48 protein-coding genes and 1 tRNA gene (2 of these 49 cut by a window edge) are annotated in these 57,671 nt (G+C 32.7%); 29 read left to right on the top strand and 20 right to left on the bottom strand.

What is annotated here, in order from left to right; all coding sequences use genetic code 11:
• The 3 genes in view from ACN5J3_RS02425 to ACN5J3_RS02415 are tightly spaced (at most 7 nt apart) and all read right to left on the bottom strand, a layout consistent with a single transcriptional unit that may run on beyond the window.
• A protein-coding gene (locus ACN5J3_RS02425; protein WP_418510648.1) for a PNGase F N-terminal domain-containing protein crosses the window boundary here: on the bottom strand, nucleotides 1-518 show its start. Its footprint begins 679 nt before the window's first position; 518 of the gene's 1,197 nt are visible here — the first part of the coding sequence; it begins with the start codon at nucleotides 516-518; its stop codon lies off the left edge, out of view.
• A complete protein-coding gene (locus ACN5J3_RS02420; protein WP_418510647.1) occupies nucleotides 515-1,216 on the bottom strand; it encodes a copper homeostasis protein CutC in 702 nt (233 codons plus the stop codon). Before ACN5J3_RS02420 ends, ACN5J3_RS02425 begins: the two co-directional genes overlap by 4 nt.
• Nucleotides 1,217-1,223: 7 nt before the next feature.
• The gene (locus ACN5J3_RS02415) at nucleotides 1,224-3,527 is read right to left on the bottom strand and encodes a beta-N-acetylhexosaminidase (protein WP_418510646.1); all 2,304 of its coding nucleotides are present in this window, start codon (nucleotides 3,525-3,527) and stop codon (nucleotides 1,224-1,226) included.
• A 41-nt stretch (nucleotides 3,528-3,568) separates the two neighbouring features.
• Here ACN5J3_RS02415 and ACN5J3_RS02410 point away from each other — a divergent pair, with 41 nt between their 5' ends.
• The 6 genes from ACN5J3_RS02410 (at nucleotide 3,569) to ACN5J3_RS02385 (ending at nucleotide 14,078) form a co-directional block, all read left to right on the top strand.
• Nucleotides 3,569-6,514: a GH92 family glycosyl hydrolase gene (locus ACN5J3_RS02410; RefSeq protein ID WP_418510645.1), complete on the top strand. Its 2,946-nt coding sequence runs from the start codon at nucleotides 3,569-3,571 to the stop codon at nucleotides 6,512-6,514.
• A 109-nt stretch (nucleotides 6,515-6,623) separates the two neighbouring features.
• Nucleotides 6,624-7,934, top strand: coding sequence for a sugar MFS transporter (locus tag ACN5J3_RS02405; protein ID WP_418510644.1), 1,311 nt, complete (start codon nucleotides 6,624-6,626; stop codon nucleotides 7,932-7,934).
• Nucleotides 7,927-10,251, top strand: a complete 2,325-nt coding sequence (locus tag ACN5J3_RS02400) for a GH92 family glycosyl hydrolase (RefSeq protein WP_418510643.1) — start codon at nucleotides 7,927-7,929, stop codon at nucleotides 10,249-10,251. Before ACN5J3_RS02405 ends, ACN5J3_RS02400 begins: the two co-directional genes overlap by 8 nt.
• Nucleotides 10,244-12,562, top strand: coding sequence for a GH92 family glycosyl hydrolase (locus ACN5J3_RS02395; protein ID WP_418510642.1), 2,319 nt, complete (start codon nucleotides 10,244-10,246; stop codon nucleotides 12,560-12,562). The genes ACN5J3_RS02400 and ACN5J3_RS02395 overlap by 8 nt, the downstream gene beginning before the upstream one ends.
• 49 nt (nucleotides 12,563-12,611) lie before the next feature.
• Nucleotides 12,612-13,619, top strand: a complete 1,008-nt coding sequence (locus tag ACN5J3_RS02390) for an isoaspartyl peptidase/L-asparaginase family protein (protein ID WP_418510641.1) — start codon at nucleotides 12,612-12,614, stop codon at nucleotides 13,617-13,619.
• Nucleotides 13,620-13,829: 210 nt separating this feature from the next.
• A complete protein-coding gene (locus tag ACN5J3_RS02385; RefSeq protein WP_418510640.1) occupies nucleotides 13,830-14,078 on the top strand; it encodes a hypothetical protein in 249 nt (82 codons plus the stop codon).
• On the opposite strand, the gene ACN5J3_RS02380 is transcribed toward ACN5J3_RS02385, so the two are convergent.
• Entirely contained in the window at nucleotides 14,079-15,488 is a 1,410-nt protein-coding gene (locus ACN5J3_RS02380; protein ID WP_418510639.1) for an aldehyde dehydrogenase family protein, read from the bottom strand.
• A 156-nt stretch (nucleotides 15,489-15,644) separates the two neighbouring features.
• Here ACN5J3_RS02380 and ACN5J3_RS02375 point away from each other — a divergent pair, with 156 nt between their 5' ends.
• The 5 genes from ACN5J3_RS02375 to ACN5J3_RS02355 all read left to right on the top strand — a co-directional run bounded on the left by ACN5J3_RS02375 (nucleotide 15,645) and on the right by ACN5J3_RS02355 (nucleotide 23,774).
• Nucleotides 15,645-17,390: a histidine kinase dimerization/phosphoacceptor domain -containing protein gene (locus tag ACN5J3_RS02375; RefSeq protein ID WP_418510638.1), complete on the top strand. Its 1,746-nt coding sequence runs from the start codon at nucleotides 15,645-15,647 to the stop codon at nucleotides 17,388-17,390.
• Between the two features lie 2 nt (nucleotides 17,391-17,392).
• A complete protein-coding gene (locus tag ACN5J3_RS02370; protein ID WP_418510637.1) occupies nucleotides 17,393-18,010 on the top strand; it encodes a response regulator transcription factor in 618 nt (205 codons plus the stop codon).
• A gap of 106 nt (nucleotides 18,011-18,116) precedes the next feature.
• A complete protein-coding gene (locus ACN5J3_RS02365; RefSeq protein ID WP_418510636.1) occupies nucleotides 18,117-19,775 on the top strand; it encodes a hypothetical protein in 1,659 nt (552 codons plus the stop codon).
• A gap of 175 nt (nucleotides 19,776-19,950) precedes the next feature.
• Nucleotides 19,951-22,800 carry a DNA polymerase I gene (polA, locus tag ACN5J3_RS02360; protein ID WP_418510635.1) on the top strand — a complete coding sequence of 950 codons (2,850 nt, stop codon included), beginning with the start codon at nucleotides 19,951-19,953 and terminating at the stop codon, nucleotides 22,798-22,800.
• A gap of 20 nt (nucleotides 22,801-22,820) precedes the next feature.
• Nucleotides 22,821-23,774 (top strand): bile acid:sodium symporter family protein, encoded by a 954-nt coding sequence (locus ACN5J3_RS02355; RefSeq protein WP_418510634.1) that lies wholly within the window; start codon nucleotides 22,821-22,823, stop codon nucleotides 23,772-23,774.
• Here the strand turns inward: ACN5J3_RS02355 and ACN5J3_RS02350 are convergent.
• The gene (locus tag ACN5J3_RS02350) at nucleotides 23,771-24,154 is read right to left on the bottom strand and encodes a Fur family transcriptional regulator (protein WP_418510633.1); all 384 of its coding nucleotides are present in this window, start codon (nucleotides 24,152-24,154) and stop codon (nucleotides 23,771-23,773) included. The two genes, ACN5J3_RS02355 and ACN5J3_RS02350, sit on opposite strands and share 4 nt — an antisense overlap.
• Before the next feature lie 95 nt (nucleotides 24,155-24,249).
• On the opposite strand from ACN5J3_RS02350, the gene ACN5J3_RS02345 reads away from it, so the two are divergent.
• The 10 genes from ACN5J3_RS02345 to asnS all read left to right on the top strand — a co-directional run bounded on the left by ACN5J3_RS02345 (nucleotide 24,250) and on the right by asnS (nucleotide 35,078).
• Nucleotides 24,250-25,152 carry an NAD(P)/FAD-dependent oxidoreductase gene (locus ACN5J3_RS02345; RefSeq protein ID WP_418510632.1) on the top strand — a complete coding sequence of 301 codons (903 nt, stop codon included), beginning with the start codon at nucleotides 24,250-24,252 and terminating at the stop codon, nucleotides 25,150-25,152.
• 280 nt (nucleotides 25,153-25,432) lie between these two features.
• Nucleotides 25,433-25,888, top strand: a complete 456-nt coding sequence (gene rplM, locus ACN5J3_RS02340; protein WP_344727659.1) for a 50S ribosomal protein L13 — start codon at nucleotides 25,433-25,435, stop codon at nucleotides 25,886-25,888.
• Nucleotides 25,888-26,274 carry a 30S ribosomal protein S9 gene (rpsI, locus tag ACN5J3_RS02335; protein ID WP_418510631.1) on the top strand — a complete coding sequence of 129 codons (387 nt, stop codon included), beginning with the start codon at nucleotides 25,888-25,890 and terminating at the stop codon, nucleotides 26,272-26,274. Before rplM ends, rpsI begins: the two co-directional genes overlap by 1 nt.
• A gap of 181 nt (nucleotides 26,275-26,455) precedes the next feature.
• Entirely contained in the window at nucleotides 26,456-27,235 is a 780-nt protein-coding gene (gene rpsB, locus ACN5J3_RS02330; RefSeq protein WP_418509033.1) for a 30S ribosomal protein S2, read from the top strand.
• A 102-nt stretch (nucleotides 27,236-27,337) separates the two neighbouring features.
• Nucleotides 27,338-28,303, top strand: a complete 966-nt coding sequence (tsf, locus tag ACN5J3_RS02325; protein ID WP_344727647.1) for a translation elongation factor Ts — start codon at nucleotides 27,338-27,340, stop codon at nucleotides 28,301-28,303.
• Between the two features lie 154 nt (nucleotides 28,304-28,457).
• Nucleotides 28,458-29,165 carry a UMP kinase gene (pyrH, locus tag ACN5J3_RS02320; protein ID WP_344727645.1) on the top strand — a complete coding sequence of 236 codons (708 nt, stop codon included), beginning with the start codon at nucleotides 28,458-28,460 and terminating at the stop codon, nucleotides 29,163-29,165.
• A 61-nt stretch (nucleotides 29,166-29,226) separates the two neighbouring features.
• The gene (gene frr, locus ACN5J3_RS02315) at nucleotides 29,227-29,784 is read left to right on the top strand and encodes a ribosome recycling factor (protein ID WP_418509031.1); all 558 of its coding nucleotides are present in this window, start codon (nucleotides 29,227-29,229) and stop codon (nucleotides 29,782-29,784) included.
• Nucleotides 29,785-29,843: 59 nt separating this feature from the next.
• The gene (locus tag ACN5J3_RS02310) at nucleotides 29,844-31,127 is read left to right on the top strand and encodes a DUF5686 family protein (RefSeq protein WP_418510630.1); all 1,284 of its coding nucleotides are present in this window, start codon (nucleotides 29,844-29,846) and stop codon (nucleotides 31,125-31,127) included.
• Nucleotides 31,128-31,186: 59 nt separating this feature from the next.
• Nucleotides 31,187-33,610: an efflux RND transporter permease subunit gene (locus ACN5J3_RS02305; protein ID WP_418509029.1), complete on the top strand. Its 2,424-nt coding sequence runs from the start codon at nucleotides 31,187-31,189 to the stop codon at nucleotides 33,608-33,610.
• A 34-nt stretch (nucleotides 33,611-33,644) separates the two neighbouring features.
• A complete protein-coding gene (gene asnS, locus ACN5J3_RS02300) occupies nucleotides 33,645-35,078 on the top strand; it encodes an asparagine--tRNA ligase (protein ID WP_344727633.1) in 1,434 nt (477 codons plus the stop codon).
• A gap of 145 nt (nucleotides 35,079-35,223) precedes the next feature.
• Here asnS and ACN5J3_RS02295 read toward each other — a convergent pair whose 3' ends face one another.
• The 3 genes from ACN5J3_RS02295 to ACN5J3_RS02285 form a co-directional block, all read right to left on the bottom strand.
• Nucleotides 35,224-36,129 carry a hypothetical protein gene (locus ACN5J3_RS02295; RefSeq protein ID WP_344727624.1) on the bottom strand — a complete coding sequence of 302 codons (906 nt, stop codon included), beginning with the start codon at nucleotides 36,127-36,129 and terminating at the stop codon, nucleotides 35,224-35,226.
• A gap of 56 nt (nucleotides 36,130-36,185) precedes the next feature.
• Entirely contained in the window at nucleotides 36,186-36,431 is a 246-nt protein-coding gene (locus tag ACN5J3_RS02290; protein ID WP_344727622.1) for a hypothetical protein, read from the bottom strand.
• A gap of 138 nt (nucleotides 36,432-36,569) precedes the next feature.
• A complete protein-coding gene (locus ACN5J3_RS02285) occupies nucleotides 36,570-38,036 on the bottom strand; it encodes a TlpA family protein disulfide reductase (protein WP_418510629.1) in 1,467 nt (488 codons plus the stop codon).
• A 164-nt stretch (nucleotides 38,037-38,200) separates the two neighbouring features.
• On the opposite strand from ACN5J3_RS02285, the gene rpoN reads away from it, so the two are divergent.
• Together rpoN and ACN5J3_RS02275 are read left to right on the top strand one after the other, a co-directional pair.
• A complete protein-coding gene (gene rpoN / locus ACN5J3_RS02280) occupies nucleotides 38,201-39,658 on the top strand; it encodes an RNA polymerase factor sigma-54 (protein WP_418510628.1) in 1,458 nt (485 codons plus the stop codon).
• Nucleotides 39,658-40,263 (top strand): hypothetical protein, encoded by a 606-nt coding sequence (locus tag ACN5J3_RS02275; RefSeq protein WP_418510627.1) that lies wholly within the window; start codon nucleotides 39,658-39,660, stop codon nucleotides 40,261-40,263. The genes rpoN and ACN5J3_RS02275 overlap by 1 nt, the downstream gene beginning before the upstream one ends.
• Here the strand turns inward: ACN5J3_RS02275 and ACN5J3_RS02270 are convergent.
• The 10 genes from ACN5J3_RS02270 to ACN5J3_RS02225 all read right to left on the bottom strand — a co-directional run bounded on the left by ACN5J3_RS02270 (nucleotide 40,258) and on the right by ACN5J3_RS02225 (nucleotide 46,884).
• Nucleotides 40,258-40,977 (bottom strand): porin family protein, encoded by a 720-nt coding sequence (locus ACN5J3_RS02270; RefSeq protein ID WP_418510626.1) that lies wholly within the window; start codon nucleotides 40,975-40,977, stop codon nucleotides 40,258-40,260. The genes ACN5J3_RS02275 and ACN5J3_RS02270 overlap by 6 nt on opposite strands.
• Before the next feature lie 89 nt (nucleotides 40,978-41,066).
• On the bottom strand, nucleotides 41,067-41,552 hold the full coding sequence (locus ACN5J3_RS02265) for a biopolymer transporter ExbD (protein WP_344727592.1): 486 nt from the start codon (nucleotides 41,550-41,552) through the stop codon (nucleotides 41,067-41,069).
• A 13-nt stretch (nucleotides 41,553-41,565) separates the two neighbouring features.
• Complete coding sequence (locus tag ACN5J3_RS02260) at nucleotides 41,566-42,201, bottom strand: ExbD/TolR family protein (protein WP_417290654.1); 636 nt, start codon at nucleotides 42,199-42,201, stop codon at nucleotides 41,566-41,568.
• A gap of 5 nt (nucleotides 42,202-42,206) precedes the next feature.
• Nucleotides 42,207-42,659 carry a hypothetical protein gene (locus ACN5J3_RS02255; RefSeq protein WP_344727583.1) on the bottom strand — a complete coding sequence of 151 codons (453 nt, stop codon included), beginning with the start codon at nucleotides 42,657-42,659 and terminating at the stop codon, nucleotides 42,207-42,209.
• A gap of 24 nt (nucleotides 42,660-42,683) precedes the next feature.
• Nucleotides 42,684-43,463 carry a MotA/TolQ/ExbB proton channel family protein gene (locus ACN5J3_RS02250; protein WP_417290655.1) on the bottom strand — a complete coding sequence of 260 codons (780 nt, stop codon included), beginning with the start codon at nucleotides 43,461-43,463 and terminating at the stop codon, nucleotides 42,684-42,686.
• Between the two features lie 75 nt (nucleotides 43,464-43,538).
• Nucleotides 43,539-43,626: transfer RNA gene (locus tag ACN5J3_RS02245), tRNA-Ser, on the bottom strand.
• A gap of 73 nt (nucleotides 43,627-43,699) precedes the next feature.
• Nucleotides 43,700-44,728, bottom strand: a complete 1,029-nt coding sequence (locus tag ACN5J3_RS02240) for an asparaginase (protein WP_417290656.1) — start codon at nucleotides 44,726-44,728, stop codon at nucleotides 43,700-43,702.
• A gap of 2 nt (nucleotides 44,729-44,730) precedes the next feature.
• Entirely contained in the window at nucleotides 44,731-45,498 is a 768-nt protein-coding gene (locus ACN5J3_RS02235) for a TatD family hydrolase (protein ID WP_418510625.1), read from the bottom strand.
• Nucleotides 45,499-45,562: 64 nt separating this feature from the next.
• On the bottom strand, nucleotides 45,563-46,300 hold the full coding sequence (locus ACN5J3_RS02230) for a tetratricopeptide repeat protein (RefSeq protein ID WP_418510624.1): 738 nt from the start codon (nucleotides 46,298-46,300) through the stop codon (nucleotides 45,563-45,565).
• Between the two features lie 2 nt (nucleotides 46,301-46,302).
• Entirely contained in the window at nucleotides 46,303-46,884 is a 582-nt protein-coding gene (locus ACN5J3_RS02225; protein WP_418509019.1) for an RNA polymerase sigma factor, read from the bottom strand.
• A 140-nt stretch (nucleotides 46,885-47,024) separates the two neighbouring features.
• On the opposite strand from ACN5J3_RS02225, the gene ACN5J3_RS02220 reads away from it, so the two are divergent.
• The 6 genes from ACN5J3_RS02220 to ACN5J3_RS02195 all read left to right on the top strand — a co-directional run bounded on the left by ACN5J3_RS02220 (nucleotide 47,025) and on the right by ACN5J3_RS02195 (nucleotide 54,323).
• On the top strand, nucleotides 47,025-47,468 hold the full coding sequence (locus tag ACN5J3_RS02220) for a hypothetical protein (RefSeq protein ID WP_344727566.1): 444 nt from the start codon (nucleotides 47,025-47,027) through the stop codon (nucleotides 47,466-47,468).
• Between the two features lie 85 nt (nucleotides 47,469-47,553).
• Nucleotides 47,554-48,576 (top strand): hypothetical protein, encoded by a 1,023-nt coding sequence (locus ACN5J3_RS02215; RefSeq protein WP_418510623.1) that lies wholly within the window; start codon nucleotides 47,554-47,556, stop codon nucleotides 48,574-48,576.
• 75 nt (nucleotides 48,577-48,651) lie between these two features.
• A complete protein-coding gene (locus tag ACN5J3_RS02210; protein WP_418510622.1) occupies nucleotides 48,652-50,610 on the top strand; it encodes a DUF7619 domain-containing protein in 1,959 nt (652 codons plus the stop codon).
• 4 nt (nucleotides 50,611-50,614) lie between these two features.
• Nucleotides 50,615-53,182 carry a CHAT domain-containing protein gene (locus ACN5J3_RS02205; protein WP_418510621.1) on the top strand — a complete coding sequence of 856 codons (2,568 nt, stop codon included), beginning with the start codon at nucleotides 50,615-50,617 and terminating at the stop codon, nucleotides 53,180-53,182.
• On the top strand, nucleotides 53,175-53,639 hold the full coding sequence (locus ACN5J3_RS02200; protein WP_417290664.1) for a retropepsin-like aspartic protease: 465 nt from the start codon (nucleotides 53,175-53,177) through the stop codon (nucleotides 53,637-53,639). The genes ACN5J3_RS02205 and ACN5J3_RS02200 overlap by 8 nt, the downstream gene beginning before the upstream one ends.
• A gap of 51 nt (nucleotides 53,640-53,690) precedes the next feature.
• On the top strand, nucleotides 53,691-54,323 hold the full coding sequence (locus tag ACN5J3_RS02195) for a response regulator (RefSeq protein WP_417290665.1): 633 nt from the start codon (nucleotides 53,691-53,693) through the stop codon (nucleotides 54,321-54,323).
• A gap of 732 nt (nucleotides 54,324-55,055) precedes the next feature.
• Here ACN5J3_RS02195 and odhB read toward each other — a convergent pair.
• Together odhB and ACN5J3_RS02185 are read right to left on the bottom strand one after the other, a co-directional pair.
• Nucleotides 55,056-56,273: a 2-oxoglutarate dehydrogenase complex dihydrolipoyllysine-residue succinyltransferase gene (odhB, locus tag ACN5J3_RS02190; protein WP_418510620.1), complete on the bottom strand. Its 1,218-nt coding sequence runs from the start codon at nucleotides 56,271-56,273 to the stop codon at nucleotides 55,056-55,058.
• Between the two features lie 31 nt (nucleotides 56,274-56,304).
• Nucleotides 56,305-57,671 carry the final stretch of a 2-oxoglutarate dehydrogenase E1 component gene (locus tag ACN5J3_RS02185; protein WP_418510619.1) on the bottom strand. Its footprint extends 1,390 nt past the window's final position, so 1,367 of the gene's 2,757 nt are visible here — the last part of the coding sequence; its start codon lies off the right edge, out of view — the gene reads right to left on this strand; it ends in the stop codon at nucleotides 56,305-56,307.

The raw sequence follows: 57,671 nt of genomic DNA, 5'->3' as shown, positions 1-57,671 counted from the left end.
TCCCACTTTGGGATGTAAACAGGCTTTAAAGCTTCTACACGTTTATCTTCATTAAAAAAGCCAATACCAAAAGGTGTCATAAAGCGTAAGAGCTCAATATTAGGTTGATAGGTTTTATCACCAATTACTGCTGTTTTAATACCAGGAAAACTATCTGTAAACTGTTCTTTTTTAAGTGTTTTATTTTCTAAATCTAAAAGGCTTAAATCTGCAGAAGCAGGAACAACAAACAAAGAACCTGATTTGTCCCAAGGATCACCGTTGGATGTTAGTGTGACATCCGCAACAACTTTAGGTTGAAGCTTGTATGTTGGCAATGTCACTTTTTTAAGTAATACGCGACCAGCATCTAACCGTAAAATACTATCCGATTTTTTAATAGAATCGTTTTTAAAAGCCACATCAAAATACAAGTTGGTATTATTAAAAACCTCAACATCGGTATTTCCAATGGGTTTAATTTGCGGTTTACAAGCACTTACTACAACAGCAAAGATTATTAAGAATCTTGTTTTCATGTATGGATAATTTTTTGAATAGTTTTTATTGTATCTACATCTGATACCGTTTGAGGATTTTCACCAAAGAACACTGAAGATTCTATAGCAATCACTTTTGAAGCCGAAGTATGAATTTCCTCAAATCCTGCTTTTTTAAATTCGGCGACATTTTCAACATTAACTCCACTTCCTACAAGAATTTTTATTTTTCCTTCGGATTGTTTTTTTAAGGATTTAAGTAATTCTATACCATCTAAAGCTTTAGGATGTTGCCCTGAAGTTAGAAGACGATCAGCACCTAAATTCATTAATTCTTTTATTGATTTTTCTGGATTCGGCACACAGTCAAAGGCACGATGAAATGTAAACGATAGCGGTTTGGATAATGCTATTAGTGCTTCAGTGCGTTTTAAATCTATAGTAGAATTCTCGTTTAAAACACCTGACACAATGCCTTTAACCCCAAGGTTTTTACACATTTGAATATCCTGTTTCATGATTTCAAATTCTGCATCAGAATAACAAAAATTACCACTTCGTGGTCTAATCAATACAAAAACAGGAATATTTAAAACTTCAACAACTTCTTTGATGAGTCCGTAACTTGGTGTGATACCACCTAAAGACAATTCACTACACAATTCAATACGATGTGCTCCTGCTATTTGAGCATTTACAGCCGATTGATAGGAATTGGCACAGATTTCTAACAACATTCTTTTTTTAATTAATTATTATTTCATCAATAAAAGTCCACGCTTTATTTCCTGAACCTTGCCTTCCTTCTGGAATAACGCCATAATTTGGAATTTTCAAAGTAATTGACTTCACTTTAATATCCAACTTTTTTGGTTTTATAAACTCATAGTCTAAATTAACAAGGGTTTCATCTTGAGCTTGTAGTGTTTTTTTATCAGTTACGATACTTCCATCATGAAGAATAAATTTAAGGTAAACTTCTTTTGGCGCATAAATCCATTGTCCTTGCTCGTTGTAAAAACGTGTTTTAATTGAATTAATTCCCATCGCTTGGCCTAAATCAATAGTTATCTCTACATCATCGCTCCAAAACCCTAACCATTCTTTATCGCCATAACGCGAATCGCTTCCTGAAATACCGTTTATTAAACCTTGAGCTCCACTGCCTGAATACACTTTACTGGGATCAGGATTTAGGGTGATATTTTTACCCACAGCTTTGTGATAATTAAAGGTTTCGGTAAATGTTGTTCCCAGTTGCTTTTTCTCTTTAAAAACAGCAGCTGTTATGCTCATATCTTCTGTAAAAGGAATAGGTTTCTTATAAACCTGTGACTCTTGTGTTGGCAAAGAACCATCTGTTGTAAACCGAATAATTTTATCTTTAATTAATGTTTCTAATTTATAAGAAGGTATGCCTTGTTCTGAAATCAATTCACCTTCTACCTCGTATAAATGATTGGCATAATTAATTTCCAACGCTTCCAAACGCTTATTAAAAGCTTCTACTCTTGATACAAAATCTTCATAGTTTTTATTTTCTAGTTTACTCCACGCTATTTCACTCATGGCAAGAGCCCTTGGAAACACCATGTATTCAACTTGGCTTTCTTTAGGAATATATTCGGTCCATAAATTCCCTTGAACACCTAAAACATATTGCGACTCATCTTTATTTAATTCCTCTGGAATAGGATTAAAACTATATACTTTTTCTAGCGGCAAATAGCCTCCAATAGCTAGTGGTTCATCTGGTTTTGTTGATTGATAGTAGTCAAAGTAACAATGACTAGTTGGCGTCATGATAACGTTATGATGTTGTTTGGCAGCTTCAACCGCACCATTGGTTCCTCGCCATGACATGACTGTGGCATTAGGCGCTAATCCGCCTTCTAAAATCTCGTCCCAACCAATGATTTGTTTACCTTTATTATTTAGATATTTTTCTATACGCTGAATAAAATAGCTTTGCAGCTCGTGCTCGTCTTTTAATCCTTCTTTTTTAATTCGGTTTTGACAAGCCTCGCATGTTTTCCAATGCGTTTTTGGCGCTTCATCGCCACCAATATGAATATATTTACTTGGAAATAATGTGATAACCTCATCTAAAACATCTTGTAAAAACAGGAATGTTTCGTCTTTTCCGGCGCAAAAAATATCATCAAAAACACCCCAAGTTTTTGCTACTTTTATAGAATCTTCACGACAACCTAATTCGGGGTAAGCTGCAATAGCTGCTTGTGCATGACCAGGCATTTCAATCTCCGGAATCACTGTTATATGTCGGTTTTTAGCATAAGCCACAATATCTTTGATGTCTTCTTGTGTGTAAAATCCACCATAGCGCTTGCCATCATAAGTTGAGGGTTGATCAGAAAAATGTCCTACCAAGGTTTCATCTCTAAAAGCTGATATCTCCTGTAATTTGGGATATTTTTTTATTTCTATGCGCCAACCTTGATCGTCTGTTAAATGCCAATGAAAGGTATTCATTTTTAGCATCGCCAAAGCATCAATATATTTTTTGATAAATTCTACTGAAAACATATGTCTAGCAACATCTAGATGCATACCTCGATACTGAAATCTCGGCGCATCTTCAATCTTCAAACACTGTATTGCTATTTCTCTGCTTGCAAAAGAACCATTTTCAAAACCAACAGGTAATAATTGCCTTAAAGTTTGCACAGCATAAAAAGCACCTTGATCTGTTTTTGCTTTAATAGTGATTTGACTAGGAGTTATCTCTAGCTGATATCCCTCAGGGTTTTTGATATTTTCATCTTTAATAAATGTGATATCATTGTTGTCTTTAATTTTTATAGAACTACCTTCTTCTATAAATGTTTTTAAAAAATCAGCAGATGTCTTAAATGCAACATCATATTGCATCCCTGTATTGCTGCTTAAAATAAAATATGATTCACTTACAACCTTTTGATTAGGAACGGGAATTATTTGAGAAGCAACAACTTCTGTAGGTTTTTGATCGCAATTAAAAATCAAAATCAGAAAAACAATAGAAACAAAAAAATTCTTGGTTAGCATTTTAGTATATTAGATGCTTTAAATTTAGCAATCTATTTTTAATGAAACTTCATTTTTTACCTCTATTTATTACGATTTTATCAATTACTGGCTGCAAGAAACCTTCGCCTTCTACGCCTGCTCAAAAAAACAAATCTTTAATTTCATATGTTAATCCGTTTATTGGTACTGGTGGTCATGGTCATACCTATCCTGGAGCAACTATGCCTTTTGGTATGATGCAACTGTCGCCAGATACGCGACTTGATGGTTGGGATGGTTGCTCTGGTTATCATTATTCAGATGAATATATCTATGGCTTTTCGCATACACATTTAAGCGGAACAGGAGTTTCTGACTATGGTGACATTTTATTGATGCCAACAGACAAGGTTGCTTTTAACAATGGAGCTAACGGAAAATCAGGTTACAGAGCACATTTTTCTCATGACAACGAAATTGCTGAACCAGGTTATTATAAAGTACATTTAGATTCTACAGAAATTGATGTAGAACTGACCGTTTCTAAACGAAGTGGCATACATAAATACCAATTTCCTTCTTCTGAAAATCAATATGTGATTTTAGATTTAGACCATCGCGACCAACTTTTGGACCATAAAATTCAGATGGTAGATAGTCAATCGATTAAAGGTTATAGACATTCCAAAGCTTGGGCAACAGACCAACGTTTGTTTTTTGACATGCATTTTTCAAAACCTATTGAAAGTATTTCTTATGTTGAAAATGATACCGAAGTTTCTAAAAATTACAAATACCAAAGCAAAAAGGCAGCAATAAAATTCAAAAACCCGAACAATGATCCTATTTATATTAAAATAGGTATTTCAGCAGTTGATGAAGCTGGTGCAAAACGTAATTGGGAAACTGAAATAGGAGACAAAACCTTTGACGATATTAAAACCGAAGCTCAAAACACTTGGGAGCAGCAACTAGAAAAAATTGTGATTGAAAGCACAAATAATGACTACAAAACCAACTTTTACACGGCATTATATCACACCATGATTGCTCCAAACTTATATCAAGATGTTGATGGAAGATATCGTGGTATGGATTTGGAAATTCATAAAACTAAAGATTTTGAGTATTACACAGTGTTCTCACTTTGGGATACCTATCGTGCAGCACATCCACTTTATTCCATTATTGAAGAAGACCGAACGAACGATTTCATCAATACATTTTTAGCAAAATATGACGAAGGCGGCATCATGCCAATTTGGGATTTAAGCGCTAATTACACGGGTTGTATGATTGGTTATCACGCAGTTCCTGTAATTGCTGATGCTTACTTAAAAGGAATTCGTGGGTACAACACCGAAAAAGCTTTTGAAGCCATGAAGCACAGTGCGACACGAGACAAGTTAGGATTGAAAAGCTATAAAGAATTTGGATTTATTCCTGTGGAAGAAGAAAGCGAATCGGTTTCAAAAACTTTGGAATATGCCTATGACGACTGGACCATTGCTCAAATGGCAAAAGCCATGAACAAAACCGAAGACTACAAAACTTATACGGAACGCGCGCAATATTATAAAAACAGTTACGACCCAGAAACCAAATTTATGCGTGGTCGTTTTAGAAATACATGGTTTGCACCTTTTGATCCTTATGAAGTGAACTTCAATTATACCGAAGCTAACTCTTGGCAATACAGTTTTTATGTGCCGCAAGATATTTCTGGGTTTATGAACTTATTAGGCGGAAAAGATAAACTCGAAACCCAATTAGACACGTTATTTACTGCCAATGACAAAACTTCTGGACGTCATCAAGTAGATATCACAGGTCTCATTGGTCAATATGCACACGGTAATGAGCCAAGTCACCACATGGCTTACCTTTATAATTTTGTAAATAAGCCACATAAAACTCAAGAACGTGTTCACCAAATTTTAACCGAATTATACACTAACACACCTGATGGTATTTCGGGTAATGAAGATTGTGGACAAATGAGTGCTTGGTATGTGTTTTCATCAATGGGATTCTATCCTGTGACTCCAGCAAGTAATCAATACATTATTGGCACACCTTTATTTGACAAAGCCACAATCAATATGGAAAATGGCAAGCAATTTAATGTTATTGCTACCAATTTAAGTGACAAAAACATTTACATTAAGCATGTTTACCTCAACGGAAAATCGCTTGACAGAACATTTATTTATCACAAAGAAATTGCAGAAGGTGGCACATTAGAATTTAAAATGACTGATAACCCAGCTGTTTGGGGAAGTCAAGAAGGACAAGAACCTACTACAAGCATTGACGAACATCTCGTTGTTCCTGTGCCTTTTATTGCAAAAGGTGATGTCGCTTTTAAAGGTGAAACCGAAGTTGTTCTAGAAAATGTTGATAAAAGCACTTCCATTTTTTATAGTTTGAATGATGAAGATTTCAAATTATACGATGCGCCTTTTACAATTTCAGAAGCTACAAACTTGAAAGTGTATTCAGAAAAAAACAAAATCAAAAGCGCAACGGTTGAAACCAAGTTTTATAAAATAGACCCTAACCTTTCTATTACACTTGAAACCGAATACGCCAACCAATACAATGGTGGTGGTAATGATGCCTTAATTGATGGTATTCTTGGAACTCAAGATTTTAGAACTGGTACTTGGCAAGGATATCATAATACTGATTTAATAGTAACCATAGATTTAGGAAAAATAAAACCAATCTATAATATTTCTGTAAACTTTTTAAGAGATCAAAAAAGTTGGATATTCCTGCCTGTTAAAGCTGAAATATCAACATCTAAAGATGGTGTTTTATTCACAAAAAAAACAGACTGGAATTTTGAAAAACCACAACAAACAGACGAAGTTAAAATAGAGAACATGTCTGTATCAAAACTAGGTGAAGCGCGCTACATAAAAATAAAAGCCAAAACACTAGGCGAACTCCCAGAATGGCATTTAGGTCACGAACATGACGGAAGAAGCTGGCTATTTGCTGATGAAATCATTATTAAATAATAAAACACCTATACACAACCTATACAATCAACTTTTTTAACAAAAAAGTAATGGTTATTTACCTAATTTAGTCTACTATTTTTTACTAAAAGCTAACTAAAAACACATTATGAACCAACAAAAATCCTATCGTTCCTCGTTTATATTACTTACTGTATTATTTTTCCTTTGGGGTTTTATTACGGTATTAGTAGACTCCCTTATTCCTAGAATTAGAGAATTGTTTACGATCTCTTATTTTCAAGCAGGACTTGTACAATTTGCCTTTTTTGGAGCTTATTTTCTACTATCTATTCCTGCTAGTTACATTCTTTCTAAAATAGGATACAAACGCGGAATCATATTAGGGTTATTTACAATGGCATTAGGTTGTTTACTATTTTATCCAGCAGCGGCTTACCGTGAGTTTGGTATTTTTATGCTTGCCTACTTTATTTTAGCTGGCGGCATAACTGTGCTTCAAGTAGCAGCAAACCCTTTTGTTGCCGTACTTGGTAGTGAAGATGGCGCTTCTAGCAGATTAAATTTATCACAAGCTTTTAACTCATTAGGTACTGCTATAGCTCCAGCCATTGGAGCTTTGTTTATTTTAAGCGATAAAATAAAAACTAAAGACGAAATAAATGCTTTAGTTGACTCTGCAAAAGAGCAATATTTAATTGCTGAAGCATCTGCTGTACAAAAACCCTTTATCTGGCTTGCTATTTTTATTGCTTTAATTGCTATTTATTTTGTTTTTGCAAAACTTCCTAAACTTATTAGTGAAACTGAAACCGGCACTTATAAAGATGCTTTAAAACAAAAAAACCTCATGCTTGGTGTGTTTGGTATTTTCTGCTATGTAGGTGCTGAAGTTGCAATTGGTAGTTATTTGGTAAATTATTTTCTAGACATGAATCTTGTGTTGGTTATTAAAGAAAACAACATCATGAAATCTATTGCTGAAAGCATTTTAAATTCAGGGCTCACTGACAAAGATGACAAAGCAGTTGTTGGTGTATTTGTGACCTTTTATTGGTCTGGAGCTATGATAGGACGTTTTATCGGATCATATTTAACTAAAATCATCAACCCTGGCAAAGTCCTTGGTATTTTTGCCACATGTGCCATTACATTAATTGTAATTTCAATAAGTACAACAGGATTGATTTCTATGTGGAGCATTTTAGCTGTAGGACTATTTAACTCTATTATGTTCCCTACCATTTTCACATTAGCTATTGACGGAATTGGATCATTAAAACCTAAAGGTTCAGGTCTTTTATGTACTGCCATTGTTGGTGGTGCCATTATTCCACCAACTTACGGATTTCTGACAGACAACATTGGCTTTAAAACGGCTCTATTATTGGTCATTTGTGCTTATGCCTATATTTTATATTATGGATATAAAAACTCTAAAAAAACTCAACATGCGTAATCTATTTTTAGTACTTATACTTATTATAAGTTTTGGTTGTAAGGAGAACTCTAAACCAAAACCTATAGAGAAAACAAACTCTCAGTCTCAAAAAAAGTATTATACCCAATATGTTAACCCTTTTATAGGAACTAGTAAAATGGGGCATGTTTTTCCTGGTGCGACGGCTCCATTTGGCATGGTGCAATTAAGTCCTCAAACAAATTTTCAAGTAATGTTTAAGGAAGGAAAGTACAACCCTAAAACTTACGAATACTGCGCTGGATATCAACATAAAGACTCTACAATTATCGGGTTTTCTCACACTAATTTTAGTGGCACCGGACATGCTGATTTAGGTGACTTACTAATTATGCCAACTACAGGAAAGCTAGTTTTAGACCCATTAAAAACTTCTCAAGGAGACAAAGGATTTTATTCTACATTTTTACATAATCACGAAGAAGCTTCTCCTGGCTATTACAAAGTTGATTTAGACAGCTACGGAATTAAAGCTGAACTTACAGCTAGTGAGCGTGTTGGTTTTCATCAATATACATTTCCAAAGTCTGACAATGCACATATTGTTTTAGATATGGTGTACAATGTATATCAACATGACAATAAAAATGTATGGACCTTTATTCGTGTTGAAAACGACTCTACATTAACAGGATATCGTCAAACCAAAGGTTGGGCTCGTGATAAAAAAGTGTTTTTTGCAATTGCTTTTTCAAAACCATTTAAAAGCTACGGCCATAAAAAATATGACAACGTTATCTATGATGGTTTCTACAGAAAGTTTCATCAATCTGAAAACTTTCCTGAAATGGCTGGGAAAAATATTCGTGCCTACTTTAATTTTGACACGCAAGAAGATGAGCAAATAAAACTGAAGGTTGCGTTATCTAGTGTAAGCTCGGCTGGAGCCATGAAAAATTTAACTGCTGAAATTCCACATTGGGATTTTAACAAAACCTATGAAGAAACCAGCGAAAAATGGAATAATGAACTTTCTAAAATTGAAATAAAAACCCTTACTGAAGCTGAAAAAACTACTTTTTACACAGCTTTATACCACACAAATTTATCCCCTATTGTTTATGAAGATGTTGATGGTCAATATCGTGGATTGGATCAAAACATACACACATCAAAAAATTTCACAAACTATACCATTTTCTCTCTATGGGATACTTACAGAGCATTACACCCTTTATTTAATATAACGCAACCTAAACGTAATAACGATATGATAAAAAGCATGTTGGCGCATCATGATCAGAGTGTTCATAACATGCTTCCTATTTGGAGTCATTACGCAAACGAAAACTGGTGCATGATTGGTTACCATGCAACATCAGTTATTGCAGATGCTATGGCAAAAAATGTTGGAGATTTTAATAAAGAACACGCTCTAAAAGCATCTATAAACACTGCCAATGTAGATTATTATGATGGTATTGGAGATTATAAAAAGTATCATTTTGTACCCGAAGATAAAAGTGGCGCTTCGGTATCAAAAACATTAGAGTATGCATACAACGACTGGTGCATAGCACAAATGGCAAAACAACTTTCAGATTCTGAAACAGAAACCGAATATCAAAACCGTTCAGAGTATTACAACAATGTATTTGACAAAAACAGTGGTTTTATGCGCCCTAAATTATCTAACGGTGACTTTAAAAAAGAATTTGACCCTCTTGACACTCACGGACAAGGATTTATAGAAGGAAATGCCTGGAACTATGGCTTATATATTCCTCAAAACGTTGATAACATGATTGCTCTTATGGGTGGAAAAGAGCGTTTTACACAACATTTAGATTCTTTATTCACAATGGAGCTCAATGATAAATACATTGAAAAAAATGAAGACATAACTCGAGACGGTTTAATAGGTAATTATGTACATGGTAACGAACCCTCGCATCATGTGCCTTATCTTTATAATTGGTCTGGGCATCCAGAAAAAACACAAGCTAGAGTTCGTATGATAATGGATACTATGTACGGCCCAAGTGTAGAAGGGTTATGTGGCAATGATGATGCTGGACAAATGAGTGCTTGGTATATTTTTAGTAGCCTTGGTTTTTATCCGGTTACTCCTGGATCGCCAAACTACGCATTAGGAAGCCCGCTTATTAAAGAAGCTAAAATTCATTTAGACAACGGAAAAACACTAACTATTACAGCAAAAAATCAAAGCAAAGACAACATTTATGTAAAACGCGTTTTGATTAATGGAAAAGAACTAACTAACAATCAAATTTCACATCAAGACATTATGAATGGTGGCGAATTGATTTTTGAAATGAGTAATAATTATGAATAAGTACACTTTAATCTTCTTACTATTTGTTTTGTTTTCAGCTTGCAAGAACAAAACAGAAATAGTAAAAGAGAAAGCATTAGAAAAAGATAAAACTTATTTAGTAGACCATGTAAACCCATTAATGGGCACAGACTCTAAATACAGCCTATCCAACGGAAATACATATCCTGCAATAGCAACTCCTTGGGGCATGAATTTCTGGACACCAATGACATCAAAAATGGGAGATGGATGGACTTATAAGTATAATGAAAATAAAATACGTGGTATAAAACAAACACATCAACCAAGTCCTTGGATAAACGATTATGCTGCCTTCTCTTTTATGGCTACTACAGGTGAGTTAAAATTCAAAGAAGAAGAACGTCAATCTTGGTTTTCTCACAAAGCAGAAACAGTAACACCTTATCACTATAAAGTATACTTAGCAGATTATGATGTTGTTGCCGAAGTAACACCAACCGAACGTGCTGCTCAATTTAAATTTACATTTCCAGAAGCCGATTCATCTTATATCATACTTGATGCTTTTTTTAAAGGCTCAATGGTTAAAATCATACCTGAAAAACGAAAAATAATTGGCTATTGTAGAAATAATTCAGGCGGTGTTCCTAATAATTTTCACAACTATTTTGTAGCTGAATTTGACAAGGATTTTGAGATAACCCATACATGGAACGACAACTGGTCGCTACAAAAAAACACAACAGATAGCGAAGGTAATCACGTTGGTGCCATTATTGGTTTTAAAACAGCAAAGGGAGACGTTGTACATGTAAAAGTAGCTTCATCATTTATTAGTCCTGAACAAGCTCAACTGAATTTAGATAGAGAAATTGGTAATGATACTTTTGAAGACACAAAAGAAAAAGCAAAAAAAGCTTGGGAAACTGAACTTAATAAAATTGAAATTGAAGATGATAATATAGATAATATCAGGACTTTTTATTCTTGCCTATACCGTGTGCTATTATTCCCTAGAAAGTTTTATGAATTTGATGAGAACAATAACGTAGTTCATTATAGCCCATATAATGGTAAAGTATTGCTAGGCTATATGTTTACAGACAATGGTTTTTGGGATACATTTAGAGCTGTTTATCCTTTTTTTAACATGATGTATCCAGAGCTAAACAAACACATCATGGAAGGATTAGCAAATACGTATAAAGAATCTGGTTGGTTACCAGAATGGGCAAGTCCTGGTCATCGTAATTGTATGATTGGCTCTAACTCTGCTCCTATTATAGCTGATGCTTTTTTAAAAGGCAATGTTGATAAAAAAGACGTTGACACTTTGCTAGAGGCTATTTTAAAAAACGCCAATATAGAAACAGGCAGACCTGCTAGTTCTGTTGGTCGCGAGGGCTTAAATTATTACAACAATTTAGGTTACGTACCTTACAACATAGGAGTAAATGAAAATGTCGCTAGAACTTTAGAATATGCCTACGCTGATTTTACAATCGCTCAAATGGCTAAAAAATTAAAAAAAGATAGTATCGCTAATCGTTTTTACAAACAAGCACTAAACTATAAACACGTATTTGATCCGTCAACAAATTTAATGCGAGGTAAAAATGAAGACGGCTCTTTTCAGTCTCCTTTCAATCCTTTAAAATGGGGCGATGCATTTACAGAAGGTAATAGCTTGCATTATACTTGGTCTGTATTTCATGATGTACAAGGACTTATTAATTTAATGGGAGGTAAAGATAATTTTGTTAAACAGTTAGATGGTGTTTTTACTATGCCACCAGATTTTGATGATTCTTATTACGGCGGAACTATTCATGAAATTAGAGAAATGCAAATTGTAAATATGGGTAATTATGCTCACGGAAATCAACCTATTCAGCATATGATTTATTTATACAATTATGCAAAAAAACCTTATAAAACTCAAGAAAAAATCAGACTTGTATTAGATAAACTTTACAGCGCTACACCTGATGGTTATTGCGGTGATGAAGATAACGGACAAACATCTGCTTGGTATGTTTTTAGTGCTTTAGGTTTTTATCCTGTTGCTCCAGCTACAGATCAATACATAATTGGAAGTCCGTTGTTTAAAAAAGCTACGCTTCATCTTGAAAATGGTAATACATTTTATATTGAAGCCAACAACAATTCAAGTAAAAATTTCTATATCAAATCTGCATCACTCAATAAAAACTCTTACACTAAAAACTATTTATCTTTTGAAGATATTCAAAATGGTGGTATTTTTAGTTTTGATATGAATAATACACCTAATAAAAATTGGGGAAGCCAAGAAGATGCTGTGCCTTATTCTTTAAGTTTAAAGTAGTATCAAAGATTTTTCATTAGTCTAAAATCGTATAATAACCATTAAAAAAATGAAACGCAGACACTTTATAAAAAACGCTTCACTTACTGGAGTTGGATTAACTGTTGGTTCATCAATAATTGCATGTGCTCAAGAGAATTCAAAAACCGAAAAAACTTCAGTTGTTGCAACCCCAAAAGCATCACTTCCATTAGTTATTGCTACTTGGAATGTACCTAATGCTACTTCAAAAGCTTGGGAAACTCTAAAAAATGGAGGTTCTGCATTAGATGCCGTTGAAAAAGGTTGTATGATTGAAGAAGCTGATGTCAATAATACTTCTGTAGGAAAAGGTGGTTTACCAGATCGTGATGGTCACGTAACGTTAGATGCTTGCATTATGGACAAGCATGGTAATTGTGGTTCAGTAGTATATCTTGAAAATATTGTACATGCTGTTTCAGTAGCTCGTAAAGTTATGGAAGAGACACCTCATGTTATGCTTGCTGGAAAAGGCGCTGAACAATATGCCTATGAATTAGGAATGCCAAAAGACAACTTGCTAACGGAATCATCAAAAAAAGCTTGGGAGGAATGGAAAGTAAAAAGCGAGTACAAACCTATTATTAATATTGAAAATCACGATACTATTGGTATGCTTGCTATTGATGAAAATGGCGATATTTCTGGTGCCTGTACAACAAGTGGTCTTGCTTATAAAATGGCTGGTCGTGTTGGTGATAGCCCAATAATTGGTTCTGGTTTATTTGTAGACAACGAAATTGGTGCTTGTGTAGCTACTGGATTGGGTGAAGAAGTTGTAAAAACAGTTGGTAGCTTTCTGGTGGTTGAACTGATGCGCCAAGGCAAATCGCCGCAAGAAGCTTGTGAAGAAGCTATAAATCGTATTGTTAGTAAACCGAATAGTAATTACAAGGATTTTCAGGTTGGGTACATTGCTGTAAACAAACAAGGAGAAACAGGAAGTTATTCTATTCATAACGGTTTTAGTATGACGAAATTTCAAAATGGAGAGAATACCAATCAAACATCTAATCATTTTATTAAAACAGAATAAGCATTTTATCTATAAAAGTGATACAGTCATCTAAAAAAAATAAATATATTACTGATTATTAATAACTTAAAAAACTAAAATGCACTTTATCGATGTTTTATGTTTTAACTCCCAAATCATCAAATAATCCTGCATTACATCTATTTTTTTATACCATAACTAGCTTTGCTTTGTTTCTTTGTTTCGGATTTAAAAAACACTATGTCCGTCATGAAAAATTTAGTTACAATAATAGCTTTCTTAACAGTTTCTTTTAGTGCGTTTTCTCAAGAAAAAGCAAACGAGACTACTGCTGTTATTAATGTTGATACAACAACTGTAATTAAAGAAATTAAATCTTTAAACAAAGACATAGTATTAAGTAATACAACAAAGAAAAAGTTATTGATTCAAAATAACTTTGATAAATCTGCTTTCTTATTCAGAGGTAAAAAATCAAGAAGAGAAAAAATCTGCTAATTAAAACCACTTTAAGGTTATATCCACAATTTTTTGTTTTAATGTCGTATAAGGTGGGAATAGAAACTCAACAGAACCTTTATTATGTTGTTTCATAACAGAACGCATATTAGAAAATTCTTGAAAACCAAAATAACCATGACTCTTACCTATACCACTATTATTACTACCGCCAAATGGCAAATTATGATTTGAGTATTGCACAACATTATTATTAATACATGAGGTTCCAGCTCTCGTATTACTAATAACTTTATCAATAGTTCTTTTATGTTTACTGTAAATATATAGTGCTAGTGGTTTTTCTTTTGTGTTAATATAAGTAATAACCTCATCTATATTGTCATAGATTTTTATTGGTAGAATTGGCCCAAAAATCTCTTCTTGCAATAACAAAGAATCTTCAGGTAGGTTAGACACAACTGTTGGAGCAATGTAGCAGTCGTCTTGTTTAGTTTGCCCTCCTATTTCAATAGTAGCACTAAGCCTTTTGGCGTCCTGTAAGTAACTTACCAAGCGATTAAAATGTTTTTTATTTACAATCCTTGAATAAGAATCAGACGTTTCTGCATTGGTTGAATAAAACTTTTGTAATTGATTTCTAATTTCTGCTATAAAAACATCTTTTATAGATGCTTTTATAAATACATAATCAGGCGCAATGCACGTTTGTCCATTGTTTACAAACTTTCCCCAAACAAGCCTTTTTACTGCTGTTTTTAAGTCAATAGTATCATCTATAATTGCAGGAGATTTACCTCCTAACTCTAATGTAACTGATGCTAAATGATTAGAAGCAGCTTTCATAACAACTTTACCAACTTGCGGAGATCCTGTAAAAAATATATGATTAAAAGGTAGTTCTAGCAATGCTTGAGATGTTTTAACACCGCCTTCAATTAAAGCAACTTCATTTTCTGAAAATAATTCAGAAATAATTGCCTTCATTACTTTGGAAATATGAGGCGTCATTTCAGACGGTTTAATAATGACTGTATTTCCTGCTGCAATAGCTGACACCAAAGGTCCAAAGGTTAAATTTAAAGGAAAATTCCAAGGAGAAATAATTAAACAAACACCTTTTGGCTCATATATGTACCAAGAAGACGAACCAAGTAACGCCAAAGGTGTTTCTACTTTTTGTCGTTTCATCCATGATTTCAATTGCTGCTTGGCAAACTTAATATCGCCAATTACTGGATATATTTCAGTTAAATCGGTTTCTGTGTATGGTTTCTTAAAATCAGCATAAATAGCCTCTCTTATAGCATCTTTATGGGTATTCTCAATGGCATTTTTTAGAGCGTTAAGTTTATTAATTCGCTCTTTATAGCTTGCTTTTGCTACCGCAAACTGGTTGCTTTTTTGAGAATTAAACACATTATAAAAAGGATTACCGATGTAACTCATATTCGTGAATGCTGATTTTTGTAAAAAAATAAAACTAAATTTAAGAAATCTGATTGGGATTGTCTTAATCCTCTTTTGATTAATTACCAAAAGTGCAATTAATCATAACTTTATTTTAAAAAACTGTATATTAACTATCTCAAAATCGGATCATTATTGAAAAATATTTTTTACGTATTCTCTATTTTTTTTGTTTACTTCTACAGTAGCAACTCTTTCAGCTTACAAACACATCAAAACAAAAAATCCTATAAAAATACAGTACAGGATTATATTGATACTGCTTGGAGTTTAACATTAGAAGAGAATGACAGTGCATTGGTATTTGCAAAAAGAGCTCAAAAACTTTCTAAAGAAAACAACTACTATTTAGGTGAAGCCATAGCCCTTGAAAGTCAAGGACTTTATCATGAAATTGTTACAGGAAATTATGACTTGGCTAGTAAGTTTTATTTTGAAGGTATTGCTATTTGTGAAAAACACAATCTCACTTACGCATCATCTATTTATCACTCGCTAGGAGTAATGTTTCATACTTCAGACAACTACAACAAAGCCCTAGAGTACTATAATACGGCTTACGAAAAAGCTAAAAAAGACAAAGACTCTATTCTTCAAAAAAAATGCCTCATTAATATAGGATCTGTGTATTCGTCGCTTCAAAACTTTGAAGAAGCGAAATTAACAATGTTTAAAAGTTTGAAAATTAATAAAAATAACGAGCTTAATTATAACATTTATGCCAACTTAGGCAACCTATTTATAAGACAAGAGCAGTACAAAGAGGCAATACCTTATCTGGAAAAAGCAGTTGAGATTCATCCTGATAATATTGATTCTGAAAAGAACTTAATGTATCTCATTGAGGCCAAAGCCGCGCTTCGAGATTCAACTGGCATGTACCAAAAAGTAAACCGTGCCATTACTGAAGCCAATAATATTACTGCTTTAAGAGCTAAAGGAAATTTGTATGATGCGCTTTCAAAATATTTTTACGCTTTTGAAGATTACAAAACAGCTATAGATTATCAAAAAAAGTACCACAGTATTTATGTTGAAACTAAAGAAAAACAACGTGATCAAACCGTATATGATCTAGAGACAAGTTACCAAACCGAAAAAAAAGAACGTGAGCTTCAGCAAAAAAAAGCTAACGAAAAACTATTAGTTATCGTACTTGCCTTCCTAGGGATTTTACTTTTACTACTGTCTTTTTTCTATTTCAAAAACCGAAAAAAAAATCAACAACTCGCCAAGCAAAAATTACTTTTAGAAAATGCCCTAGAGGATAAAAATGTACTTTTTAAAGAAATTCATCATCGTGTAAAAAACAATCTTCAGGTTATTTCATCTTTATTAAGCTTACAACAACGCCAAATAACAGACCCTAAAGCATCACAAGCCATACAAGAAGGTAGAAATCGAGTTAAAGCTATGGCACTTATACATCAAAACCTGTATCAGGATACTAATTTAATAGGTGTTAAAACTGATGACTATATTCAAAAGCTTGCTAATAGTTTAATTAAAAACTACAGAGTCAATGATAAAGACATTCAACTAAATCTAAATGTAGAACCTATAAAACTTGATATTGACACAATTATTCCGCTAGGTCTTGTCATCAATGAACTTATTAGTAACGCTTTAAAATATGCCTTTAAAGGTCATAATTCTGGAACAATCTCTATTGATTTAAAGGAAGATAAAAATCAACTTAACCTCACTATAACTGATAATGGAATTGGGTTACCCAATGATTTTTCAATTGAAGATTCTTCAAGTTTAGGCTTTAAACTTATTAAGGCTTTTAGTGATAAAATTGAAGCAACTTTAAATATAGATTCATCAGAAAAAGGCACATCTATAAGCATTCAAATCCCTAATATAAAAACCCATTAAAAATGAGTAGTGTAAAAGTGCTTATTGTAGAAGACGATCCTTTTATTGCTGAAGATATTAGAGAAGCTTTAACTAGTGTAAACTATAACATTGCTGCCATAGCCCATAATAAGAGAAAAGCTATTGAAGCTCTAAAAAACACACAACCTAATATTATACTACTCGATATCAACCTTGGAGACAATCTTGATGGAATACTGATTGCCGAAATTATTAATCGTGATTACCAAATTCCATTTTTATACCTAACCTCTTACTCTAACAAAGAAATCATAGACAAGGTAAAACACACACTACCAATGGGCTATATTGTAAAACCTTTTGATGAAACCGATTTATTTACCGCTATTGAAATTGCTATTTCTAACTATACTAAAATTAACAAACCTAAATCACTCTCAATTAAACTAATAAACAAGACCATTAATGACACACTTACCCAAAAAGAGTTTGATATTTTAATAGATATATACCATGGCAAGACCAACAATCAAATGGCAGAACAGCATTTTGTAAGTATTAACACCATTAAATCTCACATCAAAAATATTTACGAAAAAATGAATGTCCACTCCCGTTCTGAAGTGCTAATTAAAATACGAGAAGCCATAAAATATTAAAAACCACCCAAATAGGTGGTGTTTGGTTTTTATATAGATACTAGTTTTATACCTCAACTAAAAAGTTATAGTTTTTTACCTATTTCTTTCCCTAAATTAAATATGTATGAAACTTTTAAAGTCTTGTATTTTATTCGTTTTGATTAGCCAGTACACCATTGCTCAAATTGGTATTGGCAATACCAATCCTAATGCTCAATTAGATATTTCTGCTGGTACAATAGCTTCAGAAAAAGACGGATTACTCATCCCTAGGCTAGATGAATACCCAACTGGCGTTGGTGCTAACCAAAACGGTATGTTGGTATTTATTACTGGCAATGGTGCACCAACAAAAGGGTTTTACTATTGGGATAATGATGCCATGAATTGGATCTCTTTTGGCGCAAGTAACGTTGAAAAAATTGACGACCTCATTGATGGGAAATCTGACTCGACAGGTTCTTCAGTGTTTTTGGGTTTTGGTGCAGGAAGTAATGATGATGGGAGCAACAATCAAAATGTAGGTATAGGTTTTGAAGCCCTTAATAACAACACTGATGGTTTTTGGAATATTGGCATAGGCTATGGTTCATTATATACAAACACCTCGGGAGATGGAAATATAGCAATGGGCTGGTTGAGTTTAAGAAACAATACGTTAGGATTTGCAAACTTAGCTTTAGGCCATCAATCATTGAACTTAAACACTACAGGAGATTACAATACTGCCATAGGCACCTATGCACTTCTGAAAAATGAAAATGGAAGCTTAAATTTAGCTGTTGGATCGTATTCTTCAGCTGAAAACACTTCTGGAAGCTATAACACTATAATTGGAAATGATGCAGGCCGATTTAGCTATGGAAGCTCTAATGTTTTTTTGGGTTATAGATCTGGATACTATGAAACAGGAAATAACAAGTTATACATAGAAAATAATGCTGCTGATTCTGACAGCGCACTAATTTATGGCGAATTTGACAATAACATATTAAGAACCAACAGTGAATTTCAAATAAGGAATCCTTCATCTAACGGATATGCTTTTCCTTTAATTGATGGTACATCTAACCAAGTATTAAGTACTGATGGTAACGGACAACTTACCTTTGTTAATATCAATTCACTTTTTACTGATAACGACAATCAAACCATTGATAATTTTAACCTTAACGGCACGACACTAGAGCTTTCTATAGAAAATGACGGAGAAGTTGACCAAACCGTTGATCTTTCTTCTTTAAACACGGACAACCAAACGATTGATAATTTTAACCTTAATGGTACTACTTTAGAAATTTCGTTAGAAAACGATGGAGAAACTAACCAAACAGTAGATTTATCTAGTTTGCAAAGTCCAAATATATCCAACTTCTCATTAGCTAGAATTACTTTAAGTGCAAATCAAACAATCTCTAATACAGGTTACACCAAACTAAATTTTGGAAATATTGACTTTGACATCAACGCTGATTTCGATACTATCAATGATGAGTTTATTGCACCTACAAATGGATATTATAGAGTAAATACCGTTTGTAGAACTTATGGAGTTTCTAGTGGCACTTACTTATATGGATTAGCCATTTATGTAAACGGAACAAGAGTAAGGCTTAAGCGATATAATCAAACAGGTACAGCAAACTTTGTAAGAACACTAGATAATGTTTTAGCTTTAAATGCAGGAGACACTTTAGATGTCAGGTTTTACAATGTCTCACCAAGCATATCCATAACATCAGGAAGTCAAGAAACCGCATTAGTAATAGAACGTATTAGGTAAGTAGTTTTTATAAGGGAACTTACTTTTATTTCAGAAAGCCACTGTAGGGAGTGGCTTTCTTTTTTATTGAATTACATTTAACACAATAAATGTTCATTAAAATTAATTTTAGCAACACAATACTTTATTTCAAAGTTTAAGTTTTGTAGTTTTATAGACTTCAAAATTCAAACTCATGTCAGACCAAAAACGTCTTTTCCTAGTCGATGCTTACGCCTTAATTTTCCGTGGGTATTACGCCTTTATTAAAAATCCAAGAATCAACTCAAAAGGCATCGATACGTCGGCCATCATGGGTTTTATGAACTCACTTTTAGATGTTATAAAACGTGAGCGTCCAGACCATTTAGCTGTATGTTTTGATAAAGGTGGAAGTACAGATCGCGTGGAAATGTTTGAGGCTTACAAAGCCAATCGCGATGAAACGCCCGAAGCCATAAAAGTTGCCGTACCATACATTCAAGAGATTTTAAAAGCGATGCATATTCCTATTATGGTGAAGGAAGGCTATGAAGCCGACGACGTTATAGGAACCTTATCAAAACAAGCTGAAAAACAAGGTTACCAAACCTTTATGGTAACGCCTGATAAGGATTTTGCGCAGTTAGTATCTGAAAACATTTTTATGTACCGACCAAAATCGTTTGGTGGTGGTTACGAAACTTGGGGCATTCCTGAAGTACAGAAAAAGTTTGAAGTTGAAGACCCGTTACAGGTGATTGATTTCTTAGGAATGATGGGTGATGCGAGTGACAACATCCCAGGTTTACCTGGTGTTGGTGAGAAAACTGCGAAAAAATTCTTGAAAGCCTACGGAAGTATGGAAGGTTTATTTGAAAATATCCACGAGCTGAAAGGGAAAATGAAGGAGAAGGTAGAAGCTAATCAAGAATTAGGTTTACTATCGAAAAAACTAGCTACAATAATGCTTGATGTTCCTGTGGAATTTGATGAAAAAGATTTTGAAATGTGCGATCCGGACATTGAAGCGGTTAAAACCATTTTTCAAGATTTAGAGTTTAGACGACTTACTGAAAACTTCTTAAAAACTTTTGCTACGGAAGACACTCAAGTAACTGCTGAAACAACATCGAAAACAGAGGAAAAAGCAAAACCAAAAACAACCTCAACGGCTGGTGCAGGACAATTTTCTCTATTTGGTGGCGATGTTAATGAAACAGATACTGAAACAAGTTCAGCATCGCATACCCGAAAAACCGCAGAAAACACAAGCCATTTTTACCAAAGCGTCGCTTCTGGTATGGCAACAAACCTCTTCATTAAAAATTTAATGAATCAAACTTCGGTGTGTTTTGATACCGAAACTACAGGTTTAAATCCGTTAACTGCCGAATTGGTTGGTATTGCATTTTCTTGGGAAACTGGTAAAGGTTTCTATTTACCGTTTCCTGAAAACAAAGAGGAAGCACAAGAATTAATTGAAGAATTACGTCCGTTTTTTGAAGCTGAAAACATTCAGAAAATCGGTCAGAATTTAAAATACGATATCAAGGTTTTAGCTAAATACAATATTGAAGTCAAAGGACCTTTATTTGATACCATGTTAGCGCACTATTTGATTAATCCCGACATGCGCCACAACATGGATGTGCTATCAGAAACCTATTTAAACTACTCGCCTATTTCCATTGAAACCTTGATTGGTAAAAAAGGAAAGAATCAGTTATCTATGCGCGATGTGCCTTTAGATAAACAAACGGAATATGCTGTAGAAGATGCCGATATCACACTTCAACTTAAAGAACATTTTGAAAAAGAATTAGGCGAAGCTAACACACAAAAATTGTTTGATGAGATTGAAATTCCGCTACTGCGCGTTTTAGCGGCTATGGAATTGGAAGGTATTAATTTAGACAAAGACTTTTTAGCATCACTTGCAGAGCAACTAAACAACGACATTGCCACACTTGAAAAGCGCATTTATGAAGCTGCTGGCGAAGAATTCAACATTGCATCACCTAAACAATTGGGTGTTATTTTATTTGAAAAAATGAAGTTGGTTGACAAACCTAAAAAGACCAAAACTGGGCAATATTCTACTGCAGAAGACGTATTGAGTTATTTGGCTAAAGACCACGAAATCATTCAAAATATTCTTGATTTTAGAGGTTTAAGCAAACTTAAAAGCACTTATGTTGATGCGTTACCGCTTCAGGTTGAAGAAGCCACAGGAAGAGTACACACCGATTATATGCAAACCGTTGCAGCTACTGGTCGTTTAAGTAGTAACAACCCGAACTTACAAAATATTCCTATTCGTACCGAGCGCGGTCGTCAAGTGCGAAAGGCGTTTATTCCGCGAAGCGAAGATTATACCCTTTTAGCTGCCGATTATTCTCAAATTGAACTGCGCATTATCGCAGCCTTAAGCGAAGAAGAAACCATGATTGAAGCCTTTAAAAACGGTGAAGATATTCACGCTTCGACTGCTGCAAAAGTGTTTAATGTGGCTATTGAAGACGTCACGCGTGAACAACGTAGCAACGCCAAAACTGTAAACTTTGGTATTATTTATGGTGTTTCTGCTTTCGGATTAAGCAATCAAACTAACTTGTCTCGTAGTGAAGCCAAAGAGTTAATTGACACGTATTACGAAACCTATCCGAAGCTAAAAAATTACATCAGTAAGCAAGTCGATTTTGCACGCGACCATGGCTATGTGCAAACCGTTTTAGGCCGTCGCAGATATTTAAAAGACATCAATTCTAGAAACGCTGTGGTGCGTGGTGCTGCCGAACGTAATGCGGTAAATGCGCCAATTCAAGGTAGTGCTGCCGACATTATTAAACTCGCTATGATTGCCATTTACAACAAACTTGAAGCTGGCAATTACAAAACAAAAATGCTACTGCAAGTACACGATGAATTGGTTTTCGACGTTTATAAACCAGAACTGGAAACCATTTCAACTTTAATTAAAACCGAAATGGAAAACGCTTATAAACTTGCTGTACCGTTAGATGTTGAGTTGGATACGGGTAACAACTGGCTTGAGGCGCATTAATTTTTTAATCTTTTTATAATTTGAAAATAGACAAGTTTGTTCTTGCTATTATAATTGTTGTTATAACAGCATATGTGTATCCTTATTTGGGTGCTGGCGAAAGCGCAAAAGTTTTAAACACGCTGAGCAGTATTGGTATTTCACTCATCTTTTTTTTCTACGGATTAAAATTAAGCCCAGAACAGATAAAATTAGGCTTAAAAAACTGGAAATTACATGTGCTTATTCAAAGTACAACGTTTATTGTTTTTCCTTTAATTGTGCTGGCAGTGCATCCTTTTATTTCTTCCGATAATAAATCGTTGTGGTTAGCTTTTCTATTTTTGGCTGCTTTACCTTCAACCGTTTCGTCATCAGTAGTCATGGTTTCTATTGCAAAAGGTAACATTCCTGCAGCAATTTTTAATGCGAGTATTTCGGGATTAATTGGAGTTGTACTCACACCACTTTGGATTGGTTTTTTTATGACTTCTACCAATACCGATTATAGTTTAATCGATGTTTATCAAAAATTGTTTTTGGAAATTTTAGCGCCTGTTATTCTTGGTTTGTTATTACGACGATTTTTAGGTGCTTTTGCTTTAAAACACAGTAAAAAAATAACGCTGTTTGATAAAAGCGTGATTTTATTAATTATCTATAAAAGCTTTTCAAAATCCTTTTTAGATCGCATTTTTGACAACTTAAGCATTATCAACTTAATTGGCGTTTTTTTACTGGCTGTTGTATTATTTTGGCTCGTGTATTTCTTAATCGGATTCATAAGTAAGAAACTTAATTTCACTATTGAAGATCGCATTACTGCTCAATTTTGCGGCACCAAAAAATCGTTAGTTCATGGTACGGTTTTTTCGAAAATACTATTTCAAAATGCTTCTTTTTTAGGTGTTATTTTACTACCAATTATGATGTTTCACGCATTTCAAATTGTAGCTATCAGCGTGATTGCTTCAAAACATTCCAAACGGAATTAAGCACTAATTAAACACTCATTACATGTACCTGTTAAAACACAGTTTACATGCTCTACATGATAATTTTCAGGCAAAGAAAAATGAACAGGAACTGGTAAACATTCAATAGTATCACAAGACTCACAACGGAAATGAAAATGATGCTGTGGCTTTTTATCATCATCACATTTAACACACAAAGCAAAATATTGTTTACCATCATCGGCTACAATTCTATGTAAAATACCATCTTCACAAAAGCGATTTAACACTCTATAAATAGTAGCTCTATTTATGTCTAAATCTATTTTTTTTTCAATAGCATCTTGACTCATCGCTTTTTTTGAGGCCGTTAAAACCGATAGTACAGCTTCTTTTGATGGCGTATTTCGTCTTTTCATAATTATTTCTTTGCGACTTTGTTGCAATAATACAAAAAGCTTCTATATTTGCAAAAAACACTATTGCGATTATGTCGCATTTAAAAAAATCAATTATGGAAGAAAAATTTGAAGTAATTATTATAGGAGGAAGTTATGCTGGTCTATCAGCTGCAATGGCTTTGGGGCGTTCATTAAGAAAAGTCTTAATCATTGATAGTGGTTTACCTTGTAATAGACAAACACCACATTCTCATAACTTTATAACACAAGATGGTGTAAAACCAAGTATTATTTCTTCAATTGCTAAAAAACAGGTACTCGAATACAAAACTGTTGAATACTTAAACGATAAAGCTATAAAAACCAAGAAGATTGATAAAACTTACAAGGTTGACACCGAATCAGGAAAAACATTTAGCGCTCAAAAAATAGTATTTGCCACAGGTATTAAAGACAACTTGCCAAAAATTAAAGGGTTTTCTGAATGTTGGGGAATATCAGTTGTTCACTGTCCTTATTGTCATGGTTATGAACTAAGAGGAAAAAATACTGCTATAATAGCAAATGATGAAAAAGCAATTCATTTGGCTTCTTTAGTTAATAACCTTACAAGCAAAATCACCATTTGTACAAATGGTAAAGCGACCTTTAACACAGAACAAAAAATCCAATTAGCGCGTCATGATATAAATATTGTTGAGAAACAAATTACTGAAATCATGCATAAAAATGGGTCTATTGAAAAAATAGTATTTAAAGACAATAATACAATGGAATTTGAAGCAGTATATGGCGCTGTTCCTTTTACACAGCATAGCAATATACCAGAGTCATTAGGCTGCAAATTAACAGAGCAAGGATATATAGATGTTGATATGTTTGGAAAGACATCAGAAGAAAACATTTATGCATGTGGAGACAACAGCTCTCCTATGCGATCTGTAGCAAATGCTGTATCAAAAGGAAATTTTGTTGGAGCTTTTATAAATATGGAGCTCACAAAAGAGCAATTCTAACATCAATTAATTTAATTGGTAAAACTTAAGAGACTTCTAAACAATAAAAAAAAACAAATAAAAAGTAAGCAGCAACCTATAGACTTTAATCACAAGTAAGACGTGATCAATTAAATATCAAATAATTAATTGATAAAAACGCTATCAAAAAAAGTAGAATAAAAGATATTAACAAACTTATCAAAAATAAGTTAACTCACTATTTGGTAATCAAATATATAATCGTAAATTTGCAAACTCTTTTTAAGAGAGGAATGTTTAATTAGAAAAATTAATAAGTGTGGACACATTAAGCTACAAAACGATTTCAGCAAACAAAGCTACTGTAAATAAAGAGTGGGTTTTAGTTGATGCTGAAGGTCAAACGCTAGGGCGTCTTGCTTCAAAAGTTGCAAAACTTTTAAGAGGTAAGCACAAGCCTAACTTCACACCACATGTTGATTGTGGAGATAACGTAATTGTTATCAATTCTGAAAAAATCAACTTAACAGGAAACAAGTGGAATGACAAAACTTACATTCGTCACACAGGTTATCCAGGTGGTCAAAGAAGTTTATCTGCTACTGAAATGTTTGGAAAAGATCCAGCAAGATTAGTAGAAAAATCAGTAAAAGGAATGTTACCTAAAAACAAATTAGGTGCAGATTTATTCCGTAATCTAACTGTTGTTGTTGGTACAGAGCACGCTCATGAAGCTCAAAAGCCAAAAACAATTAACTTAAACGAATTCAATTAATGGAAGTAATTCACAAAATTGGCCGTAGAAAGACGGCTGTTGCTCGTGTGTATGTTGCCCCAGGAAAAGGGAACATGACCGTGAACAAAAAAGACATGGCTGTTTATTTTCCTACTGCTACCTTGCAGTACAAAGTAAACCAACCTTTAGCTATGACTAACAATGATGGCAACTTTGATATTACAGTAAATGTATATGGAGGTGGTATCACCGGTCAAGCAGAAGCAATCCGTTTAGCATTATCTCGCGCTATGTGTGAAGTTGATGCTGAAAACAGATTAATTCTAAAACCAGAAGGTTTATTAACTAGAGACCCAAGAATGGTTGAGCGTAAGAAATTCGGTCAGAAGAAAGCTCGTAAGAAATTTCAGTTCTCTAAACGTTAATACTCAAAACTTGGTTTGGGATTTATTAAAAATCCCAAATCAATTATTAAAACATTTAACCAGTTATTGTTGCCCATGATTTTAAAGTCAGGGTTTAGTTTAGCATCTAAATGTTTAAGGCGATTTTTTTCAAAAGACCACTTAATCATTGCTAATTCAACAGAACGTAAACTATTACAAAATGGCAAAAGCAGAAGTAAAAGAATTATTAGAAGCAGGTGTACACTTTGGTCACTTGACTCGTAAATGGGATCCAAACATGGCTCCTTATGTATATATGGAGCGTAATGGTATCCATATTATCAACCTTTACAAAACAGCAGCTAAAATTGACGAAGCAGGACAAGCGTTAAGCAAAATCGCAGCTTCAGGTCGTAAAATTTTATTTGTTGCAACAAAAAAACAAGCAAAAGACATCGTTGCTGAAAAAGCAGGAAACATTAACATGCCTTACATCACAGAAAGATGGCCAGGTGGTATGTTAACTAACTTTGTTACTATTAGAAAAGCGGTTAAGAAAATGGCTGCAATTGATAGAATGAAGAAAGATGGTACTTTTAACTCATTATCTAAAAAAGAGCGTTTACAAGTAGATCGTCAACGTGCTAAATTAGAAAAGAATTTAGGTTCTATTAGCGACATGACGCGTTTACCAGCAGCTTTATTTGTTATAGACATCAAGCGTGAGCACATCGCGATTAAAGAAGCTCAAAAATTAAACATTCCAATCTTTGCAATGGTTGATACAAACTCTGACCCACGTCAAGTTGATTATGTAATCCCAGCAAACGATGATGCTTCTAAATCTATCGAGAAAGTATTATCTCACGTTGCAGATGCTATTTCAGGTGGTTTAGCTGAACGTAAAGCAGAAAAAGACGCATCAAAATCTGATGACGCTCCTAAAGCAAAAGCTAAAGCAGCTACAAAAAAGAAAGCAACTGCTGAAGAGGAAGAATAAACAAAAAATAATTATTACATAACATAAAATAAGTCGTTTAGTTCGTTTCTTCGCAGAAAATAATTGAACGACTTTTTTTAAATTTTAAATTATACAGAAGCTATGGTAAAAGTAACAGCCGCAGAAGTAAATAAATTAAGACAAGCAACTGGTGCAGGAATGATGGACTGTAAAAAAGCATTAGTTGAAGCAGAAGGTGATTTTGACAAAGCTATTGAAGTTCTTCGTAAAAAAGGACAAAAAGTAGCTGAAAAGAGAGCTGACAGAGATTCATCTGAAGGTGCTGCAGTTGCAAAAGTAAACGATGATAACACTGTAGGTGTTGCTATCGTATTAGGATGTGAAACTGATTTCGTTGGTAAAAACGAAAACTTCCTTGCTTTAGCTAACGAATTAGCTGATATAGCAATGAACCACAGTACTAAAGAAGAGTTTTTAGCTGCTGATTTTGGTGGTATGACTGTTGCTGATAAGTTAACAGAGCAAACAGGTGTTATCGGTGAAAAATTAGACATTACTTCTTTTGAAAAATTAGAAGCTCCTTATGTAGGGTCTTATGTTCACATTAACAAAATTGCTGCTTTAGTAGGATTATCTTCAAAAGTTGATAACGCTGATACTTTAGTAAAAGACGTTGCTATGCAAGTTGCATCTATGGGAGCAACAACATTATCTTACAAAGATTTTGACCCTGCATACATCGCTTCTGAAACTGAAGCTAGAATTGCAGTTATAGAAAAAGATAACGAAGAGTTAGAGCGTTTAGGTAAAACATTAAAAAATGTTCCTAAATATATCTCTATGGCTCAATTAACTCCAGAAGTTTTAGCTCAAGCAGAAGAAGATGCTAAAGCTCAATTAAAAGCTGAAGGTAAGCCAGAACAAATCTGGGATAAAATTTTACCAGGTAAAATGGAGCGTTTTATCTCTGATAACACAACCTTAGATCAAGAACAGTGTTTATTAGATCAAAACTTCATTAAAGATGAAAAAATGAACGTTGCAAAATACGTTTCTTCTTACGGAGATGTTGAAATCACAAATTTCAAACGTGTATCTGTAGGATAATAAATATCTTATCACAAAAAAGCTTCTCTTTTAGAGGAGCTTTTTTTTTAATTAAACACTACATAATTTCTCAAATTAAAAAGAAAAAAATTATGTAGTTTTGCTAAACGCTTGTTCCCTAAAAAAAGGAAACTATTAATAGTCACAACTAACAATGAAATACAAAAGAATTCTCCTTAAACTTTCTGGCGAAGCATTAATGGGCAATCGCCAATACGGTATTGATCCTGACAGACTTGCTGAATACGCACAAGACATTAAATCTATCACAGACAAAAATGTAGAAGTAGCTATAGTTATTGGTGGTGGAAATATTTTTAGAGGAGTTGCTGGTGCTAGTAAAGGTATGGATCGTGTTCAAGGTGACTACATGGGTATGCTAGCCACTGTAATTAATGGTCTTGCCTTACAAGGCGCTCTAGAAGATGCTAAAGTACCTACAAGATTACAAACAGCAATAAAGATTAATGAAGTTGCTGAACCTTTTATAAGACGTAAAGCTATGCGTCATCTAGAAAAAGGTCGTGTTGTTATTTTTGGAGGAGGCACAGGAAATCCTTATTTTACAACAGATTCTGCTGCAGTATTAAGAGCAATAGAAATAGAAGCTGATGTAATCCTAAAAGGAACTCGTGTAGATGGTATTTATAATGCTGACCCAGAAAAAGACAAATCTGCAATAAAATTTGACCATATCTCTTTTGATGATGTTTTACAACAAGGCTTGAAAGTTATGGATACAACAGCATTTACATTAAGTCAAGAAAACGAGCTTCCAATAATAGTATTTGACATGAATAAAAAGGGCAACTTACTAAAAGTTGTATCTGGAGAAAAAATTGGAACAAAAGTAAATTTATAATACCTATTTTGGTTTTTGGCAAATTTTTTGAACTAACCAAAAAAATTAAATTTTTTAAAAGATGAACGAAGACATTAAATTTATATTAGATTCTACCAAAGAGGCTATGGAAAACGCTATTAAACACCTTGAAAAGCAGCTTGTAAACATTAGAGCAGGAAAAGCTAGCCCTGCCATGTTAGGAAGTGTTATGGTAGATTATTATGGTTCTCAAACACCTTTAAGCCAAGTAGCCAATGTAAATACTCCTGATGGTAGAACTATTTCTGTACAACCATGGGAAAAAAATATGCTTCAAGAAATTGAAAGAGGCATTATGATGGCAAACCTAGGTTTTAACCCAATGAACAACGGAGACTTAATAATAATTAATGTTCCGCCATTAACAGAAGAAAGACGTCTTACACTTGCTAAACAAGCAAAAGCTGAAGCTGAAGACGCTAAAGTTGGTGTTAGAAATGCAAGAAAAGACGCTAACAATGACATCAAAAAATTAAGTGATGTATCTGAAGATCTTCAAAAAAATGCAGAAATAGACGTACAACAAATGACTGATGCATACGTTAAGAAAGTTGATGCTATTTTTGAAAACAAAGAAAAAGAAATTATGACCGTATAATTAAAAAAGCAACTACACTAGTTGCTTTTTTATTCTATTTTTTAAAATCCCTACAATTAATGCTTAAACACGTTGCTGTTGTCTTTTTCTTTTTGATGTGTTTTTGCGCACAGGCTCAAATAACGCCAAAAACCGAAACAGATTCAGTAAAAACAGTTCAGGATTCTCTTAAGCGAGCTAACTTTATTAAGCATTTAGGGTTGGGATACTTCCCTACAAGATTTTTAGATCTTGACTTAAGATACCTAATAAAATATAATCAATACGAAGCCTTAAGAACCGGATTAGGTGGTGTTACAAACAATGCTTTTTCTGAAAAATATAAGATAAACTCTTATGTGGTTTATGGCTTTAGAGATCATCGTTTTAAATATAGTATAGGTGGTGGTTTTAGGGTAAATCCAGAAACAAACACGTGGATAAACTTATCATATACAGATGATTTACAAGAAACAGGTAGTTCGGTTTTTTTAACAGACAAACGCTTTTTTCAGTTTTTTGAACCTAGGCTTTTAAATATAGATTTGTTTCACAAGCATATTACAAAAGCTATTTCTTTAGAGCATGAAATATCAAAAAACTTGCTTTCTGAAACAGAGTTTTCTGTTAGTAATATAAACCCTACTTATGATTACGAATATGTTCTCAACAATAAATCTTATCGGGAATTTAATTTAAGTTTATTGAAATTCTCATTACAATGGGAACCTTTCAACACATATAAGTTAGATCCTAAAGCTGAAAAATACATCTCAAAAGAAGCGTTTCCTAAATTCACCTTACAGGTTACAAAAAACTTAAAAAACGTTTTTAAAAGTGAGTTCAGTTTCTTTAAAGTAGATTTTAGAACTGTTTATGAAATATCAACTACAAGCTTAGGTTTATCAAAATTCACATTAAGTGCTGGGTATGCACATGGAGAAACACCTCTCACCCACTTATATCATGCCTATCCAAACAACATAAATAAAGAAACCATTATGCAACGTTTCTCTGTAGCTGGTATAAATAGCTTTGAGACAATGTATTTTAATGAGTTTTTCTCTGACAGGTATTCAACATTACAATTTAGACATTACTTTAAGCCTTTTAAAATATCTAATCGTTACCGACCACAACTTGTGTTTATTTCTAGGTTTGCAATTGGTGACATGAATAAGGCTGAAAGACATCAAAATGTTACGTTTGGCACACTAAACAAAGGCTATACAGAATCAGGTTTAGAACTTAACAAATTGTTATTTGGCTTTGGCTTGAGCTTTACATACCGCTATGGTGCTTATCATTTACCAAACCTTGATGATAATATTGCGTTAAAGTTCACATTTAACGTGACATTATAAAGAATTCCCTTTATGTAATACATAGGTTTTTCCTAACTTTGCGCTTCTTTAAGAAAAGTATGTTTAAATTATTTACAAAAGGATTTTGGGACGTAATAGCTAGACTCATTTTAAGAAATAAAATTGGGATTCTTGCTAGCATTATCATTGTAACAATACTATTTAGTACGCAATGGAAAAACATGCGTTTTACCTACACCGAAGCAAACTTACTACCAGACGACCATGATGTAAATCAGGTTTACAATAACTTTTTAGATATTTTTGGGGAAGAAGGAAACCTAATTGTTTTTGGCGTAAAAGACTCAACGCTTTTTACAGTTGAAAAATTAAATGCCTGGAATAAACTCTCTGAAACGTTTAAAACTTTTAATGAAGTTGAAACCGTAGTATCTATCAAAGATTTACAAAAACTTGTAAAAGATACAGACAATGAACGTTTTCTATTAGAGCCTTTTATAAAAGACTCGATAACTTCTATGTCTCAAATAGATACATTAGAGCAAGAGCTTTTTAAACAATATCCTTTTTATGACAATTTCTTATATAATAAAGAGACTAAAACAGTTAGAACAGCTGTTTACTTAAAAAAAGACATTGTAAATACTGCTGCTAGAAAAGATTTTGTTTTTGATCTTTTAGTACCCGAAATAGATGCTTTTGAAGCTAAAACAGGTATAGATGTTCGTGTTTCTGGTATGCCTTACATTAGAACATTAAATGCTCAAAATATTGTTGATGAAATTGGTGAATTTATTGCAGCTGCGCTTTTTGTAACCTCTTTAATATTCTTTTTATTCTTCAGATCGTTTAGAGCTACACTTATATCACTTGTTGTGGTATGCCTTGGTGTTATGTGGACGTTTGGTATTATTGGCTTTCTAAACTATGAAATAACAGTACTTACTGCATTAATCCCACCTTTAATTATTGTTATTGGTATACCTAATTGCATTTTCTTAATCAACAAATACCAGCAAGAAGTAAAATTACACGGTAATAAAGTAAAATCACTACAACGTGTAATTACTAAAATAGGTAACGCCACGTTAATGACAAACGTTACTACCGCATCTGGTTTTGCTACTTTTATTCTTACTGAAAGTCAACTTTTAAAAGAATTTGGTCTGGTGGCATCATTAAGCATTTTAGCCATTTTTATTTTGTGCTTATTGATTATTCCTATTATTTACACGTTTTTACCTTACCCAAAAGATCGTCATTTAGAACACCTTAACAAGCGCTGGATTGGTGGTTTTGTAGATTGGATGGAACGTATGGTGAAGCAGCGTCGTATTACGATATATATTTCTGCTTTATTGCTTTTAATAGCAAGTATGATAGGTATCAATCAAATAAAAATTTCAGGAAGTTTGATTGAAGACATGTCTAAAGAAGCACAGTTTTTTAAAGATATTCGTTTTTTTGAAAGCGAGTTTAATGGCATTATGCCTATGGAAATTTTAGTAGATACAAAACGTAAAAAAGGCGTTATGAAGCTATCTACTTTAAAACGCATGAATGAACTTGAAGACCTTATTAACGAAATTCCAGAGCTTTCAAAACCTATATCTGTTGTAAGTCTTGTAAAATACTCTAAACAAGCTTACTACAACGGAAACCCTAAATATTATCAGTTACCAACTAGCCAAGAGAACAGTTTTATAATGAGTTATGCTAAAAACTCATCAGCTGAATCTAACTTACTTGAAAATTTTGTAGATAGCACCGGACAATATGCGCGTATTACTACATTTATGAAAGATATTGGCACAGATAAAATGGAGCGTATAGAAGAAGATCTTCAAGCTAAAATAAACAAGCTTTTTCCTAAAGAACAATATGATATAACTATAACAGGAAAAGCGCTAGTGTTTCAAAAAGGCACAAAATATCTTATTAAGAATTTAGTGATTTCGTTATCACTAGCCATTTTACTTATATCCATTTTTATGGCATATATGTTTAGATCATTTAGAATGATTGTTGTATCACTTATTCCTAACTTATTACCTTTGGTTATTACAGCAGGTTTAATGGGATATTTAGGTGTTCCTATAAAACCATCAACAATATTAGTTTTTAGCATCGCTTTTGGAATCTCTGTAGACGACACCATTCACTTTTTGGCAAAATATAGACAAGAGCTTCAAAGCAACCATTGGAAAATTAGAAAATCTGTTTACGGTGCTTTACGTGAAACAGGCGTAAGTATGTTTTACACTTCTATTGTATTATTCTTTGGTTTCTCTGTATTTACCATTTCTAGTTTTGGTGGCACAGTAGCTTTAGGTGCTTTGGTTTCAGCCACGCTTTTATTTGCAATGCTTTCTAATTTATTATTATTACCATCATTACTATTATCATTAGAAAGAAATATAGCCAATAAAGAAGTTCTTAAAGAACCTGCCATAAATATCATCCCAGATGAAAATGACTCTGATACTAACGAGATTAATTCTAGTACAGAAAAAAACACATAAACATTTATCTTTGCATTCATAAAATATAAATATCATGAACACAAGTACAGTAGCAGAATTACTTGATAAAGACATAACATTACAAGAAATAGAAATTAAAGGTTGGGTAAGAACATTTCGTGCCAACCGTTTTATTGCTTTAAATGATGGTTCTACATTAAATAACATACAATGTGTTGTAGACTTTGAAAACACAGATGAAGCTCTTTTAAAGCGCATTACAACAGGTGCTGCTGTTCATATAAAAGGAGAGCTAAAAGAAAGTCAAGGAAAAGGCCAACGTGTAGAAATTCAAGTAAATTCTATTGAAATTTTAGGTGATTCAGATCCTGAAACATACCCTATTCAGCCTAAAAAACACTCATTTGAATTTTTACGTGAAAATGCACATTTACGCACAAGAACAAACACATTTAGTGCCGTAATGCGTTTACGCTCGTCGTTATCATTTGCTATTCACAAGTATTTTAATGATAATGGCTTTTACTACATGCATACACCAATCATTACAGGAAGTGATGCCGAAGGTGCCGGAGAAATGTTTAGAGTTAGTGCTTTAGATGCTAAAAACCCACCATTAAATGAATCTGGTAGTGTAGATTATAAGCAAGATTTCTTCGGAAAAGAGACAAACCTTACAGTTTCTGGACAATTAGAAGCTGAAACTTACGCTATGTCACTTGGTAAAGTGTATACTTTTGGACCAACGTTTAGAGCTGAAAACTCAAATACATCGCGTCATCTTGCCGAATTCTGGATGATAGAACCAGAAGTAGCCTTTATGGATTTAGCAGGCAATATGGATCTTGCTGAAGACTTTATGAAATCAGTTTTAAGCTATGTGATGGAGCACAACCGCGAAGACCTTGAATTTCTTGAAAAACGTTTGCTTGATGAAGAAAAAACAAAGCCTCAAGCAGAGCGTAGCGAGATGAGCCTTATAGAAAAAATAAACTTTGTTATAGATAACAACTTTAAGCGTGTAAGCTATACCGAAGCGATTGATATTCTTAAAAACTGTAAACCTAACAAAAAGAAAAAGTTTAAATATCTTATTGAAGAATGGGGCGCAGACTTGCAAAGTGAACACGAACGTTACCTTGTAGAAAAACACTTTAAATGCCCTGTAATTTTGTTTGATTACCCTGCAAACATTAAAGCGTTTTATATGCGCTTAAATGACGACGGAAAAACAGTAAGAGCTATGGATATTTTATTTCCAGGTATTGGTGAAATGGTTGGTGGTTCTCAACGTGAAGAAAGGCTAGATGTCCTACAAGAAAAAATGAAAGCTTTAGATATTGATGAGAAAGAGCTTTGGTGGTATCTAGATTTACGTAAATATGGAACAGCTGTCCATTCTGGGTTTGGCCTTGGTTTTGAGCGTTTAGTTATGTTTGCTACAGGCATGACAAACATTAGAGACGTCATTCCATATCCAAGAACACCACAAAACGCAGAGTTTTAAAAAAATAAGCTATAATATTTTCATAAAACAATCTACTTAACCTTATAAGTAGATTGTTTTTTTTATACAAGTTGGACCACAGTCTTTGGTGTCGGGTTGTTTATAAAATGGGAAGCTCATTTAATAATAATTCATATAAGTATCATTAATCTATTGAAATTATTTCAATTCCAAAGTCAAAACATTGCTCTCTTCGCTGACTATATCCAGCTTCAATCCAACTATTTTCATTCGCCAAATAATGTTTTTTATATTCTCTAAACTGTGATCTTTCTTTAATTTGTACTACACCAAAAGATGGTCTCTTATCAAATCCACTTTGTAAATAAAACTCTTCACTATATAACGATACAAAAATACAGATTCCTTCTTTTGGAAAAATTACCTCTTCTTGATTCTTTAAATCAATCTCTACTAATTTCTGATTTTCTAACTTACCTACTGATAAATCCTCTTTAAAAATTTTTTTATCAGGTAAGTGTGTGGTGGTATCGATTGTCATTAAATTTACCTTGAATGGAATATATTTATTATCGCCTTTTTGAGCTTTGTTTTTTGAATTAAGAATTATTTTATTTATAAAATATTCCTTTTTCTTGTAATTCGGGATGTAAACTGCAATCTCTAAAGAATTAGGAAAAGTCACGTCTTTTCTATCATATAGAGGATCTAAAACTGATCGTTCTGGCAATAATCTATTAGTTTTTTTTCTTTTTCCTGTTTTTAATATAACTTCATCTAAAGAGTTTATTTTTTCATTGAGATAAATGTTTTTAGTTCTTTTTAAATCTTCATAACGAATTGTTATTTGTGAATATGTTAAATGAGATAGTTTCAAAACATCATTGTCCTCTGGAATGTTTTCATCAAATATAATCTCTCCTTTTTGATTTGAATATGCTAAAATTTTTTCATTTAAAAGAATATGTGCATATTCTATACTTGTTGAATCTTTAGCACTCAACACTTTATACACAACTTTAGATTGACAAAAACAATTTAAAGTAAATGCAAAAAAAAGTATAACTTTAATTTTAAGAATTTTAAACATAATTAGTGTATTGTATAGTCTAGAGTGCTAATACAACACCCTAGACTAATAATCAATTATTCAGGAACACAACTTAAAGATTCCATAGTTTGAGCAGGGCATGGTCCAGTTTGCTGTTGCCAAGAGCCAAATAATCCCTCTTTAACTTCCCATGTACACTCACAGGCATAAACGCCACCATTATACACCATAATATTGCCTGTACCTTGTAAATTACGTATTCTACGTCCACCTGTAATTTCTTTTTGCTGCTTTTTGTCGAGAACAGCAACACCTTCTAAATCTAAAATGTTTTTTAACATAATGTAAAAAATTAATAAAATTATATTTGCTGTGAACATTTTAAGACACTCACAGTTTGTGTCTATTCCTCGCGAAAGAATATTTTAATATTTCGTTTGCTTTAGAATAAAAAGTTAAGATTATTAAACACCCAATACTTACTCCTGTATCGCTTCAATTCTATTAATCACCTCATTAAATTGAACCGTATTACCTGGTGATGGCGCATTCATTAAAAACACATTATTTTTTCCATCAAGAATAGCATAATGCGGAATAGAACTAACATTAAAAAACGTTCTTAAGGCTGAATTATTCGTTTCGGGTATTAAGTATTGATACTTATCCATGCCAAACTCTTCCAATTCTTCAACTTTTTGCTTCCATTTTTCAGGGTCTTTATCAATTGAAACATATATAAAACTTATGTTTTTTTCTTTAATCAATTGCTGTCTATATTGATAACTATTTTTAATTTCCTTGATACAAGGCGCACACCAACTTGCCCAAAAATCAATAATTTTTGTTTTATCTTTTTGTTCCTTCAGTACCTCTTTAAAGGTCAGAATTTCTCCTTCTGGATTTATAAGTGTATCAGAAAAGACCTTATCTATTAACTGGTTGTTTATAGTATTTAACCGTCTATTTACTTTTTGTAAAACAGCTTTAAACTTTTCATTTTCAATTTGTGGCAGGTAGTTGTCAATTTTATCTTGAAGAATATCTATGTTTTTTAAATCTAGTTGTTTATTAAATACAGAAAGCATTTTTGTAATGGCATATTCTTTTGTTTCGCCCTTGAGGTGCTTTTCAATAAAATTTAATTGGAATTCAAGTACTTCTCTTGAAAAGGCATTATCTCCGAATTTCATTTCTGTTATAACCTTAATATAATTAGTTAAGGCCAACTGAAAATACACATTATCATCTTGATCATTACGGTTAAAAATTTCAACATCTATATCTTTTAAATAATCTGTATAATCTGTTATTGCTCCTTTAGGTAACAGTTTTGTGTTTAACATACCATTAATGTACTGAAACCTTAAAACAGCTCTAATCTTTTGATAAAATGAATTGGAAGTGTTTCTGTCTTTTGCGTATTCTTCTAAAAAATCCAATCGCTTTTGATAGTCTGTTTTTCTATTCTCAATAAAATCTGAAAGTCCTAATTTTTCATCATAATCCGGATATTTTAAATTTAAATCATTGAGCTCCTTAAAAAAATTGTAATGTGCTGCATTTGTTCCCTTAAATATTATTGTATTATTCTCCAATCTGTAAACTAACGAATCTCCGGGAGTAACATATACCATAAACGGAATAGACATAGGTTCAAAGCTGTAAAACTTAAACAATCTTGGTGTTTCTAAATTAAAATGAAAGTTTAAATCTTCTTTATCACTTTTTCTTTTTAACATTGAAAACTCATTATTAAACTCCACATTAGTTTCATCAAGTAGTACGGACTTTATTAGAGTATCATTCTTATAGCGATAGTATAAATTAACTTGCTCTAAATTGACATCCTTTTCATACGATGATTTTTTTTTCTGACAATTAGATAATCCAATAACTATTATAATTATCAACAATAATTTAATAAATTTTTGATGTTTTTTCATAGAAATATAATTTTGTACTACAATTAATTTAATGAGAAAGCAATGTACATAAACTAATATTAAAACAAGTTTTGTAAGAATTATTCTCAAACGAAAAACTATCTTCGTTATTCTAAACAAAGAGTAGATTATTTTTTTATTTTTATAAAAACAGGAAATCAATAATGCTAAAGCAGTATTTACAATTCAAATTATCACAAAAATTATCGCCTCAACAAATTCAGTTGATGAAGCTGATACAATTGCCTACACAAGCTTTTGAGCAACGTTTAAAGCAAGAATTAGAAGAAAATCCTGCACTTGAAAGCGGCAAAGAAAGATCAGATGATTTTGATGATACATTTGATAATAGTACTGATGAATACAATGATAATGAAAGCATTAATTCAGAAGACATTAACGTTGATGAATACTTAAGTGATGATGAAATTCCTAGTTATCGTACGCAAGCTAATAATTACAGTAGTGATGATGAGGAAAAAAATGTACCCTATGCAGCTGGAACATCATTCACACAATATTTAACCAACCAACTTAATACCTTTAGGCTAACCGATGAAGAACGTGACATTGCCGAATTTCTAGTTGGAAGCGTTGATGAAAGCGGTTACATACGTCGTGATCTTCTTGATATAGTTGATGATTTAGCATTTACTCAAAATGTGTATACTGATGAGGCTACCGTTGAAAAAGTACTGCATAAAGTACACCAATTAGATCCCGCAGGTGTTGGCGCTCGTAACCTTCAAGAATGTTTGAGCATTCAACTACATAGAAAAGAAAAAAACGCTGATACCGAATTGGCTATTGAAATTATTGACACTGCTTTTGAGCAATTCACTAAAAAACACTACAAAAAACTCCTTCAAAAGTTTGATATCACCGAACAACAACTAAAAGATGCCATAGATGAAATTGAGCACCTAAACCCTAAACCAGGTGGCTCTTATTCTGGCAATAATAGAATTGTAGAACATGTTGTTCCTGATTTTGCCATTAAAATTGTTGACGGCGAATTAGAGTTAACACTCAATGGCAGGAATGCTCCAGAACTTCATGTATCTGCCGAGTATAACAATATGTTGAAAGGCTATAAAGCATCAAAAGAAAAATCAAAATCGCAAAAGGATGCTGTATTGTTTATTAAACAAAAGCTAGATGCTGCTAAATGGTTTATTGAGGCTATTAAACAACGTCAACAAACGCTGTTTGTAACCATGAGTGCTATTATGCATTATCAAAAAGAATATTTCTTAACTGGTGATGAACGTAAGTTAAAACCAATGATTCTTAAAGATATTGCTGATGAAATTGATATGGATGTATCAACCGTTTCTCGTGTAGCAAACAGCAAATATGTAGACACGCCTTACGGTACCAAATTAATTAAAGAATTCTTTTCAGAATCAATGACCAATGATCAAGGTGAGGAAGTTTCTACAAGAGAGATTAAAAAAATTCTTGAAACAGTTATAGAAGAAGAAAACAAGAAAAAACCGCTTACAGATGAAGCTCTTGCTAAAATTCTAAAAGAAAAGGGATATCCTATTGCTAGAAGAACAGTAGCTAAATATCGTGAACAGCTTGATATTCCTGTGGCTAGGTTGCGTAAGAAGATTTAATGGATCGTCTTTTTAAATGCATATCGTTGGTTTTTCACCCTGTTTTAATGCCGCTTTTTGGGGTGACTTTTTATTTTGCTAAATCACCAAGATTTATACCAACTCCTATTATACAAGCCAAGATAATATCACTTTTTATTCTTACGGTATTACTACCTATTCTTCTTTACTTTTTATTAAAAACTATTGGGAAAACTAAAACCATTTATTTAGAAACTCCTGAAGAACGTGTTTTACCGTTATTATTAAACTGTATTATAACCCTTTTAATACTATTTAGAGTGCTTCCTAGCACTGAAATCATTGAGTTATACTACTTTTTTGTGGGGATTCTTATATCGTCTTTAGCATGCTTAATATTGGCTATACTCAAATTTAAGGCTAGTATTCACATGATTGGGGTATCTGGTGTTTTTATGTTTTATGTTGCCTTAAGCATTCACTTCAGCATCAATATTATTGGTACATTAGCGTTAATGTTTATTATAATGGGAAGCGTTGCTTCTTCTAGACTACACCTTAAAGCCCACAATGGAAAAGAGTTGTTTACAGGGTGTTTTTTAGGGCTTTTACCTCAACTAATTTTAGTTAATTATTGGTTATAGGATGTAAAATATCAAACCTAATTTTATAGCACTTACATCTAAACTTTTATTATTTATCATAGCATCATCACTAAAAATAGTATTCAAACCATAATAAAAATGTAAGTTCCAGGTATTGTAACCTGCACTTAAAGTCAATCCATACTGAAAATCATTCATATCAGACAAATTGGTGTGCTTTATAGCTCCTATATCACCTTTAAACTTATATGTATCTGCTAACACATACCCTAATTTAATACCTGTATAAATACGCCAAAACTTATACTCATTTGCCGTTGATGTTCGCCACCTAAACTCTATAGGTAATTCAACCTTGTACGTTGTTAATTTATTTTTAGAATAGGATATATCTGAATCACTTAAAATACTATAGCTATAATTACCTAAAGCATCTTTATTAATAAACATATTATTATTAAAAGAGTTTGATGCTAAACCTAGTCCTAAACCAATAGCTACATTTCTACGCTTATTAATAGGCATATCTTTAATAAAACCAAGTAAAACACCGATTGAAAACCCACTTTGAGAAAGATTAGCTGGTTTATTTACTAGTATATTGTAAGTAACTCCTGCATAAAATTGATCCTCTTTATAAGATGCATACCTTGTCTTTAAAGAATCTGAAACAGCTTTATCATTCAATGTTTCTTGTGAAAAAGAATGCGTGTAAACTAGCGAGAATATAAAAACCAAAAAAGAATATTTCATATAACTAAAAATAATATAACATTTACAATAAAACAAAAGGCGTATTGATTTCTCAAAACGCCTTTGTAATATTTAAAATTAAGATAAAATTAATTATCACTTACACCTTGTAAGGCATCACCTTTTCTGGTTTTATAATTAATTTTAAGAGCATTAACTTCTCGTAATTCTTGCTTAATATCAGAAACAAGTCCCATATTAGTTTCCTTATCAACACTTAAAACGGTTGTTAAGAAAGGAACTTCTTCTTCTCTTTTAGCAGCGCGCTCTGCAGCTATAAAAGCTTTAATCTCATCTACTCCAGCAAATTTATCATTTAACTGAATTCTAGATAATGATCCGTATTGCTTGTAACTACTGCTAGGCTTTCCTGCATAAATATACATAAGTAAATTACGCTTGGCTAACTTTTCTACTTGGTTAGCTGCAGGTAAACGGTTTTCAATTTTCAACGTGTTTTGACGCATAACCGTAGCCACCATAAAGAAGAATAGCAACATGAATACAATATCAGGTAATGATGCTGTAGATATTGCTGGCAAATCGCCACTTTTTTTCTTTTTAAATTTAGACATAATATTTATTTATCTAATTAGACTTTTTCGGCTCTGCTTCAGAGAACTTTTGAGGAATTAAAACTTTTATTGCTTCAATTTTATCCTTTAATCTTGCTTTGTCTTCAGCTGATGTTCTTGGGTCAGAATACATCTTATCTGCTTCAACATAACCCATATTTAAATTTGGGTAAGCTAATTTAAATTCTCTATCTCTCAACTCATTGTAAGCCGCTATGATTTCATTTTGAACAGCTATATAGGTATCATACCTTGTTAACCTATCATTTTGTAATGAAATAATGGCTTTTTGAAAGTTATCAGAAGATTGCGGGTTACGCTTTCCTTTACATTTCTCACATCTATCTTGTCCAGTTCCTCCACCATTATCTAAAAAAGCAACGGCTTTTTTACGTAAATCTTTAAGTTTAACAACTTCTCCATCGTTACCATTGGCTTTTAAGAAAAGTTGATTCTTTCCGTTTACGGTTAATTGAAAGATGTTACGCTCCTTAATAATAGGAGGTTCAGTCTCTTCAATTGGAGGCAACTTTCTATTTAAACCTGAATCAATTTCTATGGTTGTAGTAACCAAGAAGAAAATTAACAGTAAGAAAGCAATGTCAGCCATAGAGCCTGCATTAACTTCTGGTGCTGATCTTTTTGCCATAATTATTATTTATTCATTATTTTTTTAACTCCAGAGAATAGCATTGATATTGCTGCTACAACAATTAATATGTAGAACGCTAATAAACCAGCTCCTACCATAGTTGATTCTCCTTCTGTAACTGCTTCTCCATTATATAGGTATTGTGTAGTGTCGCCTCCTGACATAGCATAAGAAATAACTAATATAGCGGCAAAAATACCTACACCTACTAATGTATTTTTTAATGTTGCTGCATTTGTAAATAGGTTTTTAAATACAAACACTACTACAAACAATATGACTAAAGCCATAATTGCATAAGCAACATATGCGATTGGATCTACTATTGCAGTATCTCCCATAGCAGCATCAGCTTTGATAGCTTCGTCTCCAGCAGAAATAATTCTTACTAGAAAGACAATACCTAACAAACCTAAAACGGCTGCTACAATTTTTAAAATTTTATGTAAACTCATAATGTTTTATTGAATTTATGATTATTACTTCTTGTTTCTGATTAACAAGTCCATTAATGTAATTGACGCATCTTCCATATCGTTTACGATGCTGTCAATTTTAGCAATAATGTAGTTATAGAAAATTTGAAGAATAATCGCTACGATAAGACCAAATACTGTTGTTAAAAGTGCTACTTTAATACCACCTGCAACAAGTGATGGTTGCATATCTCCTGCAGCTTGAATCTTATCAAAGGCTTGAATCATACCAATTACCGTACCCATGAATCCTAACATTGGTGCTAATGCGATAAATAAAGAAATCCAAGATACGTTTTTCTCTAATTGTCCCATTTGAACACCACCGTAAGCTACAACAGCTTTTTCTGCAGCCTCGATACCTTCGTCAGTTCTATCTAATCCTTGGTAGAAAATAGAAGCAACAGGTCCTTTTGTGTTTCTACAAACTTCTTTTGCAGCTTCAACACCACCTGACTGTAATGCTTCTTCTACATTTTGAGTTAATTTTTTTGTATTTGTTGTTGAAAGGTTTAAAAAGATAATTCTTTCAATAGCTATCGCTAACCCAAGAATTAAACATAATAAAACGATTCCCATAAATCCAGGGCCACCTTCTATAAAACGTTTTTTAAGTTCTTGGTGGAATGATTCACTCTCTGCTGTTGCTGCTGCATCATCAGTAGCTTCATCTTGAAATGTAGTAACAACAGTTGTAGCACTTGTTAATGCTGTAGTTGCTGCGTTAGCTGTTCCGAATGCCATAAAACACATAATGGCAAGGATAGAAAATAATCTTTTCATTGTTCTTGTTCTTAATTTTATTAGTTAAAGTGTTAAAGATATAAAAAAAATACGATTAAAAAATAAAAATAACTGCAGAGAGGAAGGGATTCGAACCCTCGATACGCTTGTGACGTATACACACTTTCCAGGCGTGCGCCTTCGACCACTCGGCCACCTCTCTGTATTTTAATTTTTAATACAGTGTAGCAAATAACAAAAAAACTTTTGAAAGCTAAAAATTTTGAAAGTTAATTTTAAGACAATTCTCCTCTTAAACTCGTTTCAAATATGGTTTTGAACGTGTTAGAGGCTACATTTTCTCCTAATAAATACATGAGTTTTGCAATGGCCGCCTCGGTTGTTATGTCTTTTCCTGAAATAACACCTATGGTTTTAAGCTGAGAACTAGTTTCATATTGCCCCATATTTACACTACCTCCTGAACATTGTGTGACATTTATTACTTGAACTCCTTTTTTTATTAACTGCTTAATCACATCTACAAACCAATCTTCGGTAGTGGCGTTTCCTGCGCCATAGGTTTCTATAACAATACCTTTTAAGTTAGGGTTGTAAGCCATACACTCTAACACAGATTTTGAAATACCCGGAAACAGCTTTATTAGAGCTATGTTTGTATCAAATGTTTTATGAACTACTAGTTTTTTTCTGGCGTTGGGTTTGTATAAATCATCATGATTTACCTTAATATGAACACCAGATTCTGCCAAATGCGGGTAATTTAAAGATTCAAAAGCCTCAAAATGTTCGGCATTAATTTTTGTGGTTCTATTACCTCTATATAATTTATATTCAAAATAAAGTCCTACTTCTCTAATTACTGGACGGTTTCGTCTTTGTAAAGATGCCATTTGTATAGACGTTATTAGGTTTTCTTTTGCATCAGTACGTAAATCTCCTATTGGCAATTGAGACCCTGTAAGTATTACTGGCTTAGCGAGGTTCTCTAACATAAAGCTCAATGCTGATGCTGTATAACTCATTGTATCGCTACCATGCAAGACTACAAAACCATCATATGACTCATAATGTGTTTCAATAATTTCAGCTATTTGAACCCAATATTTAGGACACATGTTTGAAGAGTCTATAGGCTCATCAAAAGAAACAGTAGAAATATCACAATCTAAAAGTTTTAATTCAGGAATTCGTTTTAATAGATTATTAAAATCAAAGGCTTTTAAAGCGCCTGTATTGGGATTTTTTATCATCCCAATGGTGCCTCCGGTATAAACTAAAAGTATTTTAGGATTGTTTTCCATACTTATATATTAAAGATATCTTTTGAATTTTTCGTGGTAACTTCAGCTATTTTTTCTTGCGGAAGCTCATAAAGATCTGACAGTTTTTCTAACACCTTTATAATATAGGCGCTTTCATTACGCTTACCGCGATATGGTTTTGGTGCCAAATATGGTGAATCTGTTTCTAAAACAATATGCTTTAAATCTATTTGATTTAAAAATTGATCTATTTTACCATTCTTAAATGTAGCCACACCACCTATTCCTAGTTTCATATTGTAGGAAATAGCTTTTTGAGCTTGTTCTAATGTCCCAGTAAAGCAATGAAAAATCCCAAACAAATCATCTGACTTTTCGGTTTCTAATACTTCAAAGATTTCATCAAAAGCATCTCGGCAATGTATTACTATTGGTAATTTATAATGCTTTGCTAATTTTATTTGATGTTTAAAAGCGTCTTTTTGAATAGCCAATGTAGATGTATCCCAATATAAATCTATTCCTATCTCACCTACCGCATAAAAATGACGTTTAGCAAGCATCTCTTCTACATGTGCTAACTCTTTTTTGTAATTTTCTTTTACTGATGTTGGATGCAATCCCATCATTAAAAACACATTGTTTGGAAAATCTTGCTCTAACTGCAACATAGAATCTGTATACCCTGAATCTATTGCTGGGATAAAAAAACGTGAGACATTATTATCTATAGCACGTTGAATCATTGCTGCTCTATCATCATCAAAAGCGTCACTATATAAATGTGTATGTGTATCAGTTACTATCATAAAGCAAAAATAAAAAAGTCATCAGCAACCTGATGACTTTTTTACTACTATTTGTATAATATGTTTAATCTAACTTTTTGATAAGCTTTTGTGCTTGTTTATAGTCATCTGCGTCTTTAGGTAGAGTTTGAAGTATTTTTAAACAAGCTACATTATCTTCTTGTTTAAGCTTACTTAATGCCAAATACCAAGTAGCTTTATTACGATATACTGATGGCGAAGCAATTATGTTTTCAAAAACAGCATCAGCTTCATCAAAACGATCTAGCTCTACAAGAGCCACAGCATTATAAAGTTTTAACTCAAGGTTGCTTGCATCGGTTTTTAATAATTCTGAAAAATACTTATTAGCGTTTTGATAGTTTTTATTGTTAAAAGCTGTTTCGGCTTTTGTTAATACATCTTGTTGTGAACCTCTTACGGTTAAACTTATTGATTCATAATTAGCAAAATCATCATAAACTGGATTTGAAAATTGCTGGCCAATAAAAAATCCTATTAATAAAATAGCTGCTGCTGCCACAGAATAATACCAAGGATTTATACGCTTTACTTTGTTTTTGGCAACTGCTTTGTTTTGAAAATATGTATTTGAAACCGATTCTAGATTTGTTTTAAAAGCCTGATTTTTTTCATCATTCTCTATATGATGTTTTAAAAATTTAGAAGCATTTTTATAGCTTTCAAAAGCCAACTTCACATCTGCATCAGTGTTTAAGCGTTTTTCAAAAGCCAACTGCTCTTCAGGTTTTAAATCACCTGTTAGGTATGCTTCAAATGTTATATAATCTTGTTCTTGCATGATTACTGTTTTAGGTTTTGATACTTGGGAGACTCTTGAACCATTTTAGTTAGTTTACCAATACATAAGGATTTCTTTTTTCTGGCATAGGCATAGGTAACTCCTAGACTTTGAGCAACAGCTTCCATTGATTTAATTTTAAAAGTTGCTTTTAATAAATCTTTACAAGCTTGCCCTAACTTTTGAAACATCTCTGTAAAAAGATGATGTTGTTGTTCAAACAAACTGCTTTCAAAGGCAAGTTCTTGAGCATCGTCATCTTTAGATAATACTTCCTCATTAATTGTTACCTCTTTATTGTTTGTTTTTTTTAATTGATTGAGCCATTTACGCTTACACAGTAAAAAAAAGTAAGCATCAAAAGGACATGTTAACTGCAAGCCTTTTTCATTTGCTTGGTTATAAATAGTTATTATAGTTTCTTGAATAATATCTTTTGCTTGGGATACATCACCACTATTCTGCTTAATATAGTTTATCACTTTTGGTGCAAACTTATTATAGATGGTTTGTATAACAAACGTGTTGTTTTGTACCAACCCATCTATATATTTCTGGTCTTCGTGAATTTTTTTTTGGCTCATGAACCCTTGTATTTTCTACTAATTTAAAAAAACTTTCAATTAAAAGGGTAACAAACTTTAATCGGTTTTGATATAAGGGTGTAACAACAAAACTGTTGCATTTAAAAAAAAGAAACTCAAACTCAAAAAACATTAAAGTCATGAAAAATTCAATTTTAATTATCGCTACAGTAGTTTTTACTTTTCTTAATGTAAACGCTACAAATGAAAAAATGATCCTTAACACTTCTAATGAAGTGATAGAAATCACAAAAGATAAAATCGTAAAAGTTTATGATTGGACAGTAAAAACAAACAAAGGCACTTATTCTGGAACATCGCTAAATCTAGAACACGCCAATAATATGATAACGCTAGTAAGCTCTGGAGAAATCATTTTAGAAAAAAAAGTAGAAAGCTTCTTTATGCTTAATAGCGAAGTAAAAAACAAGGAAAAGAGAAATTACTTTTGGGAAGTAACAAGTACCAAAGGCTATGCTAAAGGTTATTCATCTTCAGAGAAAGATGCTCACAAAATGATAAAACTTGTAGCATCTGGCGACATTATCACTTCAAAAATAATTTTCAGTCAGCCAAGACAATAAATAACCTTTAACAACATACAACAGGGTAACAAAATTGTTGCCCTGTGTATATAAACATGAATACTAATATAAAACCGTATTAATTATGAAAAATTCAATTTTATTTCACAACCCATTAAAACACTTTAATGCTGTGAGCAAAACATTAAAAACCTTATTTGGAACCCTACTTGCACTGATTATATTAAGCAGTTGTAATGTAAATGATGATGCTGACCCTATTTACATTGGTAGTAATGCACCAACATCTCAAGAATTTGAAAACATTAGAGAGCAAGCATTAGAAAATATTAAACAAAATTTTCAATTTAATGCAGACGATGGATTCATCACGTTAACGTCAGATAATAATGTTACCATTTCTATAAACGCAAATTGCTTAACAAAAAACGGTGATCCCGTAACTGGCATGGTAGATTTAGAATACATAGAGATTTTTAACAAAGGGAACATGTTTACCACAAACAAACCTACCATGGGCATTATGCCAAATGGAGACAAAGCCCTATTAATTTCTGGTGGCGAATTTTACCTAGAAGCTACACAAGATGATGTTGTTTTAGCTACCAATTGCCAAATACAACTTAATGTTCCTGCTAGTTTAACAGGTGGTCCAGATAACGACATGAGCTTATGGACTGGCGAAATTGACGAAGATGGAAATCTTGCTTGGAGAGAAGCTGAAGATGTTACAGGACAAGGTGGCGTTTTTGCTGAAGGAGGCGAATATTATGCGTTTTTAGATAATTTTGGTTGGACAAATATTGATCGATTTTACAATGATCCTAGACCAAAAACAACCATTTATGTGCAAGCGCCATTTGGTTACGATTATGAAAACAGCGCTGTTTATTTATCTTATGATGGAGAAGATTCTGGACTTGCTGCTCTAGATACTTATGAAAGCGGTTTGTTTAGCGAACATTATGGACAAATTCCTATAGGATTAGAATGTCATGTGATTTTTGTTACTGAACTAGATGGCTTATGGAGATATGCTATAAAATCTGTAACCATAGCTGAAGATGATATTATAACTTTTACCCTTGATGAAACAAGCACAGCAACAGAAGCAGAGCTGATAACAATAATAAATAATCTGCCTTAATTTAACCTTGAGAAAAGTGGCGGCTATTATTGCCGCCGCTTTTTGTATTTTAGCTGTAACCATAACCTCAACGATATGAAAACATTATACACTACAATTGTTGTTTTTTGTTGTTTCTTTTCTGTTTATGCTCAAGAAACAATAACAAATGATTCTATCTCTAGAATAGCCACAATAAAGCATCGTATAGAAGGCACTCATGTTGAGTTTACTCCCGAAACTCCAACGCTAGAACAAATAGCTGGTGCGCCAAAAGCATTTTACTCCTATTATTGGGAGTTTGGAGATGGCACTTACAGTAAAGAAAAAAATCCAAAACACACATATAAAGCCACAGGTGATTACGATATTAAATTCTGGGCAACAAACAATTACGATACCGGGAAGCCACCAACTACAAGACCCAAGAAAATAAGTATATCTCAAGCAGACTCTTCTACACTTGATGAAGCCTCTATGACCGAAGATTTCACCCTGCAACGTAATAGAGAACCAATGCCTAATGAAGAAATAGCGGTCATTATGAGTTACAGAAATTATCTAAACTACACGACTAATGGCAAACTATATATATTCTACAACGAGCAAAAGTACAAGGCCAACAACTTTGAAATTACCGATGTAAGAGCTCATCATGGTGAAAAACAAATCTCTACAGAGGGTTTTGTTTACACCAATACTATAGACAATACTGAAAACACCCTACTTGCTTCAGCAGAAAACAATTTACTACAACTCAAATCAAAGCCTCAAGACACAACCATAAAAACAAATCTTCCATTAACACTAGAAGCGTCTAAGCTTTACTATAAAGACTGGAATCTTTTTGAATTCGACAATATGAAACCTAATGAAGAACGCAACTTATTCTTCACTATGAGAACACCACAAGAAATGCTAAAAGACACAAGCGCTATTATTTCTATTCGAGGTGTTTATGTTCCTGACGCTAATTATGACAACCATAAAGTAAAAGATATGGAGATGGAAATTGTTACATCTCACGACCCGAATAAGATGTCTAGCAATGGTACGTTTATGAATTATAGACTTGTTAGATTTAAAACTTTAAAATATAAAATAAAATTTCAGAATAATGGCGAAGGCCCAGCAAGAACCATAAGGCTAGAAACTGATATTCCAGAGATGCTAGACAAATCAACAATTGAGGTAAAAGATATGTACCCAAAATGTAAAATATGTCCTAAAGAAGAAGTTCGCTATAGCTGTCTAGACACAACTTTTACTGATACGCAGGCTATTTTTACATTTAAGAATATATACCTTCCAGGAAGCGAACAGAAAAATGTAAAAGAATATGATTCTACTAAAGGTTTTGTAAAGTACACCATTAAGTTTGCTAAAGATTTTCATAAGAAAAAAACCAAAAGTAGAACAGCTATTATTTTTGACAAGAATGAACCAATAATCACTAACTATTCTACTACCAGATTTGTTCCTGGATTATCTATTGGTGTTAAAGCTGGGTATAATTCATTTTCAGATTTAAAAGATTCTGAAAGCTACTTTTTTGGAGCCACATTATCACCTTACAAATCCTATCGCTGGTATTGGCAAGTGGAATTACTAAATAGTTTTCATCGTTATAAAGATGACACAACCATTCAAGAGTCTTTCACTGATGGTCCTCAAGGTTTTCAGTTTTTACAGCGTACTACAACCAATACTAGCTATGAGAATATAGATTGGGAAATCCCTGTGCTTATTCGCTACAACATAAATAATTTTATTGGCGTTGGTGCAGGCTTGCAAGGCATGCTCACAATAAGTGAAAAAGCATCACAATCACAACTAGTAGAAAATTATGAAGGCACAGATCCTGATGCTCCTATTTTTGAGTCGTTTGAGACAAGCTCTGAAAATTCAGAATCATTTGCAAATTTCAAAACCGGATTATTGCTTGATGTCACTGCTGGATTTGCTAGAATTGGTCCAAGTGTTGGCGCACGTTATGTTATCAACTTTAAAGAAAATTATAACTACTGGCAGTTATATGCTATCTGGAAATTTTAATCTGATGCAAAAGGCGTTAGTCATATTTATCACCTTTTTAAGCTTTACATGTTTTTCTCAAGATTTAGAAGAACAAATATACTTGGCTACAGAGACTTTTATTGCTAACAAAAATCCTGAAACATTTCAAAAACTTAACAAACAGGAAGCGCTTTTCTTAAATAAAGTCACGACTAAAGACGAACAACTTGCTTTAATTTTTTTATTGTGCAACAAAGCGTTCTACCAAAAAGACATTAACAAACAAAATGATGCTATAACCACTTATGAAAAAGCATGGAAACGATACAATGATTTTAAAATAAGTACCATTTCTGATTATGATATTATAGAATATTGTTTAAAACCACTAGGAAATTTATATACCAAAACTAATGATTACACCAGTGCTGAAAATACCATAAAACAATACATTGCTATCGCTAAAGCGAAAAACAATATTGATCAGGAAATTTCTGGGATTATTAATTTATCTGCCTTGTATCAAGCTTTAGGAAAACATCAATCAGTTTTATCTTTAATAGAACAAACGCATCAAATTTCAAAAATAAAAAGCGCTCAAAAAGAAAAACTACAACGCTTAAAAGCAACAAGTGTGCTAGCATTAAACAAAAACTTACTATCTAACGATATTGTGCTTCCTAATTTTAACGTGTTACATAATAAACATCAAATTGCTTACGAAAGTGCTTTGAGGTCGCACGATTATAAATCGGCATTAAAACACTTTAATCTGTTAAACGCTTATTCTAAAAAAGACACGCTTTCGGTTCGTCAACTAGCAAAAAAGCATCTTGAAAAAGCGCAATTACACTATTTGCTTAATGAAAAAGACAAAGCTAACACCAGTTTACAATTGGCTTTAAAGCTTTTACTTCCTAACCATAAAAAAAATAGTATTCCTGAACCCACAAGTTTGTATACTGAAAATACTTTTATAGATATTTTTGATTTTTTAGCAAGGCTTGAACTTGATTCAAAAAAGGCACTAGCTTATTATGATTTAAGTTTTTATGTCTCGAAATTACTAACTAAAAACATCACTTCGCAACAAGCCAAAATAACCAACCAAGCCATTAATAGAAAACGTAGCGAACGCTGTATTGATTTGCTATATTATAGCTATCAAGAAAATTCTAAATCAACATATTTTTATAGCGCTTTGCAATATGCTGAAATGAATAAAGTATCTGTTTTAAAAGATAACTATGTAAAGCAATCTTTACTTGAAAAACATCCTAATGATTCTTTATTACTTAAGGAACAACAACTTTTAAAAACACAAGAACTACTTACTAGCAACTTAATAAAAAAACAATTAGGTTATGAGGCTACTAAAAATGATAGTTTAAACAAACAACTACTAGATGTAAGCATTGCCTTAAAAGCTGTTCAGAAAGATATTGAACACACTTATCCAAATGCAACAAACATCATAAATATTGAAAAACTTCAAGAACAACTTAAAACTGATGAGGCGATTCTTGTTGAGTATTTTTATGGTAGTCAAGCCATTTATCAGTTTATTATTTCAGAAAAACATATTGATTTTATTAAAATACCGTTGCACGAAACCACTCAAAACTCATTGGTAAATTTTATTCATTTATTTGATAATGCTTCTGCTATAAATAATAATATAAAAGCATATACAAGTGAAGCCTTTACTGCTTATAATGTATTAGGAATAGAAAAAATGTCTTCCAAAGAAAATTTAATTATCATTCCTGATGGACTACTTAACTTTTTACCTTTTGAAGCATTACTAACCAAGGAAACTTTAACAACCAACTTTACAAGCATGCCTTTTTTGGTAACTTCTCATAATGTGGTTTATAATTCTAGTATTGATTTTTACTTAAACAACAAACAACTACCAACTCAAGAAAAACATATACTGGGCATATTTCCTGTTTTTGAAAACACAAGTCAGCCACTTACCTATTCTATATCTGAAGCTAAATCGTTAGAAAAACAAACAAACGCAACTCTTTATATGCATGATAAAGCAACTAAACAACAATTTTTGAATTCGGTTGCCGAATACAACATGCTACATCTGTCTACACATGCCACAAGTGGAGATTTCATAAATCCTGCAAGTATTGCTTTTTATGATGAACCTATGCTACTAAATGAGCTATACAGTTTAAACATAAAACCGAATTTAGTTGTTTTAAGTGCTTGTGAAACTGGTGTTGGAAAATTACAAAAGGGAGAAGGCGCTATGAGTATAGCACGTGGCTTTCAATATGCTGGCGCGAAAAACGTTTTATTCTCATTATGGCAAATAAATGATGCGTCTACCACTGAAATCATGAATCGTTTTTATAAAGTTTTTTCTAAAAATCATGCTATAAGTTATGCCAATAGGCAATCAAAACTATTATATATAAACGATGCATCTATCAGCAACTTAAAAAAATCCCCTTACTATTGGAGTGCCTTTGTTTACTATGGTAGCATATCAAAACCTCAAAAAACATCTTATGTTATTTATTATATAGTTGGGATTTTTCTGGTTTTAATTATTGTATTTTTGATAACAAGAAAAAGAAGAAAACATGAGTGATACAGGTATTACAAAAGATGTACCTCTTAAAGATTTTTTATTAGAAAAAGGCTACACAAAAATTAAATTACATCTTACCAAAACCAATCATTTTGAAATAAAAGCCAGTATAAATGGTGTTAAAGGATTGTTTATATTAGACACAGGCGCATCAAGCTCTTGTGTTGGATTTGAAGCCATTAACACATTCAAACTTAAAGCTAAAGATTCTGAAATTAAAGCTGCTGGCGCTGGTGCTATTGATATGTTAACCCAAATTTCTAAAAAAAACCAACTACGTATAGGTAAATGGAAAAAAGACAAAGTTGCTTTAATTCTATTTAATTTAACTCATGTAAACACAGCTCTTACTAATCACAACTCAAAACCAGTTGATGGTATTATAGGTGCTGATATATTAAAAAAGGGAAAAGGCATTATAGATTATGAAAAAAAATACCTATATTTAAAATTGTAGTATAATTCTTTCTGATTATCTTTATAAAAAATTCTTCCCAGCTATTAATTCATGCATAATTCTATTATCATAGCAGACGACCACCCGTTGATGTTAAGAGGTTTAAGTGACTTTTTAAAATCTAAAGGCTACAATATAATTGGTAGTGCTAAAGATGGTAAAGAAGCTTATAATCTTATTGTAAAACTAAAACCAGATATTGCTATTCTAGATATAAGAATGCCTTATAAAACTGGACTTGAAGTTGCTGAAGATTGTAAAAAAAATGGTATCCCTACTAAAATCATCCTTATAACGTTTGATAAAGGTGAAGACTTATATGACAAGGCTAAAGAACTAAACATCTTTGGGTATATTCTTAAAGAATTTGCCATTGAAGAAATTGAAACATGTTTAACTCATGTCAATAATAATGAGTCTTACTTTAGCGAAGAAATAGCTGATTACCTTAATGCAAATACCAATTCTAGACCAGAGATATTAGATACGCTCTCTAAAACCGAATTGAAGATTCTACATCTCATTTCAAAAAACAATACAGCAAAAGATATTGGCGATATACTTTCAATATCTAATAGAACTGTTGAGAAGCATAAAAGTAACATTATAAAAAAGCTTGATATACCTCCTATTCAAAACAGTTTACTTATCTGGGCTAAAGAAAATCAGGAGTTCTTAAATTAAATTACGTAACGTTACGTATTTCATAACTACTTGTTTTACAATATATTTACAGTATTATTTTCAGTGAAAAGGCTGTTAATTAACAACATACCTCTAATAATTAAAACAATATGTCATGAAAAGCAAATTCAACTTATTTCATTCATTAATAATAACTACTTTCATTTTTATTATTGTTGCTGTTGTTTTCCTAAACATTATTGTTTTTTTCAAATAATACCTAATCACTTTTATACAAAAAATACGTAACGTTACGTATTGTCCAATTTTCATACTTTATAGATATTTGCTGTTCTATTAATTAGTTCTTAGGGAGAACAAAAAGGTCTTAAACACACTTGTTGTTTAGGGCCTTTGTTTATTTAAGACCTTTGTTTTCTTTAAAAAATACGTAACGTTACGTATTGTTTTAATAACATTCTTTAGTGATATTTACAGTGCTATTAATCAAGTACTTTTATAAAGGGAATTACAGGCTCTGTACTAGAAATTAGTGCAGAGTCTTTTTTTACAAAGGCACTACATCACTCAAAATCAGATAAATTATTCAATCATGGATGATAAAAGCTCATTAAACAAATTCTTTATTGTAGGATTAATTGTATTAGTTATCATTGTTATATCAATAAACATTTTTGTTAATTTCTTTTAGTTAGTTAGTTATTACCAAGAAAAAAGCGCCACTTAAATAAGTGGCGCTTTCTTTATATAAAAATTATAGTTTTTAAGCTATTATAGTTCTAGAGCTTTCTTAACATCGTTATTCATTAATAACTCAACTGGGTTTTCAAGTGCTTCTTTAATTGCAACTAAAAATCCTACAGACTCTCTACCATCAATAATTCTGTGATCATATGATAATGCTAAATACATCATTGGGTGAATTTCAACTTTACCATCAACAGCAATTGGACGCTCAATAATATTGTGCATTCCTAAAATACCACTTTGTGGTGGATTAATAATTGGTGTAGATAACATACTCCCAAATACACCTCCATTTGAAATTGTAAATGTACCACCTGTCATTTCATCAACAGTGATTTGACCATCACGTGCTCTTAATGCTAAACGTTTTACTTCAGCTTCAACACCTCTAAAAGTTAAGTTTTCAGCATTTCTTATTACTGGAACCATAAGTCCTTTTGGTCCTGATACTGCTATACTAATATCACAGAAATCGTAAGAAATCATTTCTTTTCCATCTATCATAGAGTTAACAGCTGGAAATTCTTTTAATGCTCTTACCACTGCTAACGTAAAGAAGCTCATAAACCCAAGACCTACACCATGCTTTGCTTTAAACTCTTCTTTGTATTGTTTACGCAATTCAAAAATAGGTGTCATGTTAGCCTCATTAAAAGTGGTCAACATTGCTGTTTCGTTTTTAGCCGATACTAAACGCTCTGCTACTTTACGACGTAACATTGATAGTTTAGAACGTGACTCTCCACGGCTTCCTCCTGTTGGAGTTCCCATAGATGGTTTTGCGTTTACAGCATCGTCTTTGGTTACTCTACCGTCTTTTCCTGTGCCTTGTATTTGAGAAGCTTCCATTCCTTTTTCAGCTAAAATCTTTTTTGCTGCAGGACTTGCTGTTCCTGTTACATACGTTTTGTTTTCAGCAACTGGTTCTGCTTTCTTTTCTTCAGCTTTAGGAGCTTCTTCTTTTTTCTCTGTTTTTGCAGGTGCATCAGCTCCTTCTGGTTTTGCTGCACTTGTATCAATTAAACAAACCACTTCACCTACTGCAACTGCATCACCTTCTTCTGCCTTTAAGGTAATCGTTCCGCTAGCTTCAGCTGGAAGTTCTAGAGTTGCCTTATCACTATCTACTTCAGCAATGGCCTGATCTTTTTCTACATAATCACCATCTTGCACTAACCATTCTGCAATTTCTACTTCTGTAATAGATTCACCTGGTGAAGGTACTTTCATTTCTAAAATCATTGTTCTATAATTTTATATTGTTGGATTGTTTTTATCGTTGATTATTTTTTGTTTTGTCAAAGACATAGTCTATCACTTCTTGATGACGTTTTTTAGAACGCACTGAACTTCCGGCTGCTGGTGCACCATAAGCACGACGAGATGCTGCTCTAAATGTTTTTGCTTCTTCAAGATGCATTAAGATATGACTATAAGCTCCCATGTTTCTTGGTTCTTCTTGAGCCCAAACAACATCATTAGCGTTTTTATATTTACTTAATATATCTTTTATTTCTTGTTCAGGTAATGGGAATAATTGCTCAACTCGTACTAAAGCAACATCGTCTCTACCTAATTTTTCTTGTTCTTCAAGTAAATCGTAATAGAATTTTCCTGTAACAAATACTAAAGTTTTTACTTTATCTGCATTTGCATTTTTATCGTCTATTACCATTTGGAAACTTCCGTTTACAAACTCATCAACTGTTGATACACATAGTGGATGACGTAATAAACTTTTTGGTGTAAACACAATTAATGGTTTACGGAATTTTGCTTTTACTTGTCTACGTAATAAATGGAACATATTAGCAGGTGTTGTACAGTCTGCTATATACATATTGTCTTTTGCACATAATTGTAAGTAACGTTCCATACGTGCTGATGAATGCTCTGCTCCTTGACCTTCATAACCATGAGGTAGTAACATTACCAAACCATTTTGAAGTTTCCATTTATCTTCTGCTGCAGAAATATATTGGTCTAGCATAATTTGAGCTCCATTACTGAAATCTCCAAATTGTGCTTCCCAAATGGTTAAGGTTTTAGGGCTTGCCATAGCATAACCATAATCAAAACCTACCACACCATATTCTGATAGTAGCGAGTTATAGATAAAGAATTTTCCTTGTTTATCACTCAACTTATTAAGTAATACAATTTCTTCTTCACTATCTTCTACTTTTACAACGGCATGTCTGTGAGAGAATGTACCACGTTCTACATCTTGACCAGATATACGAACATCGTGACCTTCTTCTAGTAAACTACCATATGCTAAATGTTCAGCCATAGCCCAGTCTAACTTGTTTTCATCAAACATAGTTTGTCTGGATTGTACTAAACGTTCAATTTTTCTGATGAATTTTTTATCTTCAGGTAATGATGATATAACCTTTGTGATTTTTTCTAACCCTTCTTTTGAATAGGTTGTATCAATTGGTTTCATCATTTTATCTTCTTCAACAGTAATATAGTCTGTCCATTCATTTTGCATAAATGGTGTAATTACTGTTTTATCCTCTTTACGAGAATCTTCTAAATCGCCTTCTAATTTAGTTTTATAATCTTGTTCTAATTTTAAAACATGATCATTATCTATAACGCCTTGCTCAATTAGTTTTGCAGCATAAATATCTC

Origin of the sequence: Corallibacter sp. (genome assembly GCF_048381695.1) — a bacterium.
Taxonomy (GTDB): Bacteria; Bacteroidota; Bacteroidia; order Flavobacteriales; family Flavobacteriaceae; genus Corallibacter; species Corallibacter vietnamensis.
Note: the sequence above shows the minus strand (reverse complement) of the source record. Positions and strands in the feature narration are given on the sequence as shown.

Excerpts from the sequence above, each read along its gene's own strand:
- ACN5J3_RS02420 (WP_418510647.1), bottom strand. The coding sequence starts at position 1,216 with ATGTTGTTAGAAATCTGTGCCAATTCCTATCAATCGGCTGTAAATGCT.
- ACN5J3_RS02415 (WP_418510646.1), bottom strand. The coding sequence starts at position 3,527 with ATGCTAACCAAGAATTTTTTTGTTTCTATTGTTTTTCTGATTTTGATT.
- ACN5J3_RS02410 (WP_418510645.1), top strand. The coding sequence starts at position 3,569 with ATGAAACTTCATTTTTTACCTCTATTTATTACGATTTTATCAATTACT.
- ACN5J3_RS02405 (WP_418510644.1), top strand. The coding sequence starts at position 6,624 with ATGAACCAACAAAAATCCTATCGTTCCTCGTTTATATTACTTACTGTA.
- ACN5J3_RS02400 (WP_418510643.1), top strand. The coding sequence starts at position 7,927 with ATGCGTAATCTATTTTTAGTACTTATACTTATTATAAGTTTTGGTTGT.
- ACN5J3_RS02395 (WP_418510642.1), top strand. The coding sequence starts at position 10,244 with ATGAATAAGTACACTTTAATCTTCTTACTATTTGTTTTGTTTTCAGCT.
- ACN5J3_RS02390 (WP_418510641.1), top strand. The coding sequence starts at position 12,612 with ATGAAACGCAGACACTTTATAAAAAACGCTTCACTTACTGGAGTTGGA.
- ACN5J3_RS02385 (WP_418510640.1), top strand. The coding sequence starts at position 13,830 with ATGAAAAATTTAGTTACAATAATAGCTTTCTTAACAGTTTCTTTTAGT.
- ACN5J3_RS02380 (WP_418510639.1), bottom strand. The coding sequence starts at position 15,488 with ATGAGTTACATCGGTAATCCTTTTTATAATGTGTTTAATTCTCAAAAA.
- ACN5J3_RS02370 (WP_418510637.1), top strand. The coding sequence starts at position 17,393 with ATGAGTAGTGTAAAAGTGCTTATTGTAGAAGACGATCCTTTTATTGCT.
- ACN5J3_RS02365 (WP_418510636.1), top strand. The coding sequence starts at position 18,117 with ATGAAACTTTTAAAGTCTTGTATTTTATTCGTTTTGATTAGCCAGTAC.
- polA (WP_418510635.1), top strand. The coding sequence starts at position 19,951 with ATGTCAGACCAAAAACGTCTTTTCCTAGTCGATGCTTACGCCTTAATT.
- ACN5J3_RS02350 (WP_418510633.1), bottom strand. The coding sequence starts at position 24,154 with ATGAAAAGACGAAATACGCCATCAAAAGAAGCTGTACTATCGGTTTTA.
- ACN5J3_RS02345 (WP_418510632.1), top strand. The coding sequence starts at position 24,250 with ATGGAAGAAAAATTTGAAGTAATTATTATAGGAGGAAGTTATGCTGGT.
- rpsI (WP_418510631.1), top strand. The coding sequence starts at position 25,888 with ATGGAAGTAATTCACAAAATTGGCCGTAGAAAGACGGCTGTTGCTCGT.
- rpsB (WP_418509033.1), top strand. The coding sequence starts at position 26,456 with ATGGCAAAAGCAGAAGTAAAAGAATTATTAGAAGCAGGTGTACACTTT.
- tsf (WP_344727647.1), top strand. The coding sequence starts at position 27,338 with ATGGTAAAAGTAACAGCCGCAGAAGTAAATAAATTAAGACAAGCAACT.
- pyrH (WP_344727645.1), top strand. The coding sequence starts at position 28,458 with ATGAAATACAAAAGAATTCTCCTTAAACTTTCTGGCGAAGCATTAATG.
- frr (WP_418509031.1), top strand. The coding sequence starts at position 29,227 with ATGAACGAAGACATTAAATTTATATTAGATTCTACCAAAGAGGCTATG.
- ACN5J3_RS02310 (WP_418510630.1), top strand. The coding sequence starts at position 29,844 with ATGCTTAAACACGTTGCTGTTGTCTTTTTCTTTTTGATGTGTTTTTGC.
- ACN5J3_RS02305 (WP_418509029.1), top strand. The coding sequence starts at position 31,187 with ATGTTTAAATTATTTACAAAAGGATTTTGGGACGTAATAGCTAGACTC.
- asnS (WP_344727633.1), top strand. The coding sequence starts at position 33,645 with ATGAACACAAGTACAGTAGCAGAATTACTTGATAAAGACATAACATTA.
- ACN5J3_RS02295 (WP_344727624.1), bottom strand. The coding sequence starts at position 36,129 with ATGTTTAAAATTCTTAAAATTAAAGTTATACTTTTTTTTGCATTTACT.
- ACN5J3_RS02290 (WP_344727622.1), bottom strand. The coding sequence starts at position 36,431 with ATGTTAAAAAACATTTTAGATTTAGAAGGTGTTGCTGTTCTCGACAAA.
- ACN5J3_RS02285 (WP_418510629.1), bottom strand. The coding sequence starts at position 38,036 with ATGAAAAAACATCAAAAATTTATTAAATTATTGTTGATAATTATAATA.
- rpoN (WP_418510628.1), top strand. The coding sequence starts at position 38,201 with ATGCTAAAGCAGTATTTACAATTCAAATTATCACAAAAATTATCGCCT.
- ACN5J3_RS02275 (WP_418510627.1), top strand. The coding sequence starts at position 39,658 with ATGGATCGTCTTTTTAAATGCATATCGTTGGTTTTTCACCCTGTTTTA.
- ACN5J3_RS02270 (WP_418510626.1), bottom strand. The coding sequence starts at position 40,977 with ATGAAATATTCTTTTTTGGTTTTTATATTCTCGCTAGTTTACACGCAT.
- ACN5J3_RS02265 (WP_344727592.1), bottom strand. The coding sequence starts at position 41,552 with ATGTCTAAATTTAAAAAGAAAAAAAGTGGCGATTTGCCAGCAATATCT.
- ACN5J3_RS02260 (WP_417290654.1), bottom strand. The coding sequence starts at position 42,201 with ATGGCAAAAAGATCAGCACCAGAAGTTAATGCAGGCTCTATGGCTGAC.
- ACN5J3_RS02255 (WP_344727583.1), bottom strand. The coding sequence starts at position 42,659 with ATGAGTTTACATAAAATTTTAAAAATTGTAGCAGCCGTTTTAGGTTTG.
- ACN5J3_RS02250 (WP_417290655.1), bottom strand. The coding sequence starts at position 43,463 with ATGAAAAGATTATTTTCTATCCTTGCCATTATGTGTTTTATGGCATTC.
- ACN5J3_RS02240 (WP_417290656.1), bottom strand. The coding sequence starts at position 44,728 with ATGGAAAACAATCCTAAAATACTTTTAGTTTATACCGGAGGCACCATT.
- ACN5J3_RS02235 (WP_418510625.1), bottom strand. The coding sequence starts at position 45,498 with ATGATAGTAACTGATACACATACACATTTATATAGTGACGCTTTTGAT.
- ACN5J3_RS02230 (WP_418510624.1), bottom strand. The coding sequence starts at position 46,300 with ATGCAAGAACAAGATTATATAACATTTGAAGCATACCTAACAGGTGAT.
- ACN5J3_RS02225 (WP_418509019.1), bottom strand. The coding sequence starts at position 46,884 with ATGAGCCAAAAAAAAATTCACGAAGACCAGAAATATATAGATGGGTTG.
- ACN5J3_RS02220 (WP_344727566.1), top strand. The coding sequence starts at position 47,025 with ATGAAAAATTCAATTTTAATTATCGCTACAGTAGTTTTTACTTTTCTT.
- ACN5J3_RS02215 (WP_418510623.1), top strand. The coding sequence starts at position 47,554 with ATGAAAAATTCAATTTTATTTCACAACCCATTAAAACACTTTAATGCT.
- ACN5J3_RS02210 (WP_418510622.1), top strand. The coding sequence starts at position 48,652 with ATGAAAACATTATACACTACAATTGTTGTTTTTTGTTGTTTCTTTTCT.
- ACN5J3_RS02205 (WP_418510621.1), top strand. The coding sequence starts at position 50,615 with ATGCAAAAGGCGTTAGTCATATTTATCACCTTTTTAAGCTTTACATGT.
- ACN5J3_RS02200 (WP_417290664.1), top strand. The coding sequence starts at position 53,175 with ATGAGTGATACAGGTATTACAAAAGATGTACCTCTTAAAGATTTTTTA.
- ACN5J3_RS02195 (WP_417290665.1), top strand. The coding sequence starts at position 53,691 with ATGCATAATTCTATTATCATAGCAGACGACCACCCGTTGATGTTAAGA.
- odhB (WP_418510620.1), bottom strand. The coding sequence starts at position 56,273 with ATGATTTTAGAAATGAAAGTACCTTCACCAGGTGAATCTATTACAGAA.